Annotated in this window: 51 protein-coding genes and 1 pseudogene (1 of these 52 only partly in view); 14 read left to right on the top strand and 38 right to left on the bottom strand. The window is 57.4% G+C overall.

Translation table 11 applies throughout. The features are described 5' to 3' along the window. Positions 1 to 252: the 3' portion of a DUF4946 domain-containing protein gene (locus tag ACIQVE_RS04300; RefSeq protein ID WP_402804887.1), read on the top strand. The gene continues 267 nt to the left of window position 1, outside the view; the window shows 252 of its 519 coding nt (coding positions 268-519); its start codon lies off the left edge, out of view; it ends in the stop codon at positions 250 to 252. Positions 253 to 468: 216 nt separating this feature from the next. Here the strand turns inward: ACIQVE_RS04300 and ACIQVE_RS04295 are convergent, their stop codons facing one another. The 3 genes from ACIQVE_RS04295 to ACIQVE_RS04285 form a co-directional block, all read right to left on the bottom strand. After that, entirely contained in the window at positions 469 to 834 is a 366-nt protein-coding gene (locus ACIQVE_RS04295) for a histone-like nucleoid-structuring protein, MvaT/MvaU family (protein ID WP_402804885.1), read from the bottom strand. A gap of 234 nt (positions 835 to 1,068) precedes the next feature. After that, positions 1,069 to 2,604, bottom strand: coding sequence for an EAL domain-containing protein (locus ACIQVE_RS04290; protein WP_402804883.1), 1,536 nt, complete (start codon positions 2,602 to 2,604; stop codon positions 1,069 to 1,071). Positions 2,605 to 2,719: 115 nt separating this feature from the next. Beyond that, the gene (locus tag ACIQVE_RS04285) at positions 2,720 to 3,592 is read right to left on the bottom strand and encodes a LysR family transcriptional regulator (protein ID WP_402804881.1); all 873 of its coding nucleotides are present in this window, start codon (positions 3,590 to 3,592) and stop codon (positions 2,720 to 2,722) included. A gap of 77 nt (positions 3,593 to 3,669) precedes the next feature. On the opposite strand from ACIQVE_RS04285, the gene ACIQVE_RS04280 reads away from it, so the two are divergent. Both ACIQVE_RS04280 and hppD read left to right on the top strand, forming a co-directional pair. Further along, positions 3,670 to 4,617: a DMT family transporter gene (locus ACIQVE_RS04280; protein ID WP_402804879.1), complete on the top strand. Its 948-nt coding sequence runs from the start codon at positions 3,670 to 3,672 to the stop codon at positions 4,615 to 4,617. A 243-nt stretch (positions 4,618 to 4,860) separates the two neighbouring features. Then, positions 4,861 to 5,937: a 4-hydroxyphenylpyruvate dioxygenase gene (hppD, locus tag ACIQVE_RS04275; RefSeq protein ID WP_402804877.1), complete on the top strand. Its 1,077-nt coding sequence runs from the start codon at positions 4,861 to 4,863 to the stop codon at positions 5,935 to 5,937. 177 nt (positions 5,938 to 6,114) lie between these two features. On the opposite strand, the gene rarD is transcribed toward hppD, so the two are convergent. From rarD to ACIQVE_RS04260, 3 genes are all read right to left on the bottom strand, one after another. Next, positions 6,115 to 6,996, bottom strand: coding sequence for an EamA family transporter RarD (rarD, locus tag ACIQVE_RS04270; protein WP_402804876.1), 882 nt, complete (start codon positions 6,994 to 6,996; stop codon positions 6,115 to 6,117). A 103-nt stretch (positions 6,997 to 7,099) separates the two neighbouring features. Then, entirely contained in the window at positions 7,100 to 9,223 is a 2,124-nt protein-coding gene (locus ACIQVE_RS04265; RefSeq protein ID WP_402804874.1) for an acyltransferase family protein, read from the bottom strand. A 214-nt stretch (positions 9,224 to 9,437) separates the two neighbouring features. Then, entirely contained in the window at positions 9,438 to 10,451 is a 1,014-nt protein-coding gene (locus tag ACIQVE_RS04260; RefSeq protein ID WP_402804872.1) for an aldo/keto reductase, read from the bottom strand. Between the two features lie 209 nt (positions 10,452 to 10,660). On the opposite strand from ACIQVE_RS04260, the gene ACIQVE_RS04255 reads away from it, so the two are divergent. Continuing rightward, on the top strand, positions 10,661 to 12,616 hold the full coding sequence (locus ACIQVE_RS04255; protein WP_402804870.1) for a hypothetical protein: 1,956 nt from the start codon (positions 10,661 to 10,663) through the stop codon (positions 12,614 to 12,616). Positions 12,617 to 12,820: 204 nt separating this feature from the next. On the opposite strand, the gene ACIQVE_RS04250 is transcribed toward ACIQVE_RS04255, so the two are convergent. Then, positions 12,821 to 14,131 carry an MFS transporter gene (locus ACIQVE_RS04250; protein ID WP_402804868.1) on the bottom strand — a complete coding sequence of 437 codons (1,311 nt, stop codon included), beginning with the start codon at positions 14,129 to 14,131 and terminating at the stop codon, positions 12,821 to 12,823. A 171-nt stretch (positions 14,132 to 14,302) separates the two neighbouring features. Between ACIQVE_RS04250 and ACIQVE_RS04245 the strand changes: the two genes are divergently transcribed. The 4 genes from ACIQVE_RS04245 to ACIQVE_RS04230 all read left to right on the top strand — a co-directional run bounded on the left by ACIQVE_RS04245 (position 14,303) and on the right by ACIQVE_RS04230 (position 20,064). Continuing rightward, complete coding sequence (locus ACIQVE_RS04245; protein WP_402804867.1) at positions 14,303 to 15,421, top strand: sugar diacid recognition domain-containing protein; 1,119 nt, start codon at positions 14,303 to 14,305, stop codon at positions 15,419 to 15,421. Positions 15,422 to 15,669: 248 nt separating this feature from the next. Next, positions 15,670 to 16,812: a glycerate kinase gene (locus ACIQVE_RS04240; RefSeq protein WP_402804865.1), complete on the top strand. Its 1,143-nt coding sequence runs from the start codon at positions 15,670 to 15,672 to the stop codon at positions 16,810 to 16,812. Between the two features lie 397 nt (positions 16,813 to 17,209). Beyond that, positions 17,210 to 18,835 (top strand): methyl-accepting chemotaxis protein, encoded by a 1,626-nt coding sequence (locus ACIQVE_RS04235; RefSeq protein ID WP_402804863.1) that lies wholly within the window; start codon positions 17,210 to 17,212, stop codon positions 18,833 to 18,835. 41 nt (positions 18,836 to 18,876) lie between these two features. Then, complete coding sequence (locus ACIQVE_RS04230) at positions 18,877 to 20,064, top strand: pyridoxal phosphate-dependent aminotransferase (protein ID WP_402804861.1); 1,188 nt, start codon at positions 18,877 to 18,879, stop codon at positions 20,062 to 20,064. A gap of 127 nt (positions 20,065 to 20,191) precedes the next feature. Here ACIQVE_RS04230 and ACIQVE_RS04225 read toward each other — a convergent pair whose 3' ends face one another. The 8 genes from ACIQVE_RS04225 to ACIQVE_RS04190 form a co-directional block, all read right to left on the bottom strand. Then, on the bottom strand, positions 20,192 to 21,169 hold the full coding sequence (locus ACIQVE_RS04225) for a 2-hydroxyacid dehydrogenase (protein WP_402804859.1): 978 nt from the start codon (positions 21,167 to 21,169) through the stop codon (positions 20,192 to 20,194). Positions 21,170 to 21,182: 13 nt separating this feature from the next. Continuing rightward, positions 21,183 to 22,481, bottom strand: a complete 1,299-nt coding sequence (locus ACIQVE_RS04220; RefSeq protein ID WP_402804858.1) for an MFS transporter — start codon at positions 22,479 to 22,481, stop codon at positions 21,183 to 21,185. 56 nt (positions 22,482 to 22,537) lie between these two features. Beyond that, positions 22,538 to 23,563, bottom strand: coding sequence for a sugar kinase (locus ACIQVE_RS04215; RefSeq protein WP_402804856.1), 1,026 nt, complete (start codon positions 23,561 to 23,563; stop codon positions 22,538 to 22,540). Beyond that, positions 23,556 to 24,338: an AP endonuclease gene (locus ACIQVE_RS04210; RefSeq protein ID WP_402804854.1), complete on the bottom strand. Its 783-nt coding sequence runs from the start codon at positions 24,336 to 24,338 to the stop codon at positions 23,556 to 23,558. The genes ACIQVE_RS04215 and ACIQVE_RS04210 overlap by 8 nt, the downstream gene beginning before the upstream one ends. Positions 24,339 to 24,452: 114 nt before the next feature. Continuing rightward, on the bottom strand, positions 24,453 to 25,526 hold the full coding sequence (locus ACIQVE_RS04205) for a LacI family DNA-binding transcriptional regulator (protein WP_402804853.1): 1,074 nt from the start codon (positions 25,524 to 25,526) through the stop codon (positions 24,453 to 24,455). A gap of 163 nt (positions 25,527 to 25,689) precedes the next feature. Continuing rightward, the gene (locus ACIQVE_RS04200) at positions 25,690 to 26,331 is read right to left on the bottom strand and encodes a DUF1345 domain-containing protein (protein WP_402804851.1); all 642 of its coding nucleotides are present in this window, start codon (positions 26,329 to 26,331) and stop codon (positions 25,690 to 25,692) included. A 176-nt stretch (positions 26,332 to 26,507) separates the two neighbouring features. After that, entirely contained in the window at positions 26,508 to 29,606 is a 3,099-nt protein-coding gene (locus ACIQVE_RS04195) for a multidrug efflux RND transporter permease subunit (protein WP_402804849.1), read from the bottom strand. Positions 29,607 to 29,621: 15 nt separating this feature from the next. Then, on the bottom strand, positions 29,622 to 30,779 hold the full coding sequence (locus tag ACIQVE_RS04190; protein ID WP_402804847.1) for an efflux RND transporter periplasmic adaptor subunit: 1,158 nt from the start codon (positions 30,777 to 30,779) through the stop codon (positions 29,622 to 29,624). 276 nt (positions 30,780 to 31,055) lie between these two features. Here ACIQVE_RS04190 and ACIQVE_RS04185 point away from each other — a divergent pair, with 276 nt between their 5' ends. Beyond that, the gene (locus ACIQVE_RS04185) at positions 31,056 to 31,757 is read left to right on the top strand and encodes a response regulator (protein ID WP_402804845.1); all 702 of its coding nucleotides are present in this window, start codon (positions 31,056 to 31,058) and stop codon (positions 31,755 to 31,757) included. 4 nt (positions 31,758 to 31,761) lie between these two features. After that, complete coding sequence (locus ACIQVE_RS04180) at positions 31,762 to 33,063, top strand: ATP-binding protein (protein WP_402804843.1); 1,302 nt, start codon at positions 31,762 to 31,764, stop codon at positions 33,061 to 33,063. Between the two features lie 25 nt (positions 33,064 to 33,088). Here the strand turns inward: ACIQVE_RS04180 and pncA are convergent, their stop codons facing one another. The 4 genes from pncA to ACIQVE_RS04160 are packed head-to-tail and all read right to left on the bottom strand — an operon-like array spanning position 33,089 to position 35,284. Further along, positions 33,089 to 33,715, bottom strand: a complete 627-nt coding sequence (gene pncA, locus ACIQVE_RS04175; protein WP_402804841.1) for a bifunctional nicotinamidase/pyrazinamidase — start codon at positions 33,713 to 33,715, stop codon at positions 33,089 to 33,091. Between the two features lie 49 nt (positions 33,716 to 33,764). Beyond that, on the bottom strand, positions 33,765 to 34,523 hold the full coding sequence (locus tag ACIQVE_RS04170) for an anti-sigma factor family protein (protein WP_402804839.1): 759 nt from the start codon (positions 34,521 to 34,523) through the stop codon (positions 33,765 to 33,767). Continuing rightward, positions 34,523 to 35,017 (bottom strand): RNA polymerase sigma factor, encoded by a 495-nt coding sequence (locus tag ACIQVE_RS04165; protein WP_402804909.1) that lies wholly within the window; start codon positions 35,015 to 35,017, stop codon positions 34,523 to 34,525. Before ACIQVE_RS04165 ends, ACIQVE_RS04170 begins: the two co-directional genes overlap by 1 nt. Before the next feature lie 39 nt (positions 35,018 to 35,056). Next, positions 35,057 to 35,284 carry a hypothetical protein gene (locus ACIQVE_RS04160; RefSeq protein ID WP_402804837.1) on the bottom strand — a complete coding sequence of 76 codons (228 nt, stop codon included), beginning with the start codon at positions 35,282 to 35,284 and terminating at the stop codon, positions 35,057 to 35,059. A gap of 22 nt (positions 35,285 to 35,306) precedes the next feature. Between ACIQVE_RS04160 and ACIQVE_RS04155 the strand changes: the two genes are divergently transcribed. Further along, entirely contained in the window at positions 35,307 to 35,513 is a 207-nt protein-coding gene (locus tag ACIQVE_RS04155; RefSeq protein ID WP_402804836.1) for a hypothetical protein, read from the top strand. 20 nt (positions 35,514 to 35,533) lie between these two features. Here ACIQVE_RS04155 and ACIQVE_RS04150 read toward each other — a convergent pair whose 3' ends face one another. The 3 genes from ACIQVE_RS04150 to eco all read right to left on the bottom strand — a co-directional run bounded on the left by ACIQVE_RS04150 (position 35,534) and on the right by eco (position 36,774). Continuing rightward, the gene (locus ACIQVE_RS04150) at positions 35,534 to 35,869 is read right to left on the bottom strand and encodes a DUF2834 domain-containing protein (protein ID WP_402804835.1); all 336 of its coding nucleotides are present in this window, start codon (positions 35,867 to 35,869) and stop codon (positions 35,534 to 35,536) included. Positions 35,870 to 35,961: 92 nt separating this feature from the next. Next, entirely contained in the window at positions 35,962 to 36,267 is a 306-nt protein-coding gene (locus ACIQVE_RS04145; RefSeq protein WP_402804833.1) for an NIPSNAP family protein, read from the bottom strand. A gap of 21 nt (positions 36,268 to 36,288) precedes the next feature. Next, entirely contained in the window at positions 36,289 to 36,774 is a 486-nt protein-coding gene (gene eco / locus ACIQVE_RS04140; protein WP_402804831.1) for a serine protease inhibitor ecotin, read from the bottom strand. A 371-nt stretch (positions 36,775 to 37,145) separates the two neighbouring features. On the opposite strand from eco, the gene ACIQVE_RS04135 reads away from it, so the two are divergent. Beyond that, positions 37,146 to 37,421, top strand: a complete 276-nt coding sequence (locus ACIQVE_RS04135) for a DUF1652 domain-containing protein (RefSeq protein WP_402804829.1) — start codon at positions 37,146 to 37,148, stop codon at positions 37,419 to 37,421. Here ACIQVE_RS04135 and ACIQVE_RS04130 read toward each other — a convergent pair. Both ACIQVE_RS04130 and ACIQVE_RS04125 read right to left on the bottom strand, forming a co-directional pair. After that, on the bottom strand, positions 37,418 to 37,816 hold the full coding sequence (locus ACIQVE_RS04130) for a hypothetical protein (RefSeq protein ID WP_402804827.1): 399 nt from the start codon (positions 37,814 to 37,816) through the stop codon (positions 37,418 to 37,420). The genes ACIQVE_RS04135 and ACIQVE_RS04130 overlap by 4 nt on opposite strands. Positions 37,817 to 37,906: 90 nt before the next feature. Further along, positions 37,907 to 38,182, bottom strand: coding sequence for a DUF2790 domain-containing protein (locus ACIQVE_RS04125; protein WP_402804825.1), 276 nt, complete (start codon positions 38,180 to 38,182; stop codon positions 37,907 to 37,909). A 491-nt stretch (positions 38,183 to 38,673) separates the two neighbouring features. On the opposite strand from ACIQVE_RS04125, the gene ACIQVE_RS04120 reads away from it, so the two are divergent. Continuing rightward, positions 38,674 to 38,970, top strand: coding sequence for a hypothetical protein (locus ACIQVE_RS04120; RefSeq protein WP_402804824.1), 297 nt, complete (start codon positions 38,674 to 38,676; stop codon positions 38,968 to 38,970). A 285-nt stretch (positions 38,971 to 39,255) separates the two neighbouring features. Here the strand turns inward: ACIQVE_RS04120 and ACIQVE_RS04115 are convergent, their stop codons facing one another. From ACIQVE_RS04115 to ACIQVE_RS04080, 8 genes and pseudogenes are all read right to left on the bottom strand, one after another. Next, positions 39,256 to 39,918, bottom strand: a complete 663-nt coding sequence (locus tag ACIQVE_RS04115; protein ID WP_402804823.1) for a hypothetical protein — start codon at positions 39,916 to 39,918, stop codon at positions 39,256 to 39,258. 976 nt (positions 39,919 to 40,894) lie between these two features. Continuing rightward, positions 40,895 to 41,773, bottom strand: a complete 879-nt coding sequence (locus ACIQVE_RS04110; RefSeq protein WP_402804821.1) for a hypothetical protein — start codon at positions 41,771 to 41,773, stop codon at positions 40,895 to 40,897. A gap of 346 nt (positions 41,774 to 42,119) precedes the next feature. Further along, positions 42,120 to 42,230, bottom strand: a pseudogene (locus tag ACIQVE_RS04105) (hypothetical protein); the annotation flags it as partial. A gap of 106 nt (positions 42,231 to 42,336) precedes the next feature. Further along, on the bottom strand, positions 42,337 to 44,568 hold the full coding sequence (locus ACIQVE_RS04100) for a lipase family protein (protein ID WP_402804819.1): 2,232 nt from the start codon (positions 44,566 to 44,568) through the stop codon (positions 42,337 to 42,339). A gap of 2 nt (positions 44,569 to 44,570) precedes the next feature. Then, complete coding sequence (locus ACIQVE_RS04095) at positions 44,571 to 45,440, bottom strand: hypothetical protein (protein ID WP_402804817.1); 870 nt, start codon at positions 45,438 to 45,440, stop codon at positions 44,571 to 44,573. Next, on the bottom strand, positions 45,433 to 45,957 hold the full coding sequence (locus ACIQVE_RS04090; protein ID WP_402804816.1) for a hypothetical protein: 525 nt from the start codon (positions 45,955 to 45,957) through the stop codon (positions 45,433 to 45,435). Before ACIQVE_RS04090 ends, ACIQVE_RS04095 begins: the two co-directional genes overlap by 8 nt. A gap of 8 nt (positions 45,958 to 45,965) precedes the next feature. After that, entirely contained in the window at positions 45,966 to 46,814 is an 849-nt protein-coding gene (locus ACIQVE_RS04085) for a DUF4123 domain-containing protein (RefSeq protein WP_402804814.1), read from the bottom strand. Next, positions 46,811 to 48,883, bottom strand: coding sequence for a type VI secretion system tip protein VgrG (locus ACIQVE_RS04080; RefSeq protein ID WP_402804812.1), 2,073 nt, complete (start codon positions 48,881 to 48,883; stop codon positions 46,811 to 46,813). Before ACIQVE_RS04080 ends, ACIQVE_RS04085 begins: the two co-directional genes overlap by 4 nt. 375 nt (positions 48,884 to 49,258) lie before the next feature. Here ACIQVE_RS04080 and ACIQVE_RS04075 point away from each other — a divergent pair, with 375 nt between their 5' ends. Beyond that, entirely contained in the window at positions 49,259 to 50,563 is a 1,305-nt protein-coding gene (locus tag ACIQVE_RS04075; protein ID WP_402804811.1) for an OprD family porin, read from the top strand. A gap of 153 nt (positions 50,564 to 50,716) precedes the next feature. Here ACIQVE_RS04075 and ACIQVE_RS04070 read toward each other — a convergent pair whose 3' ends face one another. The 6 genes from ACIQVE_RS04070 to ACIQVE_RS04045 all read right to left on the bottom strand — a co-directional run bounded on the left by ACIQVE_RS04070 (position 50,717) and on the right by ACIQVE_RS04045 (position 57,631). Next, the gene (locus tag ACIQVE_RS04070) at positions 50,717 to 51,337 is read right to left on the bottom strand and encodes a hypothetical protein (protein WP_402804809.1); all 621 of its coding nucleotides are present in this window, start codon (positions 51,335 to 51,337) and stop codon (positions 50,717 to 50,719) included. 46 nt (positions 51,338 to 51,383) lie between these two features. Further along, on the bottom strand, positions 51,384 to 52,322 hold the full coding sequence (locus ACIQVE_RS04065; protein WP_402804807.1) for a carbohydrate kinase: 939 nt from the start codon (positions 52,320 to 52,322) through the stop codon (positions 51,384 to 51,386). 13 nt (positions 52,323 to 52,335) lie between these two features. Then, positions 52,336 to 53,832, bottom strand: a complete 1,497-nt coding sequence (gene xylB / locus ACIQVE_RS04060) for a xylulokinase (RefSeq protein WP_402804805.1) — start codon at positions 53,830 to 53,832, stop codon at positions 52,336 to 52,338. 206 nt (positions 53,833 to 54,038) lie between these two features. Continuing rightward, on the bottom strand, positions 54,039 to 55,511 hold the full coding sequence (locus ACIQVE_RS04055) for a mannitol dehydrogenase family protein (RefSeq protein ID WP_402804803.1): 1,473 nt from the start codon (positions 55,509 to 55,511) through the stop codon (positions 54,039 to 54,041). Between the two features lie 19 nt (positions 55,512 to 55,530). Further along, positions 55,531 to 56,634 (bottom strand): ABC transporter ATP-binding protein, encoded by a 1,104-nt coding sequence (locus ACIQVE_RS04050; RefSeq protein WP_402804801.1) that lies wholly within the window; start codon positions 56,632 to 56,634, stop codon positions 55,531 to 55,533. Positions 56,635 to 56,800: 166 nt separating this feature from the next. Continuing rightward, positions 56,801 to 57,631, bottom strand: a complete 831-nt coding sequence (locus tag ACIQVE_RS04045; protein WP_402804799.1) for a carbohydrate ABC transporter permease — start codon at positions 57,629 to 57,631, stop codon at positions 56,801 to 56,803. Positions 57,632 to 57,671 lie beyond the last annotated feature (40 nt).

Genomic DNA, 57,671 nt, shown 5'->3' with positions numbered 1-57,671 from the left:
ATTCAAAAGGACTTTTTCCAGGGTGGTTATCAAAGTGTTTGCAACAAGGTGCATACGGCGACGCTCGGTTCTTTGTCCGCGCTGGAGACGACTTGCACGGTGACCGAAAACGGTCGGCATGTCTTATCGCAAACGCTGGTGGCGGCGGTCGCGGCGGATAAGGCTTATGTTCTTTCCTACGCCGGTCAGGCCGAGGTTTATAAGACAAGCGCAGAAGATATAGTCGCAGTGAGAAACAGCCTGAAACTTTAAGCGTCTGTATTCTTCGCGCCGGGTTAGATGCCCAAATGGATTAAGCACAAAGTTTAACGTTGGCCGCGCATCGCAACATGATGCGGCAGAATGTTTAGGTTTTTGGCTCAATAACGTTACACAAAAGTCGCAACTTGCTCGATGAAATTCATTTCATTTGTTAAATATTGTCAATAAAAAAGCCCTGCATCAAGCAGGGCTTTGGTGGGTGCGGGATTAACCGCGCAACCAGGAATCAACGGTGCCTGCACCGTACTTTTCCTTCCAGGCTTTGAGGCCACGGTGGTTGCCGCCCTTGGTCTCGATCAGTTCGCCGGTGTGCGGATTGTGATAGACCTTGACCACGCGAGCGCGCCGGGTTTTTGGTGCTGCAGAGCTTTGCAGCGCGGATTTGGTCGGATTCGGATCGAGAATGGCGATGATGTCTTTCAGGCCCTTGCCGTAGTTTTTCATCAGCCCCTGGAGCTTTTCTTCGAATTCGATTTCTTTCTTGAGCCCGGCATCGTTCTTCAGCGATTCCAACTGCTTGAGCTGTTCCTGAAGGGCCTTTTCAGCTGCACGAAATTCAGCGAGTCTGGACAATATCTTTACTCCAATAGTGTATTTGGCTGATACCAACCGCAAACAAAGCTTAAAACTGGAGCCTTGTAGCGACTCGGTGATAAGTGGCTCGCCTGCCAATCTTTGCACAGGCAAGAAAAATTGTAGTTGTTAATGCGTCAGGAGTAAATCCTCATGTTGTCCTCATGTAACAGCAGTGGTCTTTTGTATCAATTTGGTGCGGCTTGTCGGCGCGTGTCGATTAAGTCCATTTAGTTAATGGTGACTTAATGCACTAATGAAGTCTGCCGCCGGCATGGGTTTGCCGTACAGATAGCCCTGCAGGAAGTTAACGTTATGCGCGGTCAGATAATCGGCTTGTGCCTGTGTTTCGACACCTTCGGCAACAATGCCCAGATCAAGCTTGGCCGAGAGTTCGATGATGGTGTCCAGAATGTGCCGCGAAAGCGCGTCAACGCCGATCATTGCCACAAAACTCTGGTCGATCTTGAGGAAATCCACATTGAATTTGCGCAAGTAACCGAGGCTTGAATGCCCGGTGCCAAAGTCGTCGATGGCGATCATCACGCCCAGTCCATGCAGTTGCTCGAACAGCTGCCGCGTGATCTCGGTGGGCTCGATCAGCTCGCGCTCGGTCAACTCCAGCACCAGGCTAACGCTGTCGGGCGCGAAGGCTGTGAGAAACTCTCGGCAATCTTGGACCAGTAACAGATCCCGGCAATGACTCGCGGTGATGTTGATACCGATGTGAAACGGTGCGGCAAAGGTCGATGACTGGGGCCCGAGCAGCGCCGCTGTTTGCCGCATCAGGGCGCGGGTCATTGGCACGATCAGCCCGGAGTGCTCGGCGAACGGGATGAACAGGTCTGGGCGCACCAGGCCTTCCTTGGGGTGATTCCAGCGCATCAATACTTCGGCGCCCGACCACTTCTTGCTGTCGCCGTGCACCACGGGCTGGAAGTACGGAATGAACTCGCCGGCTTCAAGAGCACGAAGCATTTCGTGGCTAGGTGAAGTGGAGCGCTTCTGAACGATATGGCCGATGGCGCCCGAAACCACACCAAAAAACATCAGCAGACTAAACAGCGGTGGGTACTCGTCGGCCATGTAGCGCCAGGTTTCACCCTCTGGAAAACCAGCCGACACGCTGAACGCATAACGCGAAGAGTCCAGCATGGTTTGCGCCACCGGCAGTGCGGGCAGATCGCCTTCCTGGACCTGGCCATTGGCTGACAGCCAGTGATCACCCACCTGCAATAACAGCAGCGTGTGCCGGCCGATCAGCCGCAGCATGTTGCTTAGGTGATAGCCATCCAGTGTCGTCAGGGCACCACCGTGACCTTCGCTGAGTCGATACACCAGCAGCGCAGTGTTCGGCGTGACCGGATTACCGTTCATCAACCATAACCTGCCCTGAACATAATCGCCGGCGTTGACGGCTTCCTTGAAGTCGCCGAACAACGAACTGCAATAGAGATTATTGTCCCACACCAGATTGGTCGAGCGCACAAAAGGGCGGCGGGTTACCTGTTCGCGCAGGGCCAGTTTGACGTTTTCACACGGTTGCCCGGCCAGCGGCAGCAGATCCCGGGCCGCCTGAGCAGTGCTGTCGAGCATCAACTCGAACTGGCGCAACGCATCTTCGGCAGTCTTCTGTGAACTTTGCGCTAGGGTACGTTCAGCCTGCATGTACAGAATCACGCTGCCCAGCAACACCGGGAGCAGGGCGCTGAGCAGGGTGATGGCGATGCGCACGCTACGTTTGTGGCGAGGTCTGTTGGTCAACGGCATGGGCGCATCCTGTCGCGAAAAAGTGAGGCTCCCGAATGTAGGCCGGGCTCCGGCGCACCGCTAAAAAACACTTCAGCCAGTGGGCATGATAGATGGCAGATGAGACTTGCGCCGCTCATTGCAGGTTCAGGCGTGCGGCCAATGCGATAAAGGCCAGTGCTGCCGGTGATGCCTGACGCTGGTCGAGGACGGCGAGACCGACGTGGCGTTTAACGGGTGGCGACAACGGTATTTTTACGTAACCGGGATGTGGCGAGTCCGGCAGCGAGGCCTCGGCTATCACCGTGATCGCATCGCCCCGGCTGACCGTCTCGAGCGTACTGAGCAATTGCGAGCAACGGTAACGAATGTTCGGTTGCAGGCGTGCAGCGTTGAACAGCCGCGACACCAGCTCTGAAGACCCGGCCTCGGTCAAAATAAACGGATCAGCACAAAGCGCTTTCAGGCTCAGTTCGGTTCGCGTTGCCAAAGGATGCGAGGCGGGGAGCAGGGCGACCATTTGATCTTCGATCAACGGGAAGGTGTCGAAACGTTCTTCGGGTAGCACCACAAAACCGATGTCGATCCGTCGCTCTTCCAGCCACTGGATGACTTGCCGATCCGGTCCCTCATCGACATGTATTTCGATGCCCGGATGGACTTGGCGATAGTGTCGCAGAATATTCGGCAACAACTTGATCGATGAGGTCGGGCCGAATGAACCGATGCGCAGCGTGCCGCGTTTCATGCCGCGGGCATCAGCGGCTTCCTGGCGCATCGTATTGGCCAGACCGAGCATAGCGCGGGCGCGCAGCAACAGTTGCTCGCCGATATCACTGAGTTCCACTTGCGACTGATGCCGGCGCAGCAATTCGACGCCGAGTTCCTGCTCCAGCGACTTCATCGCGTGAGACACCGCCGACTGCGAAATCCCCAAACGATGGGCCGCCAGGGTGAACCCGCGCAGTTCGGCCACCAGGGAGAAAATCTCCAATTGCGTGAGGGTCATGAATGTTTACTCATTTTACGATGATCAGGAATGAGGGGAATGATACGCCATCCTTTCTTTCTTCCGTTTGGAGTGTCATGCAAAACGTTGAACAAACTCACACGAACCCGTCCGCGATGCCGGTTTATCTGACGCTGGCGGCAGTCACCATGATATGGGGCGGAACATTTGTCGCCGGGCGCTTTCTGGCCGGCAGCCTCAGTCCGATGTTCGCCGCCAGCCTGCGATTTCTGCTGGCCAGTGCCGCGTTACTGGGTTTTTTATGGCTGGCGCGGATTCCGTTGGCGCGACCGTTGAAGCGGGAGTGGCTGCAACTGGCAGTGCTGGGGTTCTTCGGCATCTTCTTCTACAACCTGTGCTTCTTTTATGGCCTGCAGTACATCAACGCTTCGCGCGCCTCGTTGATTGTTGCGTTGAATCCCGCAGTGATCGGCCTCGCTTCCTGGTTGCTGTTCAAGGAGCGCCTCGGGCGCTTGAAAGTCGCTGGCATCGCGGTCTGCATTGCCGGCGCGGGGCTGGTCATCGTCAGTCGTGATCCACAGTTGCTGGCAGCCACGCCGGACGCGTGGATCGGCGATTTGCTGATTCTGGGATGCGTGCTCGGTTGGGGCGTTTACTCGCTGTTTTCCCGCCGCCTCAACCAGACGCTCGGCCCGGTGCAGACCGTGACGTACTCGATCCTGATCGGTACGGCGATGCTCTGGACATTGGCTGCGGTGCGTGGCGAATTGAGTTGGACGGCGATGATTGGACTCGGCACTCCGCAATGGCTGAGCCTGATTTACCTCGGCGTCCTCGGCTCGGCACTGGCCTATATCGGTTATTACGATGGCATCCGCAAAATCGGTGCAACCCGCTCCGGCGTGTTCATCGCCCTGAATCCATTGACTGCAGTGATTCTCGGCGCTTTGTTGCTCGGCGAACAACTGACGCTGGCCATGGGCCTTGGTGGGGTACTGATCCTGGCGGGCATTTACCTGTGCAACAAACCCCTTGCACCGGCGCCAGAAAAGCGGATTTTATAGAGAGGGCAGACAACCCTATTTACGCTGTGTAGAATCGGGTTACGCATACAATAATAATCGTCTTCTGGCAGCAGAAGCCTCGCCCGCAAGAGCCTTGGGTCGACAATGAAGATATTCGGGTTCCAACTGATCTACGGTGACTTCCTCGCCCGCAGCGTGCGCGGCATCTCCTGTGCGCCACCCACCCACCTCATTACTGACAAATAACCCTGGTTAATTGATAAGAAATGATGAGGCGTCACCATGGCAGATTTATACGAAAACCCAATGGGCCTGATGGGCTTTGAGTTCATCGAGCTCGCATCGCCGGTCCCTGGCACTCTGGAGCCGATCTTCGAGATCATGGGCTTCACTAAAGTCGCCACCCACCGTTCCAAGAACGTGCACCTGTATCGTCAGGGCGCGATCAACCTGATCCTCAACAACGAACCGAACAGCGTGGCTTCCTACTTCGCGGCCGAGCACGGCCCGTCGGTGTGTGGCATGGCGTTCCGCGTCAAGGATTCGCAGCAGGCCTACAAACGCGCGCTGGAAATCGGTGCCCAGCCGATCCACATCGAAACCGGGCCCATGGAGTTGAACCTGCCGGCGATCAAAGGCATTGGCGGCGCGCCGCTGTACCTGATCGACCGTTTCGGCGAAGGCAGCTCGATCTACGACATCGACTTCGTGTTTATCGAAGGTGTTGATCGCAATCCGGTCGGCGCCGGCCTGAAGATCATCGACCACCTGACGCACAACGTGTATCGCGGTCGCATGGCTTACTGGGCGAACTTCTACGAGAAGCTGTTCAACTTCCGCGAGATCCGCTACTTCGACATCAAGGGCGAATACACCGGCCTGACCTCGAAAGCGATGACCGCGCCGGACGGCATGATCCGCATTCCGCTCAACGAAGAGTCGTCCAAGGGCGCCGGGCAGATCGAAGAGTTCCTGATGCAGTTCAATGGCGAGGGCATCCAGCACGTCGCGTTCCTCTCCGACGATTTGATCAAGACCTGGGATCACCTGAAAAAAATCGGCATGCGCTTCATGACCGCGCCGCCGGAAACCTATTACGAAATGCTCGAAGGCCGCCTGCCGAACCATGGCGAGCCGGTTGATCAACTGCAATCGCGCGGCATTCTGCTCGATGGCTCTTCGGAGGATGGCGACAAGCGTCTGTTGCTGCAGATCTTCTCGGAAACCCTGATGGGCCCGGTGTTCTTCGAATTCATCCAGCGTAAAGGCGATGATGGTTTCGGCGAGGGCAACTTCAAGGCACTGTTCGAATCGATCGAGCGTGACCAGGTTCGCCGCGGTGTACTTGCGACTGAGTAACTTGCTGCTGAAATGAAAAATCCCGGTCTGCATCGCTGCAGCCCGGGATTTTTTGCATCACACAAAACCCTGTGGGAGCGAGCTTGCTCGCGAATGCGCTCCTTCATTCAACATCTATGTCGACTGACCTGACGCTTTCGCGAGCAAGCTCGCTCCCACATTTGTTTTGTATCGGACTTAAGGTTTGCGCTGGCGCATAAGATGTTTAAACCCCTCAAACACCAGCACCACAACCGCCAGCCAGATCGGAATGTAGGTCAGCCATTCACCTGACTTGATGCTTTCACCCAGGATCAGCGCCACACCGAGCAGTAACACCGGCTCAACATAACTCAACAACCCAAACAGACTGAACGGCAACAACCGACTGGCAATGATGTACACCACCAGCGCCGAAGCACTGATCAGGCCGAGCAGCGGGATCAGCCACATCAAGCCCGGATACTGATTGAACACGTCCAGGCCTTGCTCACCACTCTGCACGAACCAGTACGCGACCGGCAGCATCAACGTCATGTCGACCCACAGCCCGCCGAGGTGGTCGGTTTTCAGGTATTTGCGCAGCACGAAGTACAGCGGATAGCCGACGACGACCACCAGCGTCGCCCAGGAAAACCCGCCGACCTGATACAACTCGTTTAACACGCCTAAACTCGCGAAAAACACCGCGACCTTTTGCAGGTACGAAAGGCTCTCGCCATAGGCAATCCGCCCGGTCAACACCATGGACAGCGGCAGCAAGAAGTAGCCCAGCGACACGTCGAGGCTATATCCGTTGAGCGGCGCCCACATGAACAGCCACAACTGCACGCCGAGCAACGCTGCCGAGACGATCAGCCCGCCAATCAGTCTTGGCTTGCCCGCCATCAGGCGAATCAACTCCAGCACCCGCCGCCATTCGCCGGAGACCAGCATGAACACAGTCATGCACGGCACAGTCAGGAGCATCCGCCAGCCGAAAATTTCCACGCCGCTCAACGGGGTGAGCAGCGAAGTGAAGTAATACATGACGGCAAACAGCACCGAGGCTGAAACCGATAAAGCGATACCTTTAGACAAACTGTCCTCGCGGGTGGGTGATCAAACGGGGCGCGAAGGATACGTGGTTTTTGTGCTGAATATTGATCAGATGCTCATTATTTACAACGCGACTAGTCTGAGATCACTGAGGAGCCTTCAACGGGTTACTGAAGCGCTTGAGGTACATTTGGCCAAGCTTGTAAGAGGCATAGTCGGTCACGTGGCCAATGTCACGATAGACCGGAAAACCGTCGATGACCGTCGCACAAGTGCCGTCTTGGCATTGAACACCTTTCGGATCAATAACAATCAAACTCGGGTACTCATCCTGCAGTTCGCTGAACAGTTTCGCCAATACTGGGTCTTCGCCACCCGACCATGGCGAGGTGGCGCACAGACTGCTTTGCTCGGTGCTTCCCATCCAGCCCCGCAACTTGACTCGTTTTAACAGGCATTCGTTGATACCCGCCGGCATTGGCAGCGTGTTCATCAGGAAGATGGGCGTGGCGCCTGACTTGACGATGATATCCAAGGCTTCGCGGATCGCTACGCCCAGGCGTTGTTGAGAAAGTTCGAGGCTGCGAGGGTCATCCGGTTTCGTGACGATGTCAGCGTTCAGGTAGGCCTCCCAGAATTGGCCAACGATCACGTACTGAAAATGGCTTCTGCTGATCAGGTCGTAATATTGCCGAGCGGCGGTGTGGCACTTTTGATACAGCCCACCCTTGTATTTTTTCGCGTCGTAAAGGTAGACCTTGGGCAGTGCCAGGCAGGCCGGGTAACCCTGTGCAAGTGCCGACAGGTTGGCGTCTTTGGCCAGTGTTTCAACAAATCCCCAGTAATGGTTCGAAAACGAATCACCCAGTAGAAATACCTGCGGGGCTGCCTGTGCGGCACCCATGATGCAGCCAAGGTCGGTTCCGTCGCTGGTACCCAGGCATTTTTCCCGGTGGGCTGGCACATAGTCTTTTAGACCACTGAAGACCTGACTCGAATCCTCGCCAAAACGCTCGGGCCATCCATCGTGCTTCTTGCCGGCAGTGTGCAACAACGAAAGTCCGATGGCGGGCACCAGCATCAGCAATATCAGGGTTTTGGCAAAGCCAGCCCTTGGCTTGCGAAATTTGTTTTCGATGAGCACGAACGAGAGCCAGGCAATCACAAACGTGGCGGCGAAGTAGATGACCGTCACCATCGGCGTAAGCGTGATGCCGATATAGGTCACGAACGCCAGAATCGGCCAGTGCCACAAGTACAAGGAATAGGAGAGGGTGCCGATAAATACCAGCGGTTTGAATGACAGGATTCTGGAAGTAACGCTGGCATCGCCAATGCCCTGAAAAAGCAATGCTGCGGTCGCGAGACAAACCGCTATGGCGTGGTAGCCCGGAAACCCCGCGAGGATATCTTCGCGCGTCGCGCAGTACAAAATCGTCGCCAGCGCAAGCGCACAGACCAGCGAAGCACTCAAGCGATTAAGCCTGAATTTTTCCGTGCTGAAAATCACGGCACAGGAGCCGATCATCAGTTCGAAAATTCGAGCGGTAAAGAGGTAGTAGTTTTTATCCGGCAGTGTGTGAGACCAGTACAAGGCCAGCGCCATTGCCGCCACGGTTAAACCGAGAACAGTCGCCTTGAAAGCTTTTTTCGCCACATAGCGGTTGAGCAGCCAAATGCCCAACGGCAGGACCAGATACCACTGCCACTCGATGGCAAGCGACCAGGTGTGCAGCAGCGGCAAGGTCGCCGCATCGGGTGTGGCATACCCGGTTGTCGCGTTGGAAAAATACTGGTTCGAGAGGAGTAACGAGGTGTACTTGCCGCTTTTCAGAAAATCGACATAGTCATCGGGCAAGTAAAGCAACGTTGTGATGATCAGTGTGGCGATCAGCAACGCAATGATCGCGGGTTGCAGTCGCCAGATACGACGCGTGTAGAACCCCGAGAAGCTGAACGTCCCGTTGTCCAGCGACTTCATGATGATCGCGGTGGTCAGATACCCCGAGATCACGAAGAAGATATCCACGCCTATATAGCCCGACGGAAACAACGTTAAACCGCCGTGAAAAATCAACACCAGCAGAACGGCAATCGCCCGCAGCCCGTCAATATCGGCACGGTATTCAATAGCGGGTTTGCGATGCGGGGTAGCAGAGGCCTGCGCCGAGGGTGAGGGGTCTTCTGCGGTTTTATCATTGGCGCCGAGTGCTTTATGCCATATCGCGCGCAAAGGCTTCCATGCAAACTCAAGAGGGCGATTGAGCATTTACTTATCCTGAAACAGTCTCGAACGATCTGGATTGTTGTTTTGATCGCGCTCAATTCATTGGAAAAAAGCCGAATGCGCAGGGTATCAGAAATGTTACAGAGGTTTTTTCAATCGCTTGGGTTCAGTTGAGGTCTTGTATTGAAATGACTGGTGTAGTGTCCGCCACCGTGGCGCTTTCGTGTTGTAAGAGCGCCACGATGGCGGAAAAACATCAAACGGAATGGGGTTTACGGCCCGACACAAAATGACTGACATCGTTGAACCCTGGTGTCGATGCATGCCCAGGCACCACCAGCGAATCGATAAACGCTTCATCTTCAGCCGTGATTCTGACTGCCTGCGCCTTGGTATACGCGTCCCACTGCGCTTCGGTGCGCGGCCCGACAATCGCCGACGTTACCGCACTGTTGTTCAGCACCCAGGCAATCGCGAACTCGACCATGCCAACCCCGCGCCCCTCGGTGTATTGATGAATTTGCTGGGCAATGCGCAACGACTCGACCCGCCATTCGGTTTCCAGAATGCGCTTGTCCTGACGCCCGGCGCGGCTGTTAGCGTCGGGTGTTACATCCGGGGCGTACTTGCCGCTGAGCACGCCACGGGCCAGCGGACTGTAAGGCACCACGCCCAGGCCATAGGTCTGCGCCGCGGTAATTTGCTCCGTCTCGGCCTGACGATTGACGATGTTGTACAGCGGTTGACTGATCACTGGCCGATCAACGCCGAGTTTATCGGCGATGCGAATCACCTCGGCAATCCGCCAGCCGCGATAGTTCGACAAACCCCAGTAACGAATCTTTCCCTGGCGAATCAGATCGCCAATCGCCGCTACCGAGACCTCGAGCGGCGTGTTGTGGTCTTCGCGGTGCAGGTAATAGATGTCGAGGTAATCGGTGCCGAGCCGGGTCAGGCTGGCATCAATCGCGTTGAAGATGTGTTTGCGGTTTAAACCGCTGCGGTTCGGCACACCGTCCACCGGGCCGAAACCGACCTTGGTCGCCAGCACCCATTCATGGCGATTACCGGCAATCGCTTCACCGACGATCTCTTCGGAGCGGCCGTTGGTATACACGTCGGCGGTGTCGATGAAATTGATGCCCTGATCCCACGCCTTGTCGATGATACGCAGCGATTCCTCGGTGCTGGTCTGCTCGCCGAACATCATCGTGCCGAGGGTGAGGGTGGAGACCTGCAACCCCGAGTGACCCAGTGTGCGATAGCTCATGCCGAAATCCTTTTGTCGGTGGGAAAGCTCTAATCAAATACCAGAATCACCAATGTCGGCAACCGCATAACTATCTAAGCCAGCACATAACCGTTCGTCGCTACTGTCAGATCTGACAGTAGGCAGATGTGCGTTGAGTCAGGCCTGATCGAGCCCGATGACATCGACCAAAAAGGTCAACGTCAGTGTGTGAAATCAGGAGCGTTTTCATGTCAACTGAACCATTTGATCCAATGCCAGCGGATGAAACCGGACTTAACCTTTATGCGCCGCTGCTCCCCGACAGCAATACGTCCGTGGTCGGTGCCGACTGTGGTATCGCGATAGCATTTTATGAGCTGAGACCCAACGGGGCGAAGGTGATTATCAACCCCTATCTGGGCCAGGAGCCGCTGGACACGGTGTCACTCAATTTAAACGGCGAGCAGAGGGTTGCCAGCGGGCAGACTCATTCCAAGGATGATCCGATAACGCTGTACATCCCCAAAAACAAGTTGAGATCCGAGCCGGGTTATATCAACGAGCTGACCTACACGGTCAAGCGCACTACCGGTGTCGAAGAAACGTCGCAATTACCATTGACGATCCTCTACAACGCGATACGTCCTGGCATTGAAGATCAGATCAAGGACGATGAAGGGCATTCCGAACTGGAACTCATCTTGCCTCGGGATGTAATCGAGGATGGTATCGATGCCGATCACGCGGCACAGGGAGTGCAGGTTTATTTCTCATACCCGTATTGCCGGGCGTACGACAAAATTCTACTCAATTGCAACGGTCATGATGTTTACCGGGAAGTTCATCCGGATGAAGCTCCCTCTATCCCCACCAGCGTGCCGACCAGGATTGGCTTGCTGCTCGATAAAGAGACACTCGAACGCGCCGGTGATCATCCGCAGTTTTCCTTTTCCTACACCGTCAACGACCAGATTGGTAACGGCGCCGATCTGAACTCGCCATGGTCGGCGGCTATTCAAGTGGATGTAGACCTCAGCAGCAGCCGGATGGGACCTCCCGACATTGCCGAAGACGCGGATGATCCCTTTGATGCTCCGGATACCATCGACCTGAATAAACTCGGCGGCAAGGACCTGACCATTCAAGTGCATGTATTTGCCCCTTTGTGGGCACTTCACGACACCATCCGCGTGAAGTACATCGCAACAGCGAGTACTGGAGTGGTAGCCGAACATGTCTCTGAAACTACTGTCGGGCGAATCCCGTTTGTGCATCGACCACTTATACCTAACGCAAAGGTGATTGCCGACAGTACAGTCAGGGTGACTTACGAACAGGTGCGATCAGGCGTAGTCACTGCGCGATCAAAAAATGCGCGGGCGCGGGTGGTTGTCAAACCCGTAATCATTTCGGTGAAAAACTCGTTCGGCGTAGAAATGGAAAACGGCGGGACGGTCTCTGACAACAAAGTCATGTTGGCGGGTACTGCGTTAGCGGGCACCGTGTTGCAGATTTATGAGGGCACAACATTCGTTGAGGAAGTTCAAACCGGTTCGAACTATAAGTGGCAGAGCTCTTTGATCACGATTGCAGTAGGGCTGCGTCGTTTTACAGTCAAGGAAAAAACCGGCAACCAATTTGTATCCGAACGTTGGTTGCTTGAGCGTCTGGCTTTCAGTATCGAACGCACGCAGATGAAGCTGAACGGGTTCTCGGTGAAGATTCCCCAATGGCCGAAAACCGGGGAAGACTCGGTTGGCAATACCGGTATAAGAACACCCATTGGTGGGGTTCCGCCGTATGACTTTGCGTCTTCCGATCCGCTGACTGCGCCTGTGACTGCCGCCGGGAAGGTCGTAGGGCTGAAGCAAGGCGTGGCGAGCATTTATGTCACCGATCAGGAAGGGACGACGCTCTCCTACCTGGTTGCGGTCACGAATGTTTATCGGTTGGAGATCAGCGATACTCCGATAACTTTTCGTAAAGCCGATGTATGGAGGACATCTATTGGAGGGCGCCATATTCACGACCGAGGCATTCGAAACGATTTCATTCGAGTGTACTTTCCTCCTGCGCGTGACAATAACGTATGGTGTTCTGCGACATACGGAAGTTGGGGGTCATATGTGTATCCTAACCATTCGTTCAATTCCACTAATCATGCAACTCTTCAACTTCCAGCTTGGTGTGTAATTCCTATCTGAGTTGGTCTCCCCAAGTCGGCGGCGATTGTTGTCCCGCCCTATAAGCGTTTTTAACTACGATCAACGGTATCTGCAATCCCCTATTTATTCTGTTTGCGCTATTGGGACTTAAGCGAAAAATCGCAGCTGCGAAAGCTCCTGCCCGGGGTAAATCAATCCCGTGCAGAAGCTACCGCAGCCTGCGATCTTTTGATACTGCTTGAATCAGGCCCGCAACGTCCGCGTCATGCGCAACGCCAGCAGACTCCCGCCAACAATCACACCTGCCAGCAGATACAACGCCGCATCCGTCGAGCCGGTGCTGTCCTTGACCCAACCGACCAGGTAGGGGCTGAGGAATCCGGCCATCTGCCCCATCGAGTTGATCAGCGCCAATCCACCGGCAGCAGCGCCCGCACTCAACATGGCCGTCGGCACTGGCCAGAACATCGGCAGGCCAGTCAACGCACCCATGGTCGCGATGGTCAGACCGAGGATCGCGATGGCCGGGTTGCCGGCGAAATTCACCGCGATCACCAGGCCGATCGCACCCATCAGCATCGGCACCACCAGATGCCAGCGCCGTTCTTTGCGCAGGTCGGCGGAGCGCCCGACCACCAGCATGAACACCGCCGCCAGCAGGTACGGAATGGCGCTCAACCAGCCAATCACCAGGTTATCGCTGAAACCGAGGTTCTTGATGATCGACGGCAGCCAGAAATTGATCGCGTACACGCCGCTCTGAATACAGAAGTAGATCAGGCCGAACGCCCAGATCGCCGGGTTTTTGAATACTGCCAACAGCGAATCGGTGGTGGTTTTCGGTTTGTTCGCCAGGTCCTCGGCTTGATCCGCTTCCAGTACTGCACGCTCATGCGCGGTCAGCCATTTGGCGTTGGCAAAACTGTCGCTCAGCAGGAAGTAGGCCAGCAGGCCCAGCACCACGGTCGGAATGCCTTGCAGCAAAAACATCCACTGCCAGCCGGCCAAACCGCCCTGGCCCGCAGCGAAGTGATTGAGAATCCAGCCCGAGAACGGGCTGCCGAGCAAACCGGACACCGGGATTGCCGACATGAACAGCGCCATGATCCGGCCACGGCGGAAGGTCGGGAACCACTGCGAGAGATACAGCACGACGCCCGGGAAGAACCCGGCTTCGGCGGCACCGGTAAACAGGCGCAGGGTGTAGAACTCGGTCGGTGTGGTGACGAACAACAGGCAGGTCGACAGCGTGCCCCAGGTGATCATCATCACCGCAATCCAGCGCCGTGGACCGAATTTGGTCAAGGCCAGATTGCTCGGCACGCCGCACAGCACGTAGCCAATGAAGAAAATCCCGGCACCGAGGCCGTACACGGTTTCGCTGAATTTCAGCGCGTCGAGCATCTGCAGTTTGGCAAATCCAACGTTGACCCGGTCGAGGTAGTTGAACAGGTAGCAGATGAAGATGAAGGGGATTAAACGAAGGGTAATGCGTTTATAAACGGCGTTTTTATCGTCGTCGATGGTCTGGGTAGCTGCGGCGCTCTGCGACATAGCGGCTCTCTCTTTATTATGATTTTTTGCGATGCAAAGGGTAACGTTGATCGCCCTGAGAGTCTCGGCCACCTTTGGCCGGATTGTCTTTGTGCCTGAGCACAGGGTTTGCCACCAGACCCTGTGCGGGTGACCAACTGTCCGCGCCTGTTTAAAAGGATTCCACCCATCATGTTCGAACTCGATCACGACCTCGCTCAGGACATCGTCGACCGGGCCATGGCCATTTTGCCGTACAACGTCAACGTCATGGACAGTCAGGGCTTGATCCTCGGCAGTGGTGAGCCAGAGCGCATAAATACTCGCCACGAAGGTGCGCAACTGGTCCTGGCCAACGGTCGCGTGGTGGAGATCGACGCGCCGACCGCCATGCATCTGAAAGGCGTACAGCCGGGAATCAACCTGCCGTTGTGGCTCGATCAACGCTTGATCGGTGTGCTGGGTATTACCGGCGAGCCAGAGCAACTGCGCACTTACGCCGAACTGGTACGCATGACCGCCGAAATGCTGGTTGGCCAACGCAATCAGCAGGCCGAGCAGCAATGGCGGCGCCAGCGTTGCGATGATCTGCTGGCATTGCTGCTGAGCGAAGCGGGGGATTCACCGCGTCTGGTCGACGAGGCGCAGCAACTTGGGCTCAAACCGCAATTGACGCGCGTGCCGTATCTGTTCGAGTTGGGTCTTGAGCACGCGCCGGGGCAGACCGTCGAAGCGCTGAGTGCCTGGCTGACCTCGCGTTATCCCGACAGTTGGTGCGTGAGTTCGGCCAAGTCGTCGCTGTTGTGGTGTCGGCCGGCCAGTCAGAACGTCGAGCATGAGCGCTTGCTGGAGAAACTCGACGGCCTGGGCTGGAAAATTCTGCGCATTGCCGTGGGCGGACAGGCGGATGGGTTGGCCGGGTTGCGCCGCTGTTATCGGCGGGTCGGCGATCTGCTTGCCTATGGCCGCGAGGTGTTGCCCCATTCCCGCTTGTTAACCCTCAATCGCTACCGTCTGCCGGTCATGCTCTGGCGCCACCGCAACGACGATGCCCTCGATGAACTGCTCAAACCGCTGCGCAAGGTGATCGCCAAGGACGGCAACGGCCAATTGCTGGCGACGCTGCGCAGTTGGTGTGATCACGATGGCCAGAGTCAGGCGTGTGCCGATGCGTTGGGCATTCATCGTAACAGCTTGAGATATCGGATGGAGCGGATTGCCGAGATCAGCGGGGTTGATCCGCTTAGGCTGGAGGGGATGTTGGCGCTGTATCTGGGTGTGCAGTTGTTACCGCAGATTGATCCGAGTTAATGGTCGTTTTCAATGACGCCATCGCTGGCAAGCCAGCTCCCACCGTTTTTTGGGGTGGTCACAAAATGTGGGGTCACCAAAGCTCCCTGTGGGAGCTGGCTTGCCAGCGATGGGGTCGGGACATTCAGCATCAATCCCTAGGCTTTTGTAGAAATGAACAATAAACGCCTGCGTCCCTTGTGCAGCAGACAGGCGTCAATGCGCATACCGACTGGCAGCATGAGGGGCATTGGAACTGGAGAATTCACATGAAGATCGTCATCGCCCCCGATTCGTTCAAGGACAGCCTGAGTGCCCAAGGCGTTGCCGAGGCCATTGCGCTGGGCCTGGCACAAGTCTGGCCGCACGCCACGCTGGTCAAATGCCCGATGGCTGACGGCGGTGAAGGCACTGTCGAGTCGATTCTCGCTGCGTGCGAAGGCGAGTTGCGCCGCACCCGTGTGCGTGGCCCGTTGGGCGCGGCGGTTGACGCGGCGTGGGGCTGGTTGCCGCACAACCACACGGCAATTATCGAAATGGCCGAGGCCAGCGGTTTGCAACTGGTGCCGCCGGGCCAGCGCGATGCGTGCATCAGCAGCACGTTCGGCACCGGTGAACTGATTCGCGCCGCACTGGATGCCGGTGCGCAACGGGTGATTCTGGCAATTGGCGGCAGCGCCACAAACGATGGCGGCGCCGGGGCGATGCAGGCGCTGGGCGTGAAATTGCTCGATGCACAAGGCCAAACGCTGGTGCCGGGCGGATTGGCGTTGGCGCAATTGGCGCGTCTGGACTTGACTGAACTTGATCCACGCTTGGCGCAGGTGCGGTTTGATATCGCGGCGGACGTGAACAATCCGTTGTGCGGCCCGCACGGTGCCTCGGCGATTTTCGGACCGCAGAAAGGGGCATCGCCAGTGCAGGTGCAGCAACTGGATCAGGCCCTCGGTCACTTCGCGCAAGTGTGCGCCGTGGCGTTGGGCAAAGACGTGCGTGATGAGCCGGGCAGTGGCGCGGCGGGGGGATTGGGTTTTGCCGCCAAGGCATTTCTTGGCGCGCAGTTTCAGGCCGGGGTCGAGGTGGTTGCCGAACTGGTAGGGCTGGCCGAAGCCGTCAAGGGAGCGGATCTAGTGATTACCGGCGAAGGGCGCTTCGATGCACAGACGCTGCGCGGCAAAACACCCTTCGGTGTGGCGCGGATTGCCAAACAGCACGCGGTGCCGGTGATTGTCATTGCCGGGACACTGGGTGAGGGTTACCAGGAACTCTATGACCACGGCATTGATGCCGCTTTTGCCGTGACCAGCGGCCCGATGACACTCGAACAAGCCTGCGCCGAAGCACCGCGACTGCTGCGCGAGCGTGCTACCGACATCGCCCGCGTCTGGCAACTAGCCGGGCAGACAATCTGAGGTGGATGCCCCCCTGTGGCGAGGGGATTTATCCCCGATCGGCTGCGCAGCAGTCGCAGAACCTGAACCTGTGGTTGACTTGAAAGATTGCAGGGGCAGCTTCGCAGCCCAACGGGGATAAATCCCCTCGCCACAGTTACAGCGTCATCCTAAGTGATCAGCATTACCCTAACCACAGGGAGTGTTCATTCTAAAAATGACCTTCCAGGGTGCTTCATTGCTGTAACACCCTGAAAAATATTTCATCTTTGCCCACATCCTTCCTCAAGCCTGGCCGATATAGCCAATAGGCGCACACAACAAATCTCAAAACAGTGGCGCCGCACTGAAGTCCGCCCCCGCGGGCCGATGATCACGGCATGGATGCTCGTAGTTTCTATCTTCCGAGAGTCCAACTATGTCCTTGCGTAACCTGAATATCGCGCCCCGTGCCTTCCTCGGTTTTGCCTTCATCGCCTTGCTGGTGATCGTGCTCGGCGTGTTCGCCGTCGATCGCATGTCGCTCATTCGCCAGGCGTCAGTCGACATGGACTCAACGCAATTGCCCAGCGTGACGCAACTCAGCGTGGTCACGGAAAACGTGCTGCGCCTACGCATTCTGTCGTTCCGCGTGCTGGTCAATCGCGAACCCACTGGTTTGCAAGAGGCGCAGACCCGCATCAATGTGTTGGTGGACAAAGTGCGCAATGCTCAGGCCAGCTATGCGGCGCTGCCGGCAGGCCCGGAAGAACGCGCGCTCTACCAGACATTCGTCACGACGCTGGACAACTACCTGCAAGCGCAGAACCAGATGATGGAGCTGTCGCGTCAGGACAAACTCGACGAGATGCGTACGCTGATTAACACGCGCATCAAGGACGGCACCGACCAGATGGGCGAGCAGCTCAACAAGCTGATCGCGATCAACGCCGCTGATGCGAAAGCCGCGGCCATTAAGGCGGGCGAACACTACGACAGCGCCGTCACCGGCATCGTCATCGTCGCGGTGATTGCCGCGCTGGCCACGGTGTTGCTGGCGTTGCTGCTGACGCGCAGCATCGTCACCCCACTGAACCGCGCCGTTGAAGCTGCACGAACCATCGCGGGCGGCAACTTGAGCAAACTCATCGAAGTTGATGGCAAGGACGAACCGGCGCGCCTGCTCGAAGCCCTCGCCGCGATGCAAACCAACCTGCGCAAAACCATCGAACAGATCGCCGGGTCCGCCACGCAACTGGGCGCCGCTGCCGAAGAGCTCAGCGCCGTGACCGAAGAAGCCTCGCGTGGCCTGCAGCAGCAGAACAATGAAATCGAACAAGCGGCCACCGCCGTCAACGAGATGACCGCCGCTGTTGAGGAAGTCGCGCGCAACGCCGTGTCGACCTCCGAAGCGTCGAACCAGTCGACTCACGCCGCTCGCGAAGGTCGCGATCAAGTGGTGAAAACCGTCGACGCGATCCAGACCATGACCCACGACGTGCAAAACACCTCGCAAATGATCGAAGGCCTCGCCGCGCAGGGGCGCGACATTGGCAAAGTGCTCGACGTGATCCGCGCCATCGCCGAACAGACCAATCTGCTCGCACTGAACGCCGCCATTGAAGCAGCGCGGGCCGGTGAAGCCGGACGCGGTTTTGCCGTGGTCGCGGACGAAGTGCGGGCACTGGCCCATCGCACCGCGCAGTCGACGCAAGAGATTGAAAAAATGGTCGCCGGCATCCAGAACGGCACTGGCGAAGCGGTTTCGTCGATGCAACAAAGCAACCAGCGCACCCAATCCACCCTGGAAATGGCCCGCGCTGCTGGCGTTGCGCTGGAGCAGATCACCCAGTCGATCCACCAGATAAACGAACGCAATCTGGTCATCGCCAGCGCTTCGGAAGAACAGGCGCAGGTATCACGCGAAGTCGACCGCAACCTGGTCAACATCCGCGACCTGGCCACTCAATCGGCCGCTGGCGCCAACCAGACCAGCGCCGCGACCCACGAACTGTCGCGCCTGGCGGTGGATTTGAACGCCATGGTGGCGCGTTTTGTGATTTGAGATAGGGTGAAGGCTGGACACTGCGCAATCAGGAGACGTACATGCGCTATTCAGCCTTGACCCAACGAATCGCCGGCGAGGGCGCAGCGGCCTGGCAGATACACGACCGAGCGTTGGCGTTGCGCGCCGAGGGTGTCGATATTTTGCTGCTGAGTGTGGGCGATCCGGATTTCGATACGCCGCTGCCGATCATCCACGGCGCGATCGACAGTCTGCTGGCGGGCGACACCCATTATTCCGAAATCCGTGGCCGCTTGGCGTTGCGCAAGTTGATTGCCGAACGCCATCGGCGAAGCAGTGGCCAGGAGGTCGATGCCGACCATGTGATCGTGATGCCCGGGGCGCAATGCGCTGTGTATTCAGTGGCGCAATGCCTGCTTGATCCGGGTGACGAGGTGATCGTCGCCGAACCGATGTACGTCACCTATGAAGCGGTTTTCGGCGCTTGTGGGGCGACGGTGGTGCCGGTGCCTGTTCGCCCGGAAAACGGCTTTCGCGTCGATCCCGCCGATGTCGCTGCGCGCATCACGCCGAAGACCCGCGCCATGTTGCTCAACAGTCCGAACAATCCATCCGGTGCGAGCCTGTCGTTGCTGATCTGGCAGGAATTGGCCGCGCTGTGCGTGCGTCATGACTTGTGGCTGATCAGCGACGAGGTCTATAGCGAACTTCTCTACGAAGGCCAGCACATCAGTCCGGCGAGCTTGCCGGGCATGGCCGAGCGCACGGCAACCATCAACAGTCTGTCGAAATCCCATGCCATGACCGGTTGGCGCATCGGCTGGATGATCGGCCCGAAATCGTTGGCCGGGCACCTGGTCAATCTGTCTTTGAGCATGCTCTTTGGCCTGCCGGATTTCGTCCAGAAAGCCGCCGAAGTCGCGCTGGAAACGGACCTGCCGGAAGTCACGCAGATGCGTGATGAGTATCGCCTGCGCCGCGATCTGGTCTGCGAGCGCTTGCACGGTTGCCCGGGGTTGCATCCGGTCCGCCCTGATGGCGGCATGTTCGTGATGGTCGATGTGCGTCAGACCGGGCTCGGCGCGCAGGCGTTTGCCGAGCAATTGCTGGAAGGGTATGGCGTCTCGGTGCTGGCCGGTGAGGCGTTCGGGCCCAGTGCAGCGGGGCATATTCGCATCGGGCTGGTGGTGGATCGGGTGCAGCTGGCGGATGCCTGTGCGCGAATTTCACTGTGTGCGGCGCAGTTGTTACAGGCGCGCAGTGCCTGACAGTTTTGCGGCACCTGTCTTGGCCCCTTCGCGAGCAAGCTCGCTCCCACAAGGATTTTGTGAACACTGAAGATCCACTGTGGGAGCGAGCTTGCTCGCGAAAGCGAACTGACAGTCAGTTAATTTTTTAGCCCTGCCAAGCCGCCGGATTCACCAGATTCAAAGGCTTCTCCCCACCCAAAGCCTGCAACAGATTCTCCACCGCACACCGCGCCATCGCTTCGCGCGTTTCATGGGTCGCCGAACCCATATGCGGCGTCGCCACCACATTATCCAGTTGCAACAACGGCGAATCCTGATTCAACGGCTCACGCTCGAACACATCTAGCCCCGCCGCACGAATCCGTTGCTGGCGCAGTGCGTCAATCATCGCTGCCTCGTCAACAACCTTGCCGCGCGAGATGTTGATGAAAATGCTCTCCGGGCGCATCAACGCGAATTGCTCGGCGCCTATCAATCCTTCGGTCTGGGATGTCAGCGGCAAGGTCAGGCAGATGAAATCGGCTTGCTTGAGCAAATCTTCAAGGCTGCGGTACTGCGCATCGAAACGTGCCTCGACTGCCGGTTTACGCGACTGGCTGTGATAAATCACCGGCATGCCAAACCCAAAATGACCACGCTGCGCCAGCGCTTCGCCAATCCGGCCCATGCCGATGATGCCCAGCGTCTTGCCGTGCACATCAGTGCCGAAATGCGCAGGGCCGAGGTTGCGCTGCCACTGACCGCTGCGCACCATGTTCGCCAGTTCGACCACACGCCGGGCTGCGGCGAGGATCAGCGCGAAGCCGGTGTCAGCGGTGGTTTCGGTCAGTACGTCCGGGGTGTTGGTCAGCAGAATCTTGCGACGGGTCAGGTACTCGATGTCGTAGTTGTCGACGCCCACCGAAACACTGGCAATCGCTTGCAGTTGCGGTGCCAGATCGAGCAATGCGGCATCAAGTTTCAGGCTGGCGCCGAGCAAACCGTGGGCGCGGGGCAGGGCGTCGCGCAGTTGCATGAGGCCGTCGGCGTCGAGGCTTTCGATCAGCGTCACATCAAACTTTTCTTGCAGGCGCGCCATCAGCGCGGGCGAGAGTTTCTTGTACAGCACGACCTGTTTTTTCATGGCAAAAATCTCTTCAGGAGTGAGCCGGCACGGCACGCGTGGCGACGGCTTTGGCCACGACGCGATCACTGGCGCCGGGCTTGAGGAAAATCGTCAGCACCACCGACAGCAGCAGCGCGCCGCTCATCAGCAGGTACGAAGAACTGGGCGAACCGGTCGAGCTGTTCAGGTAACCCACCAGGTACGAGCCGCCGAACGAGCCAAGCGCGCCCATGCTGTTGATCAGCGCCATCGCGCCACCGGCGACGTTGGCCGGAAGAATCTCCGGCACGATTGCGAAGAACGGCCCGTAAGGCGCGTACATGCAGGCGCCAGCGATCACCAGCAGCGTGTACGACCACCAGAAATGTTCCGCACCGAGCGCGTAGGAACCGTAGAACGCAATGGAAGCAATCAACAGTGGTGGCCAAACGAAGCGTTTGCGTTTTTGCAATTTGTCCGAGCCCCACGACACCACCAGCATGCCGATCACCGCCGCCAGATAAGGCAGCGACGACAGCCAGCCGGCCTCGATCATGTCCATTTGCGCGCCGGCCTTGAGGATCGATGGCAGCCACAACACAAAGCCGTAGACGCCGATGCTCCAGCAGAAAAACTGCAGCGCCAGAATGATCACCTTCGGCGAACGGAACGCCTCGGGGTAGTTCTTCACCGCTTTGATGCCGACCTGTTCGGCGGCCAAAGCGCTTTCCAGATCCAGTTTTTCCTGGTCGCTGAGCCACTTGGCCTGTGCCGGACGATCATCAGCCAGTTTCCACCAGATAAACGCCCAGAGCACCGCCGGCAAACCTTCGATGATGAACATCCAGCGCCAGCTGAAGTGTTGCACCAGATAACCCGACACCACCGACATCCACAGCATGGTCACCGGGTTGCCGAGGATCAGGAACGTGTTGGCCCGCGAGCGTTCGGCGCGGGTGAACCAGTGGCACAGATAAACCAGCATCGCCGGCATCACCGCCGCTTCGACCACGCCGAGCATGAAGCGGATGACGATCAGCCAGTAGGCGTTGCTGACCACGCCGGTCAACGTCGCGAGCCCGCCCCAAAGGATCAGGCTGACGAAAATCAGTTTCTTCACACTGTGTTTTTGCGCGTAGATCGCGCCGGGTACCTGGAAGAAAAAGTAGCCCAGGAAGAACAGTGCACCGAGCAATGACGACAGGCCTGGGGTGATCATCAGGTCTTTGGCCATACCGGACGCGGCCGCGAAACCGTAGTTGGCGCGATCGAGATACGCCAGGCTGTAGGTGATGAACACGATGGGCATGATGTACCACCAGCGGCGGGCGGCGAGGGTTGCAGTTTTCATGGGTGTTGCTCCTGAGCTTGTTGTTTTTGTCGCAGCAGGTTCAAATTTTGTGGTGACTAGGCTGGTCTCTTCGCGAGCAAGCTCGCTCCCACAGTGTCCGTGGTGCACACAAAATGTGTGGGAGCGAGCTTGCTCGCGAAGGCGTCCTCAAATTCGTCAGTGAGTTCAGCCCGGGTCGGCAACCCCTCCATATCCCCGCGACTCTGCACCGCCCGACTGCCAATCCAGTTCGCGCGCCGCACCGCCTCGGCAAAACTCTGGTGCTCCAGGAGGGCACTGATCATGCCCACCGCAAACCCGTCACCTGCGCCGACCGTGTCGACAACATTGGCCACCGGCACCCCGGCAACAAAGCCCTGATCCAGATGCGTGCGGTAATAGGCACCCTGCGGCCCGAGCTTGATCGCCACCGCTTCAGCGCCCTGATCGAGATAAAACGCAGCGATATCTGCCGGGTCTTCAAACCCGGTGAGCAAACGCCCTTCGCTCAAGCCCGGCAGCACCCAATGGGCGAGGGCGGCGAGGCGGTTGATCTCGCGGATCATCTCGCGCTCGCTGGCCCACAGGCTCGGGCGCAGATTGGGGTCGAACGAGACACTGCGCCCGGCATTGCGCATGCGGGTCATCAGTTCGGATGACATCTCCCGCGCGGTGCCTGACAGCGCCGGGGGAATGCCGGTGGCATGCAGATGTCGAGCGTTCAGCAGTTCAGGCGTGATCGATTGCGGCGAGAGATGACTGGCCGCCGAACCACGCCGGAAATACTCGACCTGCGGATCGCTGCCATCATCGCAACGGGATTTGAACTGGAAGCCGGTTGGATGCGTGTTGCAGACTTCAACCTGGCGGCAATCCAGTCCCTCGCGCGCCAAGGTGTCGACGACAAAACGGCCGAGCGAATCATTGCCTACGCGACTCAGCCACGCGACGTTGAAACCCAAACGCGACAGTCCGATCGCCACGTTGCTGTCAGCGCCGGCAATACGTTTATGGAAGTGCTCGACCTGCGCCAGATCACCGCTTTGCTCGGCCACCAGCATCGCCATGGTCTCGCCGAACGACAGAATATCGATCTCAGACATGAGCAGGCTCCAGACGCGATTGCCCGAGGCGGGCGAGGGTGGCGACGTGTTCGGTGGTCAACTCCACGAGATCATCGCCTTGCAACGGATATTCAGCGGCGCGCATGACGCCTTGGGCCATGTGCCTCAGCAGCTGTTCCCACAATTGCAGGTCGCTGGCGGCGGGCGGCACGGCCACCAGTTTGCCGTCGGCGCGCCGGGCCACGGCTTTACAGTGCACGTAGCCGACGTGCCGACCGAGCAGGCGTGCGGCATTGGTGGCGGATTGGTCCTGCCACTGCCAGTTACCGATATCGAAGGTCATTTTGATCGGCAAGTTGTGCTGTTCAACAGCCGTGAAGAAGCGTTGAAACGGCTCGATCCGCCCGCCGTGCAGCGTCTGGTCGTTTTCCACCAGCAGTTGCACCGAACTGTTGCCAAGCAGTTGCTGCAAAACCGTCAGATCGCAATTGTCGGTGAAGTAGCCGAGGGAAACTTTCAGCCATTTCGAACCGAACGCCTCGGCGTGTTGCAGGGCGGTGATCAATTCAGGATTGGGGCGCGCCTGGCCGGCCAGCCACAGTTCGGTCGGCGAGGAATAGATACTCTGCAGGCCCAGCGCCTGGGCGGCTGCGCTCAACTGCGCGGGGTTCTCGCGAGTCAGTAACTCTTCGCGCCACTCGATACGATCGGCCCCGGCAGCAGCCAGCACGTCGATAAAAAAGTCTTGCCCGCGCTGGCGCACAAGCTCGGCGCCGTAGCTGGACAGGCTGATGGAAACGGCAGGTTTATTCATTGTTATTTACCTCTGAAACCGGTTTCATTTTTGTTCAAAAAAATATCAGTCAGTGCTGTGTTGTTCTGGCGAGCCTCATCGCTGGCAAGCCAGCTCCCACAAGGTACATGTCGCTCACAAAACCTGTGGGAGCTGGCTTGCCAGAGATGGGGCCCGATCGATCACTGCAAAACCACCGAGGGTGGAACCCCGTTCAACCAGCACCGGCGAAAAATCCACCACCCGCGCCGCCTCATCATCCCCACGCAACCGCCTGAGCAAACACTCAAAAGCCCGCGCACCAATCTCCTGCGTCGGCTGGGCAAGCGCAGTAATCCCGCTGCCAACCAGTGGATACCAATCCAGATCATCCAGGGCAATCAGCCCTACGTCCTCGAACAACCGCGAACCGATCTTGCGCAACGCATGAGTGGCGGCCAACGCCGCCACGCCATTGGCGCAAAACAGCGCTTTCGGGCCGACATCGGGTTTGTTTAAAAAGGTTTGAAGATGCTTCTGCAGATCGTCGCCGGTTTCCACCACCGCCCCGATCAATCCGGAGCGCTGCGTTATCTGCGACTGAAAACTGCTGACCCGTTCGATCCGCGAACTGGTGCCGTCATACGGCTCGGTTACCAGCAACACATCGCGATAGCCGCGTTGTTCAAGGTGGGCGATGGCCATTGCCACTGCCTGAGGGTTGTTCAGGCCCACCATGTCGCTGTCGAGCCCGTCGACCTTGCGATCCACCAGCACCAACGGCATCTCACGGTGGAGTTCGTGTAACTCGTCACGGTGATGGCCGAGTGTGTTCACGATCAGCCCTTCGATGTTGTACGAGCGCAAGAGCGCCAGATGCTGGCGCTCTTGCTCGTCATCACGGTCGGTGTTGCACACCACCAGGCTGTAACCATGCGCACGGCACGCGGTTTCCACCCCGTGCATCACGGCAATTGAGTAGGGGTTGCGGATATCCGCCACCAGCATGCCGATCAGGCGAGTGCGCCCGCGCTTGAGTCCGCGGGCCATTTGGTTTGGCCGATAGCCGAGTTCACTGATGGCTTGTTCGATGCGCGAAGCAATGGCATCGGAGAGCAGGGCGCGGTCGTCGCCGATGAAACGCGAGACGCTGGCTTTGGATACGCCAGCGCGCTCAGCGACATCGAGCATGGTGACGCGGCTGCGCTGGGCGGCGGAGAAGTCGTTCACGGTCTGAAACCTTATTATTGGATTTATCAGGTTCAGTCGCTGGTGTAGCGCTGAAACCGGTTTCAGGAAACACCAGAACCTAATCGGCCGTCAAGTGAAGGATCGTGTGATATCCGCCAGATACTGACGGGCGGCGCTCGGAATCAGCCAACCCATGCACGCATCAGCCGAACAAACCTGCGGCGATATTGATGGAAAATCCGAGAATCGCTGTGTTGAAAACGAACCCGATCAGCGACTGTGCGAGGACGATTTTGCGAATGTCTCGCGTGGCAACGCCGACATCTGCTGTCTGTACCGCTACGCCGATGGTGAACGAGAAGTACAGGAAGTCCCAGTAGTTGGGCGTGGTCAGCCCTTCGGCAAAACGCAGTGCCGGCTCCTTGCCGTCCCAGGTGTAAAACAGGCGGGCGTAGTGCACACAGAAAATCACCCCAATCAGTAGCCACGAACCGATCACCGTCAGGGCGGTGAAGCCGTAGTGCAGCAGTTTTTGAGTGGTGTCGAGATCCTTGATGCCGGCCAGTTCGAGAGTGATGGCGGCGAGGCTGGCCAGCGCGGCAATACACACCACAAACAACACCAGGCCGGCATTTTCATCTTCGACTTCGGCGATACGTTTGACGTCCGGCGCCTTGGAGCGCGCGGTCAGCCAGAACATCAGAATCAGGTAGGTCCATACGCCCGCGTTCCAGCCGATGAGGATTTTACTGACGATGGAATCAGCCGGGATCAAGAGACCGGCGGCGAGGCCGAACAGGGCCGCGGCGGAAAGGCGAGGGTGGGTGCGGGCTAGAAAGCGCATGTGGACTCGATGGGCCAGTGTGGTGTAGACACTCTAGCCCAGCGCTGCCTGCGGTGGCGACAGCGTGGAGTTTACGAAAGTACCTGTGGGAGCTGACTTGCCAGCGATAGCATCAGGACAGGCAACATCAATTTGTCCGTTGCGTCGCCATCGCTGGCAAGCCAACTCCCACAGGGTCAGGGACGTTTGCGGAAGCGTTGTACCATCTTCATTACCACGACGAAGAACACCGGAACGAAGATGACCGCCAATGTCGCTGTGATCATCCCGCCAATCACCCCGGTGCCGATGGCTTGCTGGCTTGCCGAACTGGCGCCGGTGGCAATCGCCAGGGGCACCACGCCGAGGATGAACGCCAGCGACGTCATCACGATCGGGCGCAGGCGCAAACGCGCGGCTTGCAGTGTGGCGTCGATCAGGTCATGACCTTCGTCGTACAGGCTCTTGGCAAACTCGATGATCAGAATCGCGTTCTTCGCCGACAGCCCGATGATGGTGATTAACCCGACCTTGAAGAACACGTCGTTGGGCATCCCGCGCAGCGTCACCGCCAGTACCGCGCCGAGCACACCTAGCGGCACAACCAGCAACACCGAGGTCGGAATCGACCAGCTCTCATACAGCGCCGCCAGACACAGGAACACGATCAGCAGCGACAGGCCGAGCAGAATCGGCGCCTGACTCCCGGATAACCGTTCCTGCAATGACAGGCCGGTCCATTCCTGTCCCAGCCCCGTCGGCCCCTGTGCGACAAGGCGTTCAATCTCGGCCATGGCCTCGCCGGTGCTGTGGCCGGGAGTCGGCTCGCCGGAAATCGCAATCGCCGGATAACCGTTGTAACGGGTCAGTTGCGCCGGCCCTTGAATCCAGTTGGCCTGGACGAATGCCGACAACGGAACCATTTTTCCGGCACTGTTGCGCACGTGCATTCTCAGCAAATCATCGACTTGACTGCGTTGATCGCCTTCAGCCTGCACCACCACGCGCTGCATACGTCCCTGATTGGGGAAATCATTGATATAGGCCGAGCCTACGGCCGTGGACAGCACGTTGCCGATGTCGGCGAACGATACCCCCAAGGCATTGGCTTGCTTGCGATCCACTTCGAGTTGCACTTGCGGCGCTTCGGCCAATGCGCTTTCACGCACGTTCATCAGCACCGGACTTTTCTGCGCGGCTGCCAGCAGTTCCGTGCGCGCTTGCATCAGCGTTGCATGGCCGAGGCCACCGCGATCCTGCAAGCGGAACTCGAAACCGCTCGACGTGCCGAGACCGTCCACGGGTGGCGGCAGAACCGAGAACGCCATGGCGTCCTTGATTTGACTCAGGGCGATGTTGGCGCGGTCGGCAATCGAACTGGCGGAATCATCACTGCCGCGCTGCGACCAATCCTTGAGTGTCGAGAACGCCAGTGCCGCGTTCTGTCCGCTGCCTGAGAAACTGAAACCGAGAATCACCACGCTGTCACTGATGCCGGGCTCGCCAGCGTTATGCGCCTCAAGCTGTTCGGCCACTTGCACCGTGCGGTTCTTGGTCGCGCCGGGCGGAAGCTGAATATCGGTGATGGTGTAACCCTGATCCTCGACCGGCAGGAACGAGGAGGGCAGACGCATGAAGCAAATCCCCAGACCCACCAGCAACACGCCGTAGATCAGCAGGTATCGCCCGGTGCGTTTCAACGCATAACCGACCCAGCCCTGATAACGCACGGTCAGTTGCTCGAAGCGGCGGTTGAACCAGCCGAAGAATCCGGATTTTTCGTGATGCTCGCCCTTGGCAATTGGCTTGAGCAGCGTTGCGCACAGCGCCGGCGTCAAGGTCAGGGCGAGGAACGCCGAGAACAGAATCGACGTCGCCATCGACAACGAGAACTGCTGATAGATGACCCCGACCGAACCCTGCATGAACGCCATCGGAATGAATACCGCGACCAGCACCAGGGTGATGCCGATGATGGCGCCGGTGATCTGCGTCATTGCCTTGCGCGTGGCCTCCTTGGGCGACAGGCCTTCGGTGGCCATGATCCGTTCGACGTTCTCCACCACGACAATGGCGTCGTCTACCAGAATGCCGATGGCCAGTACCATGCCGAACATGGTCAGCACGTTGATCGAGAAACCCAGCGCCAGCATGGTCGCGAACGTGCCCATCAGCGCCACCGGCACCACCAGTGTCGGGATCAGCGTGTAGCGCACGTTTTGCAGAAACAGGAACATCACCGCAAACACCAGCAGCATGGCTTCGCCGAGGGTGTAAACCACTTTGGTGATCGAGACTTTGACGAACGGGGAGGTGTCGTACGGGATCTTGTATTCCACGCCGGCGGGGAAGTAGCGCGCCAGCTCATCCATTTTCGCTCGTACCAGCGTTGCCGTACTCAGTGCGTTGGCCCCTGGCGACAATTGCACGCCGACAGCGGTGGACGGCTTGCCGTTGAGGCGTGTGCCGAACTGATAGTCCTGACTGCCGATCTCGACCCGCGCCACATCACCGATACGCACGGTGGAACCGTCCGGATTGGCCTTGAGCACGATGTCGGCGAACTCCTGCGGCGTCGACAACTGGCCTTTGACCAAAATTGTTGCAGTGATTTCCTGAGTTGAGGGGCCGGGCAAGTCACCGATGCTGCCCGCCGACACCTGGGCGTTCTGCGCGACGATGGCGGCGTTGACGTCGGCCGGTGTCAGGTTGAAACCGATGAGCTTCTGCGGGTCGATCCAGATACGCATGGCCCGCTCGGCACCGTACAGCTGAGCCTTGCCGACACCGTCCAGACGCTTGATTTCGTTCATCACGTTGCGCGCCAGATAATCACTGAGCGCAACGTCATCGAGCTTGCCGTCGCTGGACGTCAGGCTGATCAGCAAGAGGAAACCCGAGGAGACTTTCTCCACCTGCAAACCCTGTTGGTTCACGGCTTGCGGCAAGCGCGATTCGACCACTTTCAGGCGGTTTTGCACGTCAACCTGCGCCAGTTCCGGATTGGTGCCCGGCTGGAAAGTCGCCTTGATCGTGGCGCTGCCCAGGCTGCTTTGCGATTCGAAGTAGAGCAGGTGATCCGCGCCGTTAAGCTCTTCTTCGATCAGGCTGACCACGCTTTCATCGACGGTCTGCGCCGAGGCGCCGGGGTACACGGCGTAGATTTCGATCTGTGGCGGCGCGACGTCGGGGTACTGCGCCACCGGCAATTGCGGGATGGCAAGCGCACCGGCCAACAGGATGAACAAGGCGACCACCCAGGCAAATACGGGACGATCGATAAAGAACTGCGGCATATAAAAGCGTCCTGCTTACTGACCAGAGGTCTGGGCAAGTGGAAGAGGGGTGTCGTCAATTTGCACTTTGTCGCCGGGGCGTGCGTGTTGCAGGCCTTCGATAACGATGCGGTCGCCGGGCTTGAGGCCACCGGTGACGATCCAGCGATTGTCCTGCACCGCGCCCAGTTGCACCGGTTGCTCGGCTACACGCATTTGCTCATCGACGGTCAACACTTGCGCAATACCAGCGCTGTCACGCTGCACGGCGCGTTGCGGCACGGTGATGCCGTTCTGGATAGTTGCCTGTTGCAGGCGCACGCGAATGAAACTGCCGGGCAGCAGGTCGAGATCGGGATTGGGAAACTCGCTGCGCAGAATGATCTGGCCGGTGCCCGGGTCGACGGTGATGTCGCTGAACAGTAATTTGCCCGGCAACGGATACAGGCTGCCGTCATCCTGGATCAGCGTGGCTTCGACCTGATCCTGACCCACTTCCTGCAACTGTCCCGAGCGAAACGCCCGGCGCAGCTCGTTAAGCTCGCGGGTCGACTGGGTGAGGTCGGCGTAGATCGGATTGAGTTGCTGAATCAGCGCCAGTGGCGTGGTTTCGTTCTGCCCCACCAGCGCGCCTTCGGTGACCAGCGCGCGGCCGATACGCCCGGAAATCGGCGCGGTGACGGTGGCGTAACCCAAGTTCAATTTGGCCCGCTCTACCGCAGCCTTGTTGCCGGCGACATCGGCGGCCGTTTGCCGGGTATTGGCGCGAGCGTTGTCGTAATCCTGAGCGCTGATGGCTTTGTCGTCGATCAACTGGGCGTAGCGTTGTTCCTGCAACTTCGCCTGAAACGCATTGGCCTCGGCCTTGCGCAACGCGGCTTCGGCACTGTCCAGGTCAGCCTTGAACGGCGCCGGGTCGATGCGGAACAGCACGTCGCCTTTCTTCACGTCGCTGCCTTCGCGAAAGTTACGTTGCAGTACAACGCCGGGCACGCGGGCGCGGACTTCGGCAATGCGCGGAGCAGCGATCCGGCCGCTGAGTTCGCTGCTGATCGACAGTGGACGCGCTTGGATGGTCTCGATGCGCACGGTTGCTGGCGGTGCCTGCTCTTCGGCCTTCGAAGAAGAGTCACAGGCACTCAGCGTCAGCGCCATGGCGATCAGGCCGAGCCCGGCCAGCAGTTTGTTCGACATTTACCACCCCCAATATTGATGCCCGCATCCTACGGACAGTTGCCGAGAGTAGCGGTGAAGCTTTGTAGGCGCTGTGTGAAATTGTGTAAGGGTTTTACTCAGGGATGGGTGAGGGCGTATATCCTTAAGCTCTTGAATTCTTTTGTGACTGTTAATCCGCTTTCGCGAGCAAGCTCGCTCCCACATCGGTTTTGTGAACGGTGCAAAACCCATGTGGGAGCGAGCTTGCTCGCGAAGAGGACCTGACATCCTCCACAGCAATATCTGGAACACCCCATGCCCAACATCCTCTTGGTCGAAGACGACACCGCCCTCGCCGAACTGATTTCCAGCTACCTGGAACGCAACGGTTATTCCGTCTGCGTTATCGGCCGTGGCGACCATGTGCGTGAACGGGCGCGGGTCAATCCGCCGGATCTGGTCATCCTTGATCTGATGCTGCCGGGGCTCGACGGGCTGCAAGTCTGCCGTTTGCTGCGCGCCGATTCGGCGACGCTACCGATCCTGATGCTCACCGCCCGCGATGACAGCCACGACCAAGTGCTGGGCCTGGAAATGGGCGCCGACGACTATGTCACCAAACCCTGCGAGCCACGCGTGTTGCTGGCGCGGGTGCGAACCTTGTTACGGCGCAGCAGCCTCGGCGAGCCGCTGACGGTCAATGACCGCATCATCATGGGCAATCTGTGTATCGACCTGTCGGAACGCACTGTCACCTGGCGCGATCAGCCGGTTGAGTTGTCCAGCGGTGAATACAACTTGCTGGTGGTGCTGGCGCGACACGCCGGCGAAGTGCTCAGCCGCGATCAGATTCTGCAACGCCTGCGTGGCATAGAATTCAACGGCACCGATCGCTCGGTGGATGTAGCGATTTCCAAGTTGCGACGCAAGTTCGATGACCACGCCGGTGAGGCGCGCAAGATCAAGACCGTGTGGGGCAAGGGTTATCTGTTCAGCCGTTCCGAGTGGGAATGCTGAGCTGATGTTCCGCATCCTGTTCCGTCTGTATCTGGTGACGATTGTCTCGTACAGCGCAGCCATTTATCTGGTGCCAGACCTGGTGGTCATGGCCTTCCGGGATCGCTTTGTCACCTACAATCTGGATTATTCTCGCGGTCTGCAATCGCTGATCGCCAAGCAGTTCCGTGCGGTGCCGCAAGAACAATGGCCAGCGCTGGCGGCGTCGATGGACAAGGATTTCCAGCCGTTGCACATCGTGCTGGCGCGTATCGATGACGCTGAATTCACTGACATTGAACGTGAGCGAATGCGGCGCGGCGAGAACGTGGTGCGCATTGGCGACTGGGGCTGGCGCACCCTCGCAGTAGCGCCGCTGGACGACACCATGGCAGTGCAAATGATCGTGCCGCCGGATCCGATGGACGTCGATCTGCTGTACTGGAGCATCAACGTTTTGATCGGCGCAACGCTGCTCGCCTGCCTTTTGATGTGGTTGCGCCCGCACTGGCGCGATCTGGAACGCCTCAAAGGCACCGCCGAACGCTTCGGTAAAGGCCATTTGAGCGAACGAACGAAAATCGCCCCGAGTTCGAACATCGGTAGCCTGGCGGTGGTGTTCGACACCATGGCCGGCGACATCGAGAACCTGCTCAACCAGCAACGCGACCTGCTCAACGCGGTGTCCCACGAATTGCGCACGCCGTTGACGCGCCTGGATTTCGGCCTGGCACTGGCGCTGTCCGACGACTTGCCGCCCGCAAGCCGCGAACGCTTGCTGGGATTGGTCGCGCACATTCGTGAGCTGGATGAGTTGGTGCTGGAGTTGCTGTCTTACAGCCGATTGCAGAACCCGGCGCAGTTGCCGGAACAGGTCGAAGTGTCGCTGGATGAGTTCATCGACAGCATTCTGGGCAGCGTCGACGAAGAGCTGGAGTCGCCGGAAATCGTGATTGATGTACTGCTGCACGGTCAGCTCGAACGATTCTCCCTTGATCCACGACTGACCGCCCGGGCGATCCAGAACCTGCTGCGCAACGCCATGCGTTACTGCGAAAAACGTATCCAGATCGGCGTGCAAGTCAATGCCGACGGTTGCGAGATCTGGGTGGATGACGACGGTATCGGTATTCCGGACGATGAGCGCGAACGGATTTTCGAGCCGTTCTATCGACTGGATCGCAGCCGGGATCGGGCCACGGGTGGTTTTGGGCTGGGGCTGGCGATCAGTCGGCGTGCCTTGGAAGCTCAAGGCGGGACGTTGACGGTCGAGTCTTCGCCGTTGGGCGGGGCGCGATTCCGCTTGTGGTTGCCAACCACTGCCTGAAACCAAAACACCTGTGGAGCTGCGTTCAGGTGAGCTCGGTGGATTGGATAAGTCCGACGCCGGCGCCTTGCATTCGGTCCATCGCCGCCGCCAGCGAGCCATCCATATCTATGGCCCGGCAGGCATCCAGCACCACAAACGCATTGAACCCCGCCGCCCGCGCGTCCAGCGCCGAGTACATCACGCAGAAATCCAGCGCCAGACCGACCATGTAAACCGTGTCGATGCCGCGCTCTTTCAGATATCCCGAGAGCCCCGTGGTGGTGCGACGGTCGGCCTCCAGAAACGCCGAATAACTGTCGATGTCAGGATTGCAGCCCTTGCGAATGATCAATTGGGCGTGGGGCAGGTCAAGTTCCGGGTGGAATTCGGCGCCGAGTGTGGCTTGCACGCAATGGTCGGGCCAGAGGGTTTGCTCGCCGTAAGGCAGTTGAATGACATCGTAGGGTTGGCGGCCAGGGTGACTGGAAGCGAACGACGCATGACCGGTCGGGTGCCAGTCCTGAGCAATGACGACCTGTTTGAATTGGCGAGCGATACGGTTGATCAGCGGCACAATATGATCGCCTTCAGGCACCGGCAGTTGGCCGCCGGGAGTGAAGTCGTTTTGAACGTCGATCACCAGTAAAGCAGTACGAGACGAGATGGGCATCGGTGAATCCTCCTTGGAAAATCACTCACTGAGCATAGAGCAGTCAGGGTCATGCACTTAAGCGGCTTTTCAACATTTTTGCCTTGTCTTCCAGTGCCGCTGGGGCGTCATGGCCGATCAGCATCCAGGCATGCTCGCGCTCGGTCCAATACACCACATTCATTTCATGCCGACGTTCATGTGCAAGCGGCCGGCTGCCGCTGTTTGAGCGGGTGATGCACAGCGCTAATGGCCCGTGCCTGGCATCCAGATAAACGATCTGCGCAATCGGTACGCCGTCATATTCGAGCATCTGCGCGCGCTTGAATTCGGCGCCCGGCAGTTTCAACGCGGCAGGCGAAAGACTCAGGCCAATTCGCGCATTGACCGTGCGAATCTGCGCGCGTTGTGTGGCTTCGTCGGCAGGCAAGTGATCGAGGGTCTGCGGCCCATACAGCGCCATATAGTCGCCCACCAAACCGCGCCATTCATGCGTTTGCTGCGCCTGCCAGCCGAGAAACAAGCGGTCGGCGAGTACCCCGCCGGCCACCAACGTTGCGGCGGCAGCACCGATAAACCAGCGCCGACTCAGTCCCGGGTTTTCTGGCGAAGGTATGGCCTCCAGTCGTGCTTGCAGGCGATCCAGCGGTGCCTGTTGCGCCAGTTCATCGTAGGCGTTTCTGTACGGCAGGCTGCTACGGTTCAGCCACTGCACGCGCAGGTTCAGCAGCGGATCGTCGGCGATGGCCGCGTCGAGTTGGCGGCGATAATCCTCGGCGAGTTCGTCGTCCAGATACGACACCAGTTGCTCATCCGAAGGTGTGTTCATCAACGATCTCCTTCGGTGCTTTTCGGTACCGCTTGCAGCGGCGGGTATTCAGCGAGTTTCAGGCGGGCGGTGGTCAGGCGACTCCTGACCGTACCGATCGGCACTTGCAGAATCTCGGCGACTTCGTGATACGAAAGGCCCTCGACATAGGCCAGATACAGCGTTTCGCGCTGAGTTTCGGGCAACGCATCGACCCGGCGGATCACCTGCGCCGCCATGACGTGCGTCTGCGCTGCGTACTCGCCATCGACCGTCAGTTGCCCATCGGTATCGACCTGTCCTGCACCCTGACGCACGGGGCGGGCGCGTACTTCGTTGAGCCAGATCGAATGCAGAATGCTTAGCAGCCAGCGATCCATGCGGGTGCCCGCGACGTATTGCGCAGAGCGCTCCAGCGCACGCACACACGTTGTCTGCACGAGATCCTCGGCCATATGCCGATTGCGCGACAGCAGCAGACCGTAGCGCCACAGTCGTGCCAAGTGCTGTCCCAGTTCTGCTCTGAATGCCTGATCGCTGATGATGGACTCCGTTTATGGGTGCTCAGGTGCTTGATGAATCGATGTCAGTACGTTGGCACTGGGCAAAAAGCCGCTGGTGAGCAGCACGCATTTCTGGGTCTTGCTGTCCCAGATCTGACATTTGGGGCACTCGGGCTTTTGCACGGGGTTCTTTTCATCGCCACTGGCCATGACCCAAGGGCTGGACAGGGCAGCGGCCAGTAGCCACGGGGCGGCGAACATAACGGAACGCATAGTCATGGGCAAGGCTCCACGAAGAGACATGTCTGTTTTTGAAAAGCACAGAGCGCAATTTTTTCGCATTACATTCACAGTGAGTGTTCAGGGCGCAGGTAAATTCAAGCGCTTTGCTCGTGAGCGTTCACCGTTGATCCAAAGCTTTGTCGCCCACCCCTACGGGGGGCACATCAAAAAAGTGGATATAACGCTGAAACCTGTGGGAGCGGGCTTGCCCGCGAAGGCAATCTGACGGGTACCCGATAATTCGGATCAGCTCACCTGAGCTAGATCCAACGCTTTCCTGCGCTCCCTCACCCCACGAACCACCAGATACAACAACGGCCCAACCGAAACAAAAACCGCCGTCAGCAACAAATAAGGCACCACCGACCAAACCGTCTGCCCACGCGAGCGGGCATCCCTGACCATCCAGACCCCGGCCAGCGCAGCCAGCAGATACAGATCAATCACCACCTGCGCGGTATCCGGCCGCGACATCAGGCTGATCCCGAAATCGATCAACGACTGTTCAGCCTGAAGCATCACTGCAACGGTATAGCCGGTAAATGCGAGCAAAGCCGTGAGGGGCAGGGCGATAGACATCATGCGTTCGTTCCTTGAAGTGATGAGCAGAATCGACAGCCTGCGCCACGTCGCCGAGCAGCGCCGCTGCATGCGGCGTACTGGCGTGATGGCGATCAGGGCAGCAACGGGCGCAGGAAGCTGCGTTCGTAGCTCACTATGAATTTCTTCTCGACCAGTGATTCCACCAGCGCTGTGCTCTCCGGGTCAGTCATCGCGATATGCCGGTAGCTTTCGTAATCCGCCAGTGACGGAAAACTGAACAGGCAATAGGCAATATTGCTGGCACCCTCGGACGGCAAAAAGTAGCCGTGATGAGTGCCTCCCAAGCGCTCGACAATGCCGAGCCAGGCTTTGGCGTAAGCCTCGAACTCGGTCAATTGGTACGGATCGATCACATATCTGACGTGGCAGGTAATCACCGATGACGCTCCTTGCTCAGGTCATTCCTGAATGGCAGTGCCGACTTTGTCCGAGGCGGACCAGATGCGATAACGCACTTCGACGCCCGACGGCGCGTAGACCACAACTGGCAGCTTGCTGTTGTAGCGCAACATGAAGCCGTCGCCGACGACAGGCACGAAAGCGCGTTTCTTCTGCGAGCCGGGTGGGCAGGCCATCTTAGTGCTCATCGGGCCGATGACTGTTTCCAGTCGGTAGAACGGGTAGCCCCAGCCTTCGAGGTTTTTCTCGTCCAGCATCCCGCCGAGGCGTTGAAGGTTGCAGTCCACTTCAAGGGTTTTGCCCGCGAGGATTTCGACTTGGAAATTCTGCTCCTTGTCCTGCTTGGGCAGGTGAATGACTTGGCGGGTGAAGCCGGTCTCCGCCTTGGGATATGGCGCGACGTCTTCCAGTTTAGCCGCGTGGGCGAGGGTGGACAGGCTGGCGATAATCAGCCCGGTGGTCGCGTTAGTGCGTAAAGAACCCATGAAAGCCTCCTTGCAGGTGTAGTGTGATTGAGCGCCATTCTTACCGTCACCGGCGCTGAATGCAAACCGCCGCCGACATGCAATTTGCAGTGCCTCGATAGGCGATTCATGCAATTTGCAACTGGCTTAATGCTGGCTCAGTCGCCAAGTGCTTGATTTCGCGAGGGTCAAAATGATCCGATGAGAGGCATGCTTTATGCGTCTATTTGGTGCAGCGTACCGGGTTCGGGCGCCTACACTCCAAGAGGCATTTCGCCGTAACACCGTTTGCTACATCCAGGGAATCAGCGGGGACACACTCGTGCAGGGGTAGCAAAAACGGTCAACGTGAAGAGTTGATTGGCAGTTTCATCAATAAGGAGAGGTTCACCATGTTTCTTTCTGCCTTGGAACTACGCAACATCATTGAAAGCAGCTTTCTGCCTAAACGTTGCCAATGCACGCTGTCGCCAGACCTGTCGATGACCGTCAAGGTTTTCGGCGATCACAAGACTGACCAAGTTGATCTGTTCGTGAGTGACATCGATGCCAGCCACCTCAATGGCTGTCGTGAAATCAATGAACTGATCGCCGGGCTGCGTTTGGATCTTGCGCGAAAAACGTCGCCGCATCATTACAGTCCACGATCCAGAGCCAGAGCCATTTAACGCACCGTTTCGCCCAGTTCGACCGTCACGCGCCGGGCCTGCACAAACCCAAGGCCCAGCGCGAACTCGACCAGCACCGCGAGCAAAATCCCGGGGCCGGCATGGCCGTTCAGCCATTCAGCAAAACCCAGTACTGCCAAACCAAAACACCCAACGATAAACCCGTTGCTCAGCGCATTGCGCCCCAGCGACGGCGGTGCCGTGCGCACCAGATAAAACATCACCCCCAACGCTGCGAACAACACCGCACTGCGCCGCGCGACAAAACCCGCGACCTCGGAATACTCAATACTCCAGATTGCCAACAACACATCCCGCAAAACCCCCCAGACCACTGCCAGCAGAAAACACAGCACAGAAGTGATGCCCGACAACGTGCGAAACGACAACTGCATGGCTAATCCTTGCTGCAGTGAGAAGGGTCCCGAGCATAACCCCGCAAAACACGCCACGCCTACCGCAAAGCCGCAAATCAGAGCTTTCCGTCAGTTTTGATAACTGCACGCGTCAGACAATTTCCGATAACTGATTTCCTCAGGCTTACCGTTGTTATCGATGTACTTCATGTCGGCAGTGATCACTTTGCAATCCAGGGTTGGCGGCTCGGTCAGCGACACCACTTTCGCTACATGCAGCGGCATACCGTACTGATAAGGCACGGCTTTGGACGTGGTGGACGCGTCATTGGCCTGGGCCTGGGCCAGCCCGGCGAATGCGGTGCAGGCGAGGGCGGTGGTGAGCAGTAACGTGCGAATGTTCATGGTGCGACTCCCGTACGACGGATGAGAGTTCGGCGTGTAGTTCGCCGAACCTGCCGCACTGGGCGTCAGCGATGGACGGCTGAGGGCGTGCGGTTCAGTAGAGTTTTTGACTACGGCGTTAAGTGATGGTTAACCGAGCTGAACGCCGGCTGTCAGGGGGCGGGTCGATTTCTGCGCAAGGGAGTGCGGATTCCTACAAGGACAGATGCCTTGTCTGCTTTCGGCGGCTGGAGTGGGGCGGTTATGGTTCGGTGTCGCTGCAAAATCAGCGATTCGGGTTTGGTCACCTGAGAAAAATCAATTGCATATATGCCATCATTCGCATCGCGGACGTCGTTGTTCGCTCAGTGCATTGCTGTGGCGGCTGTGTGCAGGACGCCTTCGGGCGAGCTGAGTTTGATTGTTCTCGGTTGACCAAGCCTGTTCACGGCCGCCTCCCACTGTTTGGTCACGGTGTTGGCGGTTACTTTCCAATCAATCGAGTAATCAGAATGCCAATTATCAAACCGCTCCAAAACCGCTACCTCGCCCTTAACAGCACCGTTACCGAAAGCCCAACGCTGCTCATCGACACCGAAGCCAACCCCAAAGACATCCTGGAAGCCGCCGTCCAGCGCGTCCGCGCCTCGGCCGACCTACTCGAAACCCTGCATTGCCTCTGCTTCAAACACGCCGATGTTCAGGACATTCCGCACATTACGCATGCGTTGTACCTGCTGATTCAGGACGGCAATGATTTGCTGCAGGTTGCGCAGCAGCAGATGTTGAACTGGAAGGCGCCGGCCTGACACTCAACAGCAATTTTTAACAGGCAGTCAGATGGGACTCCCCATCAAATCGCTTGAGCAAAGCAGAATAGCCAGCGTCAGGTCCTCAGGGCGAGAACTCGCTTCTAATTAGCCCTTGTTTGGCGCTGGTTTCTTGCATATTCCACCAGATCGTTTGGGTACACCATGTGATCTATTTTGCTGTAGTGGTAATGGGCTTTAGTAAAACCCGTTGATGTTTGTTTACTGCCAATCTTTCCCTGTTAACGCAAGAACGATACCCGTGTTTCGCAGCATTCATGTGTGCTATTCAAGCGCGGAGACAGGCACCAGGCTCAAAAACAACCCCAATCCTTGCTGATACGTGTCTGAGTCCATCAAACCGCTGTGTCGAGGGATGTGATAGGCCTTGCCCTTACTGTCCAGTTTGGCGCAGGCAACGGAGTAGAAATCGGGTGTTACCTTGAAGCGCACAATTTGCTCCCAGGCAAGCCCGCTTTTGGCGCCTTTGCCCTTTATTTTGATCAAGGTGAAACCACGGTCGTCGAACTCCAGGCGATAAGCGCCTTCAGCAGCCTTGAGCTTGGTTCGTAACGTTGATTCGATCAGGCGTCGGTTTACGTTGTGAAAACGCTTGCGAGGTTTCGCACGGTTATCGGCGATACGTTTGCGCAAACGGTTTAACAGGCGATCGGAATAGAACCGCCAGCAGACAACGTATGTCACTGTGAAGAACGCCATGGAGATGAGTTTCTCCGGGCTCAACTCGCGCGAGGGGAAATAGATGGCCAGCATGCCGCCACCCAGTCCCAGTAGAAAAAATAGCGGCGCTAGCAAACGATCCTCTAGGTGAGCCACCTTGCCAAGTAGCCGGGCCCTCAGTTGATCATCCTTGACTACCTCCTGATCAACCAGTTTGCCGATTCTGGCCTGCGTGTGTTCGGGAGTGATGGTGAATTGCAATTCCATGGTGATGAATCCGAAATCCGTTTTCTGACGAGAGTGGAGCTTACCTGTTTACGTTGCGCCTGGTGTATTCCACCAAGTCAAAAGCAATGATTCTTCTTGGCTCTGCATAAATATCCTTATTCTGTACAGCCAGGGTACACGGAGCACTCGCGTCCATTCTGTTTGAAAGTTCTAAATTGAGGCGGTGTAGTGCATAACTCCTCCCTTCCGGAGTTCCAGCGACCTGTACAAGGTTTCCAACCTTTCGGGACTTTTACCCAGTAACGCAAATAACTGGGGGTTTCATCATTTGATAACTTGAATGTCACATGGATTGTTGTGTTTGCTATGGCGTTTCGGAATAATGCCCCGCCTGGTTTTCGACGCTGAAGACGATTCTCTGAGACCTTCCAATCAGGGCCTGCTGCAGAACAAGATAGTAATTTTTCAATCTGATCCTTCTTGGCTTTTGCTGTGCTTATCTGAAAACTCCAAGCACAGAGACCTCTATGCTCGATAAGATCCGGGTAGGGGGCTGAGGCACTGCCTGTGCTTTCGGTATTGATAGAAAGCCCACCCGCCATTTCAAGACCATGATCCCAATCGTCCGGTCCGTAAGTGGCGGTGACCTCGTAGCTCACCCGAGAAATCTCTATCGAACAATCGGCTATGTGAAACTCTAGCGGGACGACTGTAGACGCCGTCTGCTCAATGTCTTTCGCGTCGATCGTATTTGACTTTTGTTGTTGACGAGTTACCGAACCACCCAACCCATAACTGTTTACCTGACAAGTTTACCCTGCTTAGGTGAATACTGCGCTTTTTAAGTAAAGCCAAAATTTGCAGGAACAGTAGCGGTTAACGTGAAGTGGTCTCTGCTGTAGTAACTCGTTGCACCTTCAACCGATTCCTTCGCCATCTACCCGGCGAAACTGCATGCACCCATCATTGGTAGGGTAAGGAAAAAATAGTTCGAGCACTGCGTGAAAAATTTTGATTAATCATTAATAGCTCCCATTTCAATGCAGTTTGGGTAGACAATGCATTCCCGGTCGTTCATTTTGAATTTCTTGAAAATAGGAGGTGTTTGACATCTATTTGATGTTGCGGTGCCCTGGCATGGTTTCCATCCCTTGGTGGTTTTAATCCACCGATTATCCATGCTTGGTTCTTCATCTTTTGATAGACGGAAGGTAAGTTTTACGTTTTTGTTTTCAAGATTTGAACGTTGAATTGTGCCGTCAGGTTTGTCGCGATCAAGATAGCCAGAGGGAACATTCCAATTTTTATTTGCTGCACTGCACGACAATATTTTTGAAATTCCGTCTTTCTCGATTCTTGCAGAACTAAGCTGAAACATCCATTTGCATAGACCTCTGAACTCGGGGTCGTCAGTAGATGACGCTGTAACTTCACCAGTAGGTGAGTCCGCTGTCACAGATATTCCGCCGATATCGCCGCCGATATCCAATGAGGAAACTCCGTAACGGCCGTCGATAGATATGTCTATGCGAGCCAACTCCATGGTGCATCCAGCGATGTAATAGGTAAGCGGGATATTGAATTTTGCAGTTTGTTCTGTAGTTTTTTCATCAATCTTATCTGTTTTTTGATGCTGTTTTTTTATCTTGTCTCCTGGGTTTTCTACATGGCTTTCACAATGCTGACCAGCCTTTGCCGAGTATTGTGATTTGAAAGTTAATCCAAGGTTGGCGGGAGATGTCGCAACCAGTGTGAAAGAGTCGCTCCCGTAACGACCGGTCGCGCCTTCTGCGCTACTTTTATCTAGCTGGCCGGCTGAAGTGCAGGCTCCCATAAGTGAGAGCATCAGAAGCAGTAATGATTTTATTGTGTATGAAAGCGGAAATTTGCTCACAAGTTGGATCCTGAGAAAAACTTAGAAATCAACTGATAAAAATCTACTTCAGGTGAGATGAATACTCGCTGGCACCGCGCGAAACGCTCCAGAGGAGCGTCCCCCGGCAACGGTTCCCGCGCGACATCTTGCATGCACTGTTCTGATAGTCGTCGACTCAGCATCAATTCCCTACGAAGCCACGGCCCGGATTCGAACTGGTAGCGCAGCGCTAAAGTTTACTGGCCACTCTAGATGGTTTCTCTGCATACATTGCTCAGCGCCTGAAAACTAGCGCTGAGCGAATAGTTAGGTTACTTATTCTTCGACTGACCAATACCCAATTGTATCACCCCAATGAAAGTCAATGCAGATCGGACTCGTCGTACTGCACGCAGTAATCGCGTTCGGGGCACTCGGTACTGAGCTGGAAGATGTAGGCGGTGGCAAGGATGCCGCGATCGTCCAGTAATTCGGCGGCAGATGTTGAATTGGAAGTCGCTTGCCTGGAGTTGTAGTAACAGGATGGAACGGGAGTCAGACGAGACTCCCTCCACCGATCAGTCGTCATCGCTTTACTTGCATCAAGCCATGCTCCTGGTCGTTGCCGATGGAATCTGTGCCAAACGCTCAGACTTCTGATTTTCACTGTGCGCAGCCCAGCGATCGATATGGGTTTGCAATTCCGGAAGTGCGGTGCAATCACCATAAATATTAGCCAGCGTGAGCTTGGTGGTGCTCAGGGTTGTGATTGTCCGGAGGGTTCCTTCGAGTGCTTTCAGTTCTTTTTGATTGTGCTTCACCGCTTGTCTGATTGCGGTTTGGCGTTCCTGAAGATCCGACATTGTCGCGCGGCGCTGGAATGCAGTTGCACGATCCTGTGGCCGACTTTCAATGGTGCCGCCGGGGAACTCCTTGTCCGCGTTGCTCTGCCACAGGTTCAGTTGTTCACGATAGGTTTCAACTTCCAGCTTCAACCGGTCGGATTCAGTCGTACTGATGATGTAGCCACCGGTTTTTTGCGTCTCCTGCCATCGGCGTAGTGATGCCCAGCATGATGGTATATAGCCGTCGAGCATCTTGTGATCGCCGCCGTTCGCAGCCTGAATCATGAATTGCTTGCGATCCGGCGTATCGTTGTTTTTTAGCTGTGCAACGCAGCGAGCCATGGCAGCTTCTTCATAGCCTTCGCAGCCGGGTGTCCACAGCACAGAAGAGAGAACTCGACCTGGCAGTTGCAAAGGCATGAAGTATCGCTGTTCGCCGTGGTGCCAATAAGGCTGGCCGCCAAAGCGAGACATCCCGACCGCCATAACCACGCCTCCGGCAGCGGGTGTCAGAACGCCGGAGACGGTTGCAGCAAGCCCGGTGATCCAGATCGGCTTTTTAGTATCCATCCAGCCAGCAGGAACGCTCGGCACAGGGTCGTTCTGGTTGACGATTCGGTGATGAACCAGCCCGCTCGCCGATTCAACGAATTCTTTGTCGCCAGCCCGAGGGGAGCCGAAGGTATAGAGGATGATGTCACTGGTAATTTGGCGGTGTAGCCAATCAGAGAGCAGCAAGGCAATGGCGCCGCCGAGGCTGTGGCCACAGACGATTATTTTTTGGTTGGTGCGGAAGCGACGAATGTAGCTTTCGATAAACGGTTTTAGCGCCATAAAGGATTCATAAAAACCTTGGTGGGCCTTTCCGGTTCCCCCTTCAATCGGGACTTGCTGAGCATCAATGTCTCGCCATTTGTCCCAAAACTCAGCTGTGCCTCTCACTGCGATCAGGATCATCCGGTCATTGTGCGTGGCGTAGGCCTGTGTATCGGTGTTTTTCCAGTCGGATGTACCCTGTCTCGCATCGCTGAAAAAGTGCACGCTCGAAGGTGTTTCCAGCGCTCCTCCGGCGCTGGAGTCATTCTGCGGGTAAAGACCCGGATCAAAAGGGACTATCTCAAGGCGCTTGGAGTAGGGCACATCTTCAACCAGCGGGAACGAAGGATTCTTGGAGTCCGCGTATTGCGCCGGTTCTTCGAAACACGCCAGGCAGGTGTTCAACACATGTCCGACGGTGCCACGAGTGGGGTACGTGAAAGCAAAGTCCTTCGGTAGCGTCGCGTCCAGTTTTTCCGGCTTTTGTCCGAAATCTCCGTAGCTCAATGTGGCCAAAAGAGACAACTGATAAAGGTTCAAGGCACTGAATTCGGGGGCCAATGATAAAAGCGGTCTGAATGCACGTAAGGCGCGTACTTCGAGAACGTAGTGTTTTTCTGGAAGCAGACCTACACCAAAGCTCGGGACCTTGTCCCCGGCAAAGTCTCGGGCGAGTTTGGCGCAACCTGCAGGTGCAGGGTTAGAAAGGTTTGCTGCCAGTGGCAAGTGTTTGTTGAACTCAACGAAATCGCGAACTTCAACCTTGTAATATTCACCTTTTTCGGCTGAGGCCCGGTAAGCGCCTGTTTTGCCCGGGCTTCCAATTGGCCGGCGAAGCGTTTTTTCAGCGGCTACTTGAAGTTCTGTTATCGGCAAGGGATAGTCGATTCGCTCACACATATCAACATAGAGTTTTTCCGCTCCCGTGTAAGCAGCAGATAGCGTCAGTATCAGCGGGCCGCAGTAGCTTCCCGTTAGCCGCGCATAAGCTTCTCCATCCAAGATGCCTTTGTATTTGGTACCTTCCGAGTCCGTTAATACGTAACTCAGGCCTGCATAGGGCTTGGCGTCTCCAAACTCGTCAACTAGACGAAAGCTGATCCAGCCCCCGCGTAACGGGCATGTGCGTCCCTGATCAGAAAGCAATGATTTTTCTTGGTTTTGCATAAACATCCTTATTCTGTACAGCCAGGGTACACGGAGCACTCGCGTCCATTCTGTTTGAAAGTTCTAAATTGAGGCGGTGTAGTGCATAACTCCTCCCTTCCGGAGTTCCAGCGACCTGTACAAGGTTTCCAACCGTTCGGGACTTTTACCCAGTAACGCAAATAACTGGGGGTTTCATCATTCGACAACTTGAATGTCACATGGATTGTTTTGTTTGCTATAGCATTTCGTGATAATGCTCCGCCTGGTTTTCGACGCTGAAGACGATTCTCTGAGACCTTCCAATTAGGGTCTGCTGCAGAACAAGATAGTAATTTTTCAATCTGGTCCTTCTTGGCTTTTGCTGTGCTTATCTGAAAACTCCAAGCACAGAGACCTCTTTGCTCGATAAGATCCGTGTAAGATGCTGAGGCATTGCCTGTGCTTTCGGTATTGATAGAAAGCCCGCCCGCCATTTCAAGACCATGATCCCAATCGTCCGGTCCGTACGTGGCGGTGACCTCGTAGCTCACCCGAGAAAGCTCCATTGAACAACCGGCGATTTTAAACTCTAGCGGTATGTCTGTAGACACCGTCTGTTCAATGTCTTTAGCGTCGACCGTATTTGACTTCTGTTGTTGGCGAGTTACCGAACCACCCAAGCCGGAGCTGTACACTTGACAAGTTTCATCTTGCTTAGGTGAGTACTGAGCTTTTGAAGTAAAGCCAAACTTTGCAGGAACAGTGGCGGTTAGCGTGAAATGCTCTCTACTGTAGTAGCTCGTTGCACCTTCAACCGATTCTTTCGCCATCTGGCCGGCGAAACTGCATGCACCAATTAACGGAAGAGCAAGGAAAAACACAGCTTGAGCGCTGTTTGAAAAATATTTGTTATTCATTGACTGCTCCATGTTCAATGCAGTTTGGATAGATTGTGCATTCGCGACCATTTATTTTGAAAGGTTTGAAATTACTAGTGTCGCCACGGCAAAACCCATAGGGATCATCCAACCCTTTTCCAAGGCACGGCTTCCAACCTTCGGAGACTTTTTGCCAAGTGTCACCAACAGATGGTCGTTCTTCACTTGAAAGACGAAACTCTAATTTTACAATCTTGTTCGTTAATAAATTTCTCGGTATAGAGCTGCCTACTTTTCGCCGTTCATATTTCGTTTTTGAACTTGACCAGTTTTTATTCACCGGCCGACAGGATAGAAGCTTTTCTATCTGGCCCAACTTCGCTTTGGATTTGCTGATCTGGACGAGCCATGTACACAGACCCCTTTGCTCCAAAGCGTCAGAAGTTTGTTGTAGTTCAAAATCTGATGCTGAAGCTCCAACCGAAAGCCCGCCCGCCATTTCCAAGTCGTGGTCCCAAGCGTCCGGTCCGTACGTGGCGTTAACTTCAGTCCACACTCGATTTTTCAAGCCGTACTGCCTGCTTTCGAATCTGTGAATACTCGTTGGCACCGTTCAAAGTGCTGCTGAGACGTTTCTCCGGGGAGGGGTTCCCATGCAACATCGTCCATGCAAGTTGGGGACAGACGATGACTCAGCATCATTTCTCGTTGTTCCGGTGTGTGCCAGTCCCAGGCTTCAAGCAGGTCCATTTGCTCTTCGAGCCATTCACTGACGACTCGGGTTTCTGCCAGTGTGGCGGCCGCATCGACATGGTAGGTCAGCAACCAGCGTTTGAGGTTGTCTCGCAGGATGCTTCGAGCCTGTTCACCCGATTCTGGAGTACGAAGCCACGGCGCCGGATTCGGCACCGGATACATCCCGGGTCTCCCGTTATCCGCGCTTTTCCACTGATCCTCATCCCAATACAGCACACTGCTGATCGGCCCGAGCAGCAGCGGCCATTCGGCTTCTTTCATGTTGCCGAGGCAGCGGGCGAGGACGCGGTTGTCTTGGAAGCGGAACAGCGAGCGTTCGCCGTCTTCGTCGATGACCATGCGAGCGATCCAGTGCTGGGTGAGGCTGTCGAGGTCAGCCTTGTCCATACTGCCGATCCAGCCCCAGTTAAGCTGGGGGGCATCGAGCAGTTTGCGGAACGTTTCGTTGCCTGGATTATGCAACTCGGTCAACCATGGGCTGATGGCGGAAAATTGGGTGAACTCAGTGCGGCGGTAGAGTTGCACCGAGCGTTGCATGACACCGGCACTGTACAGCGAGGTCACAGGATTGGGTTCGGCAAGGCTGTCCAGTGACAGAATCACCACGCGGTTGAGGCGGGACTGCTCGCCCAGCCAGTTGTTGAGTGCATCGCTCATGCAGTAGCTCCGAGATCGCAGTTGCCTTCGCGGCAGGCTTCACAGATCGGGCAGCGAGTATTGCCAGCTGCACGAGCCGCTTTGGCCATAGCCATTTGCACGGCTGCCGGGACGAGCAGGGTGCCTGCCTTGTCCTTAGCGGCAGCCCACGGGATGACCGGTTCCAGAATCCCGATCCCGGTCCCCACCCCCGGCGCACCCCCGGTATTAACCTTCACCTCAGCGCCACTAATCGTCACGCCACCCGCATCAACCTTCACAAAACTCCCGCCAGCCTTGGCGGTCAGTTCCATGCCACCCTCAACCACAACCTTTTCACCAGCGTGGTAATGAATCTCCGTCCCGGCCTCAACAAACTGCGCCGTCCCCACTTTCACATGCTGCGTCACCGCAACCGTCAAATGATCATCCGCGCGCATTTCGCTTTTACGATCCAGATGCGTAATCCGGTGTTCTTCAACCTTGAACTCGCTCAGCGTATTAGCTTCAACCGTGTCATGACGCTCATTGCCCACACGAATCTTCTGGTCGTGCTCGATGTTTTCATCCCAATCGCGCTGGGCGTGGATGTAGATCTGCTCGACGCCTTTCTTGTCTTCGATCCGAAATTCGTTGTAGCCCTTGCCACCCGGTGAGCTAAGGGTTTTGAAGGTGCTGCGGGTTTTGTTTGCCGGCAGGTCGTAGGGGACGACGTTTTCCTTGTGGTAGAGGCAGCCGGTGACGAGTGGCTGGTCGGGATCGCCTTCGAGGAAGGTGACGAGGACTTCCATGCCGATGCGCGGGATGGCGATGCCGCCGTAGGCTGCGCCGGCCCAGCCGCTGGCGACGCGCATCCAGCAGGTGGTTTTGTCGTTGGACTGGCCGTCGCGGTCCCAGTGGAACTGGACTTTGATGCGGCCGTATTGGTCGCAGTGGATTTCTTCGCCGGCCGGGCCGGTGACGACGGCAGTCTGGCTGCCGAGGACTTTCGGTTTCGGGTGTTCGAGGGCAGGGCGGTAGTGCGCGTCCCACGGGGTCGCGATGAAGCTGTTGCGGTAGCCCTGGTGGAAATCGCTTTTGTTGTCGGTGACGTCGCTGGTGACGTTTTCGCCGAGCACTTGCGGCTGTTTGCCTTCGTGGAAGACTTCCAGCAGCAGCCACAGGTCGTTCCACTCGGCGCGCGGGTGTTCGGCGAGGGTGAGGAAATGGCCGCTGGTGAGGGTCGGCTCGTCACCTTTGCCTTCGGCGAGTTTGTAGTCGCTGCGATGGCGTTCCAGGGCGCGGGTCGAGAGGAACCTGCCGCGCTCGCGGGTGGTGAAACGGCCGGGGTAATCGTAGTCCTCAAGGTCCGGAGCGAACTCGGATTTGGCCGCGCCTTCGGGCAGGATCTTCGGTTTTTCGAAGTCGTAGTCGCGACGGCTGACGCGGGTGGTGCGGGTTTCCAGACGCAGGTTGAAGCGCTTGATCACCGGTTTGTCGGCGCTCATGCCGGAATCTTGCTGGTAGCTCACGGCGTTGAGTTTGCGGAACACGGTCTGGTCGTCGCCGAACACCAGTTTGTGGCCGCTGCTGCTGTGCTGGAAGTGGAAGTGAATGCCTTCCTCTTCGCACAAACGCTGGATGAAATGCAGGTCGGACTCGTCGTACTGCACGCAGTAATCGCGTGCCGGGTATTCAGCGCTGAGCTGGAAGCTGTAGGCGTCGGCGAGAATGCCGCGATCCTCCAGCACCTGGGCGATGATCTTGGGTACGGTCAGTTGCTGGAAAATCTGCTGATCGTGGTTGTGCCGCAGATAGGCGAGTTGCGGCACCAGGCTGATGCTGTAACGCGTCAGGGTTTTGCCGGAATCGCCTTGCTCGATGCGGTACACCAGACCGTGGATCTTGCCTTCGCCGGTGGCGCCGAAGGTCAGGACGCCGGGCTTGTGCAGCAGCTCTTCGAGTTTGAGGTCGGGGCGGGCGCTGACCAGTTCGAGGTCGAAACGGAACGGTTCGTTGAGGGCTTCGCGACCGGTGAAGCTGAGGACTTGCAGGTCAGCGGAAACGCCTTCGAGGGTTAGGGTGATGTGGGTTGCGTTGGCGTCCAGCATGCCTTGAATTCCGTCCGTTGAATAAGCAGGAGGTGGATGTTGCAGGATTAGACCGTCTCGTTCAAGGCGCAAATGCCGTACGCCCGGCATGTGCGAGTTATAGGGAAAACCCTTAGGATGAACGTTCGACGTAATGAAACCGGGTATTTCCCCAGAAGTAATGCTTGCCAATCTGGAGGATTCGAGCTCTCGGGCGCCGAAGAATAGCCAGTCAGTTTCAGACTAAAGTCGCCTGTAGCACGTCAAAGCCATCTGCCATCATTGTCACTCACCCCTGCGTGTTCACTTCCTCTCGGCTCTTCATTGATCCGGGGCGGGAGCTATTTTTCTGGCTTATTGCGCCTTTGCGCAAACGCTTCAATGTTGGAGTTTTTCATGCGTCCCCCATTTCCCCTCATCACCCCGCGCCAGCACTCGCTTGGCTTCGGAGCCTTTGTGCTGTGCGCCGGTTTTACCGCGCAAGTTCAGGCCAGCGGATTTCTTGAAGACACCACGGCGAAGATCGAGTCGCGCACGGTGTACTTCAACCGCGATTTCCGTGATGGGCGCACGTCCAACGATCAGGGTGCTTCCAAGCGCGAAGAGTCAGCGCAGGGTTTCATTCTCAATCTGCAATCGGGTTACACCGAGGGCACGGTTGGCTTCGGCATCGATGCGCTGGGTATGCTCGGCTTCAAACTGGATTCCAGCGCCGACAGCAGTAACAGCGGTTTGCTGCCGTCCAGCGGGCAGGACTCGCGTGGTTCGAAGGATCAGTACGCGAAACTGGGATTGACCGCCAAGGTGCGAGTGTCGGACACGGTGCTGAAATATGGCGCGCTGCTGCCGGATCTGCCGCTGCTTAAATACAACGACGGTCGTTTGCTGCCGACGATGTTCAATGGCGCAATGCTGACTTCAAAAGAAGTGAAGGATCTGACCTTCATGGCGGCGCGTCTGGACAAGTACACCGCGCGTGATTCCACCGATTCGCAAGATATCCGCGTGCACTGCAAGAACAAGCGCTACGCGTGTAACACCACCGCCGACCATTTCGACATGTACGGCTTTGACTACAAGATCAACGATCGTCTGACTGCGCAGTATCACTACGCAGAACTTGAAGACATCTATCGTCAGCACTTCGTCGGGCTGTTGGGCAATCAGCCGCTGGGCAACGGTGTGTTGAAAGCTGATGTGCGCTTGCTGAAAAGTGCCGACAGTGGCGATGCGAACGCCGGGGCAATCGACAACCGTGCACTGAGCGGCATGTTGTCTTACGCCATCAGCGGCCACACTTTCAGTGGTGGCTGGCAACGCATGAACGGCGACAACTCGATGCCGTACCTCGATGGCAGCAATCCGTATCTGGTCAACTATGTGCAGGTCAACGACTTCGCCGCCGCGCAGGAGCGCTCCTGGCAACTGCGATATGACTATGATTTCAAGGCGATCGGTATTAACGGTCTGAGTTTCCTGACGCGCTATGTGAACGGTGATCACATCAAGGTTTTGGGCAGTGATCAGGAAGGTAAAGAGTGGGAACGTGACAGCGAGTTGAAGTACGTGATTCAGACGGGGACGTTCAAGGATGTGAGTTTGCGGTTGCGTAATGCGACGTATCGGACGAATTACGAGAAGTTTGCCCGGGATGTGGATGAGACCAGGTTGATTGTGAGTTACAACTTTTCGGTGTTGTAACCGTTGGATTTTCGGAGTTTGACCCATCGCCATCGCGGGCAAGCCCGCTCCCACAAGGATCTCCAGTGAACACGGATTGTGTAACCACCTGAGAAACCTGTGGGAGCGGGCTTGCCCGCGATGGCGTCCTGAACGTCAACGAAATTTTGGCTGTTATAGCCAATGCCAGAACCGACTCCAGAACCCGCGATTCAGATCCTCTTTGCAGCCGGCATATTGCCGCGCATACATGTCGGAACGATTCTGCACCTTGCGTGCTGTCGGCATCAGCCAAGCCTTGGCGGCGTAGGTCTTATTGCGATAACCACCCCAGCCCTCGTGATAGTTGAGGTATTGGCCATAGGCGTCGTATTTGTAGACGCCGTTGATCGAGGTGGTCTTGTCCATGTACCAGCCGACGAAGTCGATGGCGTCGTCGAAATCTTCGCGGTCGGCCCAGTTTCTGCCGGTGCTTTTCTGGTAGTCGGACCAGACTTCATCCTTGGCCTGCGCGTAACCCGATGCGGTCGAGACGCGGCCCCACGGAATCACCCAGAGCAGGTATTTGCGTGGCGTCTTGGCGTCGTAGCGGTAGCCGGATTCCTGATACATGATCGCGAACGGCACCTGGATCGGTACACCCCAGCGCTTTTGCGTGACTTGTGCGGCGTCGTACCAATCGCTTTTTTCCCGGAAGATCTCGCAGATGTTTTCAGGCGAGCGGGGCGGCGAGGTGCCGCAGCCCGTCAACAATGCCGCGAGTATCAATAGTCCAACTGTCTGCCGAGAATTCAAAAGCCGTCATCCTGTCATGCGCGTAAAAGGGCGACAGTTTACGCGTTCAGGTCAATTGATGACGATAGGGCAGATCCGGACCGGTCTTGCTGCACGTCAGCGCCGCCGCCTGCACGGCGAATTTGAGCATGGCGTCGATCTGTTCGCGGGCCAATTGCTGCACGCCTTCTATTGAATCCAGACCCTGTTCGGTCAGCCAGGTGATCAACGCAGCCTGGAATGTGTCACCGGCGCCAACGGTATCGGCGATCTTCACAGAACACGCCGGCACCGACCAGGACCCGTGGGCGCGACTGAACACACTTGCGCCTTCACCGCCGCGGGTGAGGAATACCACGTGGCAGCGATGCTCCAGCCAGCCCTCGATGACCCGCTGCGGGTCCTGCTCGGGATACAACAGACTCAAGTCTTCATCACTGACTTTGATCAGATCGGCCAGTTGCACCAGCGTGGCGATCCGCTCGCGCCACAGGTCGATGTTCGGCTCGGGGTTGAGGCGCACGTTGGGGTCGAGGCTGATCAGGCGTTTGCCACTTTCACGCTGCACCAGCGCCAGCAGTGTGTCGGCAATCGGCTGCACCACCAGCGAAAACGAGCCGACGTGCAAGCCGCGCACCTCAGGGCCTAGCGTGGGCAGATGCGCCAGGCTCAGTTGCCGATCGGCGCAGCCTTCACCGCGAAAGCTGTAATGCGGCGAGCCGTTGGCACCGACGGCGACCATCGCCAGCGTGGTTGGCGCAGCGAAGTCCACCAGATAATCCGGCCGTACATCTTCGTCCTGCAGCACCTGTTGCAATCGGCGGCCGAGGTAGTCGGTGGACAGCCCGCCGAACAAGGCTGAGTCCACGCCCAGACGGCGCAAACCCACGGCGACGTTGAACGGCGAGCCGCCGGCAATCGCCTTGAAATTCACTTTCGAGGCCAAGCCGCTGGCATCGTCTTCGCTGAAGAAATCAAACAGGGCTTCGCCACACACCAAATACATAATTGTTTGCTCTTTATAGGGTTGCGACATGCTGTTGATAGCGTTCATAAGCCTGCTGGAACGCCGCGACATTGGCGGCGTTCGGCAGGGTTTCACTGCTCAGGTCAAGCTTCACGCAGCGCTGGCACAGATCGGCCAGCGTGTCTTCGTGGCCATTGGACCATGACTTGCACCACGCCGCCTGAATCGCCGCGCCAAGGGCAGCCGCTTCGCTTTGCTCGGTGCAGATCACGGGCGTGTCCATGATGTCAGCGACGATTTGCCGCCACACAGCGCTTTTCGAACCGCCGCCGATCAGGCAAATGCTGCGGCTTTGTAAACCATTTTGCCGGAGCAAATCCAGCCCGTAGCGCAAGCCGAAGGTCGTGCCTTCGACGGCGGCGCGGCATAGATTGGGCTGGGTCAGGTTGCTGAGGGTCAAGCCGTGCAGGCTGCCGGTGGCGTGGGGCAGGGCGGGGACGCGCTCGCCGTTGAGGAACGGCAGCATGCTCACGCCTTCAGCGCCAATCGGTGCCTGGGCGACTAGGTTGTTGAACTGATCGAGATCGAGGTCGAACAGTTCGCGAATCGCGCCGGTGGCGTTGGTCAGGTTCATGGTGCAGATCAGCGGCAGCCATCCGCCGCTGGAGGAGCAGAATGTGGCGACCGAGGCGTCCGCGCTGACCTTGGGCACATCAGCGTAGGCGTACACGGTGCCGGAGGAGCCGAGGCTCATGGTGATCGCGCCGGGCTGGATGTTGCCGGTGCCTATGGCGCCCATCATGTTGTCACCGCCACCGCTGGACACAAGTGCGTTGCGGTTGATGCCGAGGTGTTCGGCTATCGCCGGCAGGATTGTGCCGACGGCTTCGTGCGCATCGATCAGCTCCGGCAGCGCCGCTTGCAGACGTCCGCTGGCGTCGATATCGCGCAATAACTGCAAATCCCACTGGCGGCTGCGCACGTTGAAATAGCCGGTGCCGGAAGCGTCGCCGTACTCGCTGCAGGCTCGGCCGGTGAGCCAGAAGTTGAGGTAGTCGTGGGGCAACAGAATGCGGGCGATACGCGAGAATACGTCTGGATGTTGTTCTTTGGTCCAGAGCAATTTGGACACGGTATAACCGGGCGCGATGACCACGCCGAGGCGTTCGAGAGAACCTTTTTCGCCGCCTAGGTGGCTGAGCAAGCGGTCGTTTTCGGCGCTGGTTTCGGTGTCGCACCAGAGTTTGGCCGGGCGCAGGACTTTGCCTTCTTCATCGAGCAGCACCAGGCCGTGCTGTTGGCCGGAAACGCCGATGCCGAGGATTGCCTGGCCGTCGACATCCGCCGCCAGCAGCGCATGGCGGGTGGCGAGGGCGAGGGCTTCCAGCCATTGGTGGGTGTCTTGCTCGCGGCGGCCATTGGCGCCGCTGATCATCGTGTGCGCGGCAGCGCCCTGGCCGAGCACCTGACCGCTGGCGGCATCGAGGATGATCGCTTTGGTGCCTTGGGTGCCGCAGTCGATGCCGAGAAAGAGTTGTCGGGTTGTCATGTGGGAACCAGTCGGTTAGCGGTAAAGATCAAGATCAAGAGCCCCCTCACCCCAACCCTCTCCCCCTGGGGGGCGAGGGGGAAGGGAGCAGAACTTTATGCCTTTCAAATCCCGAGTTCGACTCGATATCTCAGGTCGACGTAACTCGAAAAAACACCTCGGTCAGTCCCCTCTCCCTCTGGGAGAGGGTTAGGGTGAGGGGCTTTTCAGGCCAGCACCCGCTCCAAAGTCCGCGTAACACCCACCTCCCGTAAGCTATCGCAGCACCATTCAAACGCCGCGACAAACTCCGCCGAACGCGGTATCGCCGTGCCGAAAATCTCCTCGACCGCCAACAACCGTTCTGTCATCAGCGCATCATCAGCCACCAACGCCTGACAAAAAGTCGCCCGCGGGTCGGGAATCGAATAGGTATCGCCATTCTCATCCACACCCTTCAGATACAACGCCCAAGCCGCCACCATCAACGCCGCGCGGCGGGTCTCGCGTCCATCGGCAATCAAGCGATTGATCGTCGGAATGGTGAATTTGGGAAACTTCGACGAACCATCCGAACACACCCGCTCAAGCTGATCGGCAATCGCCTGATTGGAGAAGCGCGCCACCAGCGTGTCTTTGTAATCGTTCAGGTTGATACCCGGCACCGGTGCCAGTTGCGGCGTGACATCCAGGTCCATGTAAGCGCGCATGTAACGCACGAACAGCGGGTCGTTCATGGTTTCGTGGACGAAGCGATAGCCCTTCAAAAAGCCTAGATAGGTCAGCGCCAGATGACTGCCGTTGAGCAACTTGATCTTCATCTCTTCATACGGCGAAACGTCGTCGGTGAACTGCACGCCAACCTTTTCCCAGGCCGGGCGACCGTTGACGAATTTGTCTTCGAGCACCCACTGCACAAACGGTTCGCAGACCACCGGCCAGGCATCGTCTACCGCGTGTTTGTCGGCCAGTTGCAGACGGTGCGCGGTGCTGGTCATTGGCGTGATGCGGTCGACCATTGCGTTGGGGAAGCTGACGTTGGTGTCGATCCAGTCCCTTAAGTCGACAGAGCGCAAAGCAGCAAAAGCCAGCAGCGCTTTGCGGGTCACTGCGCCGTTGTGCGGCAGGTTATCGCAGGACATCACGGTAAAGGCCGGAATGCCCGCCGCCCGGCGTTTTTCCAGGGCTGCACACAAGAAGCCGAAAACGGTTTCAGGTGCGTCGGGATTGGCCAAATCGTGCTGGATCTGCGGCAGGTGCGCCATGAGTTCGCCGGTGCTGTCGTCGATGCAATAGCCGCCCTCGGTGATGGTCAGCGAGACGATGCGAATCTGCGGATCAGCGAGTTTGTCGATCAATGCCTGAGCGCCGTCTTCGGCGAGGAGCATGTCGCGAATCGCGCCGATCACCCGGACTTCGGTGTCATTACTGTCACCGAGTTCGAAGAGGGTGAACAAGTAATCCTGCTCTTTGAGGTCGTCGCGGGCGCGGCGGTCTTCGGCGCGCAGGCCTACCCCGCAAATAGCCCAGTCCAGCGCTTCGCCGGTGTTCATCAGCGCGTCGGTGTAATACGCCTGATGCGCCCGGTGAAAGCCACCGACGCCGATGTGCGCGATGCCTTGGCGAGCGTCGCTAAGGCTGTAGGCCGGCAGTTGCACTTCGGCGGCGAGGCGGTTGAGATTCTGTTTGTTCAGCTTCATGGGAAATCTCTCGAAAAAATCAGGCAGCGGCACGCAGAGGACGGGTCAGCGCCACGCCTTCGGCATCGAATAAATGGCAGTGGGCAGCGTCCAGATAGAGGTTCAGTTGCTCGCCATAACGGCTCGCCAGATCACCTCGCACGCGCATGGTGAGGGCTTCGCCGGCGTTGGTGTTGACGTGGCAGAAGGTGTCGCTGCCCAGGCGTTCGCTGACATCGGCGGTGACTTGCAGGGTGCAGTCGCCCGGTTGCGCCAGCTCCAGATGTTCCGGGCGAATGCCCAGCGTCACCGCGCTGCCGACGCTCAGGTGATTGGCGTTGAAAGGCAGGGTGATAAGCGTTCCGGCGTCCAGCGCGACTTCGCAGCTTGGGCCGTCGATGCGGGTAATCCTGCCCTTGAGGAAACCCATTTTCGGTGTGCCGAGGAAACCGGCGACGAACAGGTTGGCGGGAGCGTGATACAGGTCCAGCGGCGAGCCGACCTGCTCGATCTTGCCGCCATTGAGCACCACGACTTTGTCGGCCATGGTCATTGCCTCAACCTGATCGTGGGTCACGTAGATCATGGTCGCTTGCAGGTCTTTGTGCAGGCGCAGCAGTTCCAGACGCATCTGCACGCGCAGCGCAGCGTCGAGGTTGGACAGCGGTTCGTCGAACAGGAAGATTTTCGGATTGCGCACGATGGCGCGACCGATCGCGACACGTTGACGCTGGCCACCGGACAACTGCTTTGGCTTGCGCTCGAGCATCGGCCCCAGTTCAAGGATGCGTGCCGCTTCGCCGACTTTCTTCTCGACTTCGGCTTTCGGCACACCGGCCAGATCGAGGGCGAAGGACATGTTCTTTTTCACGGTCATGTGCGGGTACAGCGCGTAGGTCTGGAACACCATTGCCAGGTCGCGTTTGGCCGGGCTGACTTCGGTGATGTCGCGGCCATCGAGTTCGATGGTGCCGCCGCTGACTTCTTCCAGGCCTGCGATCAGGCGCAGCAGGGTCGATTTGCCGCAGCCGGACGGGCCGACGAAGACCACGAATTCTTTGTCGTTCACTTCCAGGTCGATGCCCTTGATGATGGAAAAACCTTCGAAGCCTTTTTGCAGATTCTTGATTTTCAGGTTGGCCATGGTAATGGGCCTCCGCATTGTTGTTATTCGTGTGAGCCGGGCGAGCTCTTATGTGGGAGCGAGCTTGCTCGCGAAGGGGTCGTGTCAGTCACCATCACTGTTGAATGACACTGCGCTTTCGCGAGCAAGTTCGCTCCCACAGGGATTTGTGTCGGGTTGGCGATCTTCATTTCACAGCGCCGAACGACAGCCCGCGCACCAGTTGTTTCTGGCTGAACCAGCCGAAGATCAAAATCGGCGCACAGGCCAGAGTCGACACCGCCGACAACTTGGCCCAGAACAACCCTTCAGGGCTTGAGTACGAGGCGATCAACGCGGTCAGTGGCGCGGCTTTCGAGGAGGTCAGGTTCAGCGACCAGAATGCCTCGTTCCAACACAGGATCAGCGACAGCAGCACGGTCGAGGCCAGGCCGCCCTTGGCGATGGGCAGCAGCACGCGGACCATTTCCTGCCACAGCGTGGCACCGTCGAGGCGGGCGGCTTCAAGGATGTCTTTGGGGATGTCTTTGAAGTAGGTGTAAATCATCCAGACCACAATCGGCAGGTTGATCAGCGTGTAGATCACGATCAACGCGATGCGCGTATCGAGCAGGCCGAAACTCTTGGCCAGCAGATAGATCGGCATCAGCACGCCCACCGGCGGCAGCATCTTGGTGGAGAGCATCCACAGCAGCGTGCCTTTGGTGCGCTTGGTTTCGTAGAACGCCATCGAGTAGGCCGCCGGCACCGCAATCAGGAGGCTCAGCGCTGTAGCGCTAAAGGAAATCACCACCGAGTTCCAGGCAAAACTGAAGTAGTCGCTGCGCTCGTTGATGTGCAGGTAGTTCTCCAGCGTCGGCGTGAAGATGAACTGCGGCGGTGTGGCGAAGGCGTCAATCTCGGTCTTGAAACTGGTCATCACCATCCAGAAGATCGGGAAGAAAATCACGATCGCGATGGCCCAGGCCAAGGTGCCGAGCAGCAGGCTTTGCAGCCGGCGGGATTGTTGAAGAGTCATGGCAGGCCTCAGGCTTTGTCAGTCAGGTTTTTGAAGATCC

Source organism: Pseudomonas sp. NPDC098747, from assembly GCF_044760045.1.
Classification (GTDB): domain Bacteria; phylum Pseudomonadota; class Gammaproteobacteria; order Pseudomonadales; family Pseudomonadaceae; genus Aquipseudomonas.
The sequence above is the reverse complement of the archived record's forward strand: the minus strand, read 5'-3'. Positions and strand labels throughout refer to the sequence as shown.

Bases quoted from the DNA above. Each gene is read 5' to 3' on its own strand.
- ACIQVE_RS04290 (WP_402804883.1), bottom strand. From the start codon at position 2,604: ATGCCGTTGACCAACAGACCTCGCCACAAACGTAGCGTGCGCATCGCC.
- ACIQVE_RS04285 (WP_402804881.1), bottom strand. From the start codon at position 3,592: ATGACCCTCACGCAATTGGAGATTTTCTCCCTGGTGGCCGAACTGCGC.
- ACIQVE_RS04280 (WP_402804879.1), top strand. From the start codon at position 3,670: ATGCAAAACGTTGAACAAACTCACACGAACCCGTCCGCGATGCCGGTT.
- hppD (WP_402804877.1), top strand. From the start codon at position 4,861: ATGGCAGATTTATACGAAAACCCAATGGGCCTGATGGGCTTTGAGTTC.
- ACIQVE_RS04265 (WP_402804874.1), bottom strand. From the start codon at position 9,223: ATGCTCAATCGCCCTCTTGAGTTTGCATGGAAGCCTTTGCGCGCGATA.
- ACIQVE_RS04260 (WP_402804872.1), bottom strand. From the start codon at position 10,451: ATGAGCTATCGCACACTGGGTCACTCGGGGTTGCAGGTCTCCACCCTC.
- ACIQVE_RS04255 (WP_402804870.1), top strand. From the start codon at position 10,661: ATGTCAACTGAACCATTTGATCCAATGCCAGCGGATGAAACCGGACTT.
- ACIQVE_RS04250 (WP_402804868.1), bottom strand. From the start codon at position 14,131: ATGTCGCAGAGCGCCGCAGCTACCCAGACCATCGACGACGATAAAAAC.
- ACIQVE_RS04245 (WP_402804867.1), top strand. From the start codon at position 14,303: ATGTTCGAACTCGATCACGACCTCGCTCAGGACATCGTCGACCGGGCC.
- ACIQVE_RS04240 (WP_402804865.1), top strand. From the start codon at position 15,670: ATGAAGATCGTCATCGCCCCCGATTCGTTCAAGGACAGCCTGAGTGCC.
- ACIQVE_RS04235 (WP_402804863.1), top strand. From the start codon at position 17,210: ATGTCCTTGCGTAACCTGAATATCGCGCCCCGTGCCTTCCTCGGTTTT.
- ACIQVE_RS04230 (WP_402804861.1), top strand. From the start codon at position 18,877: ATGCGCTATTCAGCCTTGACCCAACGAATCGCCGGCGAGGGCGCAGCG.
- ACIQVE_RS04225 (WP_402804859.1), bottom strand. From the start codon at position 21,169: ATGAAAAAACAGGTCGTGCTGTACAAGAAACTCTCGCCCGCGCTGATG.
- ACIQVE_RS04220 (WP_402804858.1), bottom strand. From the start codon at position 22,481: ATGAAAACTGCAACCCTCGCCGCCCGCCGCTGGTGGTACATCATGCCC.
- ACIQVE_RS04215 (WP_402804856.1), bottom strand. From the start codon at position 23,563: ATGTCTGAGATCGATATTCTGTCGTTCGGCGAGACCATGGCGATGCTG.
- ACIQVE_RS04210 (WP_402804854.1), bottom strand. From the start codon at position 24,338: ATGAATAAACCTGCCGTTTCCATCAGCCTGTCCAGCTACGGCGCCGAG.
- ACIQVE_RS04200 (WP_402804851.1), bottom strand. From the start codon at position 26,331: ATGCGCTTTCTAGCCCGCACCCACCCTCGCCTTTCCGCCGCGGCCCTG.
- ACIQVE_RS04195 (WP_402804849.1), bottom strand. From the start codon at position 29,606: ATGCCGCAGTTCTTTATCGATCGTCCCGTATTTGCCTGGGTGGTCGCC.
- ACIQVE_RS04190 (WP_402804847.1), bottom strand. From the start codon at position 30,779: ATGTCGAACAAACTGCTGGCCGGGCTCGGCCTGATCGCCATGGCGCTG.
- ACIQVE_RS04185 (WP_402804845.1), top strand. From the start codon at position 31,056: ATGCCCAACATCCTCTTGGTCGAAGACGACACCGCCCTCGCCGAACTG.
- ACIQVE_RS04180 (WP_402804843.1), top strand. From the start codon at position 31,762: ATGTTCCGCATCCTGTTCCGTCTGTATCTGGTGACGATTGTCTCGTAC.
- pncA (WP_402804841.1), bottom strand. From the start codon at position 33,715: ATGCCCATCTCGTCTCGTACTGCTTTACTGGTGATCGACGTTCAAAAC.
- ACIQVE_RS04170 (WP_402804839.1), bottom strand. From the start codon at position 34,523: ATGAACACACCTTCGGATGAGCAACTGGTGTCGTATCTGGACGACGAA.
- ACIQVE_RS04160 (WP_402804837.1), bottom strand. From the start codon at position 35,284: ATGACTATGCGTTCCGTTATGTTCGCCGCCCCGTGGCTACTGGCCGCT.
- ACIQVE_RS04155 (WP_402804836.1), top strand. From the start codon at position 35,307: ATGTCTGTTTTTGAAAAGCACAGAGCGCAATTTTTTCGCATTACATTC.
- ACIQVE_RS04150 (WP_402804835.1), bottom strand. From the start codon at position 35,869: ATGATGTCTATCGCCCTGCCCCTCACGGCTTTGCTCGCATTTACCGGC.
- eco (WP_402804831.1), bottom strand. From the start codon at position 36,774: ATGGGTTCTTTACGCACTAACGCGACCACCGGGCTGATTATCGCCAGC.
- ACIQVE_RS04135 (WP_402804829.1), top strand. From the start codon at position 37,146: ATGTTTCTTTCTGCCTTGGAACTACGCAACATCATTGAAAGCAGCTTT.
- ACIQVE_RS04130 (WP_402804827.1), bottom strand. From the start codon at position 37,816: ATGCAGTTGTCGTTTCGCACGTTGTCGGGCATCACTTCTGTGCTGTGT.
- ACIQVE_RS04125 (WP_402804825.1), bottom strand. From the start codon at position 38,182: ATGAACATTCGCACGTTACTGCTCACCACCGCCCTCGCCTGCACCGCA.
- ACIQVE_RS04120 (WP_402804824.1), top strand. From the start codon at position 38,674: ATGCCAATTATCAAACCGCTCCAAAACCGCTACCTCGCCCTTAACAGC.
- ACIQVE_RS04115 (WP_402804823.1), bottom strand. From the start codon at position 39,918: ATGGAATTGCAATTCACCATCACTCCCGAACACACGCAGGCCAGAATC.
- ACIQVE_RS04100 (WP_402804819.1), bottom strand. From the start codon at position 44,568: ATGTTTATGCAAAACCAAGAAAAATCATTGCTTTCTGATCAGGGACGC.
- ACIQVE_RS04095 (WP_402804817.1), bottom strand. From the start codon at position 45,440: ATGAATAACAAATATTTTTCAAACAGCGCTCAAGCTGTGTTTTTCCTT.
- ACIQVE_RS04085 (WP_402804814.1), bottom strand. From the start codon at position 46,814: ATGAGCGATGCACTCAACAACTGGCTGGGCGAGCAGTCCCGCCTCAAC.
- ACIQVE_RS04080 (WP_402804812.1), bottom strand. From the start codon at position 48,883: ATGCTGGACGCCAACGCAACCCACATCACCCTAACCCTCGAAGGCGTT.
- ACIQVE_RS04075 (WP_402804811.1), top strand. From the start codon at position 49,259: ATGCGTCCCCCATTTCCCCTCATCACCCCGCGCCAGCACTCGCTTGGC.
- ACIQVE_RS04065 (WP_402804807.1), bottom strand. From the start codon at position 52,322: ATGTATTTGGTGTGTGGCGAAGCCCTGTTTGATTTCTTCAGCGAAGAC.
- xylB (WP_402804805.1), bottom strand. From the start codon at position 53,832: ATGACAACCCGACAACTCTTTCTCGGCATCGACTGCGGCACCCAAGGC.
- ACIQVE_RS04055 (WP_402804803.1), bottom strand. From the start codon at position 55,511: ATGAAGCTGAACAAACAGAATCTCAACCGCCTCGCCGCCGAAGTGCAA.
- ACIQVE_RS04050 (WP_402804801.1), bottom strand. From the start codon at position 56,634: ATGGCCAACCTGAAAATCAAGAATCTGCAAAAAGGCTTCGAAGGTTTT.
- ACIQVE_RS04045 (WP_402804799.1), bottom strand. From the start codon at position 57,631: ATGACTCTTCAACAATCCCGCCGGCTGCAAAGCCTGCTGCTCGGCACC.